39 protein-coding genes, 1 tRNA gene and 3 pseudogenes are annotated in these 42,538 nt (G+C 61.2%); 16 read left to right on the top strand and 27 right to left on the bottom strand.

Annotated features, from left to right (window positions below):
- Positions 1–97: 97 nt before the first annotated feature.
- A pseudogene (locus tag Q8K08_RS01530) lies at positions 98–268 on the top strand (phage integrase N-terminal SAM-like domain-containing protein); the annotation flags it as partial.
- Positions 269–643: 375 nt separating this feature from the next.
- On the opposite strand, the gene Q8K08_RS01525 reads toward Q8K08_RS01530, so the two are convergent.
- Positions 644–856 (bottom strand): DUF2805 domain-containing protein, encoded by a 213-nt coding sequence (locus tag Q8K08_RS01525; protein ID WP_304801596.1) that lies wholly within the window; start codon positions 854–856, stop codon positions 644–646.
- A gap of 150 nt (positions 857–1,006) precedes the next feature.
- Between Q8K08_RS01525 and Q8K08_RS01520 the strand changes: the two genes are divergently transcribed.
- On the top strand, positions 1,007–1,366 hold the full coding sequence (locus tag Q8K08_RS01520) for a hypothetical protein (RefSeq protein ID WP_322573540.1): 360 nt from the start codon (positions 1,007–1,009) through the stop codon (positions 1,364–1,366).
- 48 nt (positions 1,367–1,414) lie between these two features.
- On the opposite strand, the gene Q8K08_RS01515 is transcribed toward Q8K08_RS01520, so the two are convergent.
- Complete coding sequence (locus Q8K08_RS01515) at positions 1,415–2,872, bottom strand: alpha/beta fold hydrolase (RefSeq protein WP_305248982.1); 1,458 nt, start codon at positions 2,870–2,872, stop codon at positions 1,415–1,417.
- Between the two features lie 140 nt (positions 2,873–3,012).
- Here Q8K08_RS01515 and Q8K08_RS01510 point away from each other — a divergent pair.
- A pseudogene (locus Q8K08_RS01510) lies at positions 3,013–3,702 on the top strand (IS3 family transposase); the annotation flags it as partial.
- Here the strand turns inward: Q8K08_RS01510 and Q8K08_RS01505 are convergent.
- Both Q8K08_RS01505 and Q8K08_RS01500 read right to left on the bottom strand, forming a co-directional pair.
- Complete coding sequence (locus tag Q8K08_RS01505) at positions 3,606–4,199, bottom strand: DUF3489 domain-containing protein (RefSeq protein WP_305248983.1); 594 nt, start codon at positions 4,197–4,199, stop codon at positions 3,606–3,608. The pseudogene Q8K08_RS01510 and the gene Q8K08_RS01505 sit on opposite strands and share 97 nt — an antisense overlap.
- A 225-nt stretch (positions 4,200–4,424) precedes the next feature.
- Entirely contained in the window at positions 4,425–4,604 is a 180-nt protein-coding gene (locus Q8K08_RS01500) for a hypothetical protein (protein ID WP_304801581.1), read from the bottom strand.
- 321 nt (positions 4,605–4,925) lie between these two features.
- Between Q8K08_RS01500 and Q8K08_RS01495 the strand changes: the two genes are divergently transcribed.
- The 4 genes from Q8K08_RS01495 to Q8K08_RS21890 are packed head-to-tail and all read left to right on the top strand — an operon-like array spanning position 4,926 to position 8,340.
- Complete coding sequence (locus tag Q8K08_RS01495) at positions 4,926–5,309, top strand: thiol-disulfide oxidoreductase DCC family protein (protein ID WP_304801579.1); 384 nt, start codon at positions 4,926–4,928, stop codon at positions 5,307–5,309.
- Positions 5,309–6,658, top strand: a complete 1,350-nt coding sequence (locus Q8K08_RS01490) for an ABC1 kinase family protein (RefSeq protein WP_370870478.1) — start codon at positions 5,309–5,311, stop codon at positions 6,656–6,658. Before Q8K08_RS01495 ends, Q8K08_RS01490 begins: the two co-directional genes overlap by 1 nt.
- A 51-nt stretch (positions 6,659–6,709) precedes the next feature.
- The gene (locus Q8K08_RS01485; protein WP_305248980.1) at positions 6,710–7,927 is read left to right on the top strand and encodes an FAD-binding domain-containing protein; all 1,218 of its coding nucleotides are present in this window, start codon (positions 6,710–6,712) and stop codon (positions 7,925–7,927) included.
- Positions 7,924–8,340 carry a hypothetical protein gene (locus Q8K08_RS21890; protein WP_370870477.1) on the top strand — a complete coding sequence of 139 codons (417 nt, stop codon included), beginning with the start codon at positions 7,924–7,926 and terminating at the stop codon, positions 8,338–8,340. Before Q8K08_RS01485 ends, Q8K08_RS21890 begins: the two co-directional genes overlap by 4 nt.
- Here the strand turns inward: Q8K08_RS21890 and Q8K08_RS01475 are convergent.
- The 7 genes from Q8K08_RS01475 to Q8K08_RS01445 form a co-directional block, all read right to left on the bottom strand.
- Positions 8,307–9,125, bottom strand: a complete 819-nt coding sequence (locus Q8K08_RS01475) for a DUF2189 domain-containing protein (protein WP_304802796.1) — start codon at positions 9,123–9,125, stop codon at positions 8,307–8,309. The two genes, Q8K08_RS21890 and Q8K08_RS01475, sit on opposite strands and share 34 nt — an antisense overlap.
- Before the next feature lie 395 nt (positions 9,126–9,520).
- Complete coding sequence (locus tag Q8K08_RS01470; protein WP_305248979.1) at positions 9,521–10,198, bottom strand: ABC transporter ATP-binding protein; 678 nt, start codon at positions 10,196–10,198, stop codon at positions 9,521–9,523.
- On the bottom strand, positions 10,195–11,400 hold the full coding sequence (locus Q8K08_RS01465) for an ABC transporter permease (RefSeq protein ID WP_305248978.1): 1,206 nt from the start codon (positions 11,398–11,400) through the stop codon (positions 10,195–10,197). The genes Q8K08_RS01470 and Q8K08_RS01465 overlap by 4 nt, the downstream gene beginning before the upstream one ends.
- Entirely contained in the window at positions 11,400–12,416 is a 1,017-nt protein-coding gene (locus Q8K08_RS01460) for an efflux RND transporter periplasmic adaptor subunit (RefSeq protein WP_305248977.1), read from the bottom strand. Before Q8K08_RS01460 ends, Q8K08_RS01465 begins: the two co-directional genes overlap by 1 nt.
- A 604-nt stretch (positions 12,417–13,020) precedes the next feature.
- Entirely contained in the window at positions 13,021–14,058 is a 1,038-nt protein-coding gene (locus tag Q8K08_RS01455) for a lipocalin-like domain-containing protein (RefSeq protein WP_305248976.1), read from the bottom strand.
- Entirely contained in the window at positions 14,048–16,435 is a 2,388-nt protein-coding gene (locus Q8K08_RS01450; RefSeq protein WP_305248975.1) for an ABC transporter permease, read from the bottom strand. The genes Q8K08_RS01455 and Q8K08_RS01450 overlap by 11 nt, the downstream gene beginning before the upstream one ends.
- Positions 16,432–17,082, bottom strand: a complete 651-nt coding sequence (locus Q8K08_RS01445; protein ID WP_305248974.1) for an ABC transporter ATP-binding protein — start codon at positions 17,080–17,082, stop codon at positions 16,432–16,434. The genes Q8K08_RS01450 and Q8K08_RS01445 overlap by 4 nt, the downstream gene beginning before the upstream one ends.
- Before the next feature lie 361 nt (positions 17,083–17,443).
- Between Q8K08_RS01445 and rlmF the strand changes: the two genes are divergently transcribed.
- A complete protein-coding gene (rlmF, locus tag Q8K08_RS01440) occupies positions 17,444–18,349 on the top strand; it encodes a 23S rRNA (adenine(1618)-N(6))-methyltransferase RlmF (protein WP_305248973.1) in 906 nt (301 codons plus the stop codon).
- Between the two features lie 174 nt (positions 18,350–18,523).
- Here the strand turns inward: rlmF and Q8K08_RS01435 are convergent, their stop codons facing one another.
- The 9 genes from Q8K08_RS01435 to Q8K08_RS01395 all read right to left on the bottom strand — a co-directional run bounded on the left by Q8K08_RS01435 (position 18,524) and on the right by Q8K08_RS01395 (position 28,880).
- Positions 18,524–19,960, bottom strand: coding sequence for a DUF6880 family protein (locus Q8K08_RS01435; protein ID WP_305248972.1), 1,437 nt, complete (start codon positions 19,958–19,960; stop codon positions 18,524–18,526).
- A gap of 113 nt (positions 19,961–20,073) precedes the next feature.
- A complete protein-coding gene (locus Q8K08_RS01430; RefSeq protein WP_305248971.1) occupies positions 20,074–22,122 on the bottom strand; it encodes a bifunctional sugar-binding transcriptional regulator/dihydroxyacetone kinase subunit DhaK in 2,049 nt (682 codons plus the stop codon).
- Positions 22,122–22,787 (bottom strand): dihydroxyacetone kinase subunit DhaL, encoded by a 666-nt coding sequence (gene dhaL, locus Q8K08_RS01425; protein WP_305248970.1) that lies wholly within the window; start codon positions 22,785–22,787, stop codon positions 22,122–22,124. The genes Q8K08_RS01430 and dhaL (Q8K08_RS01425) overlap by 1 nt, the downstream gene beginning before the upstream one ends.
- Before the next feature lie 65 nt (positions 22,788–22,852).
- Entirely contained in the window at positions 22,853–23,488 is a 636-nt protein-coding gene (gene dhaL, locus Q8K08_RS01420) for a dihydroxyacetone kinase subunit DhaL (protein ID WP_305248969.1), read from the bottom strand.
- A 12-nt stretch (positions 23,489–23,500) separates the two neighbouring features.
- Positions 23,501–24,493: a dihydroxyacetone kinase subunit DhaK gene (locus Q8K08_RS01415; RefSeq protein WP_305248968.1), complete on the bottom strand. Its 993-nt coding sequence runs from the start codon at positions 24,491–24,493 to the stop codon at positions 23,501–23,503.
- Positions 24,494–24,500: 7 nt separating this feature from the next.
- Positions 24,501–25,259 (bottom strand): GolD/DthD family dehydrogenase, encoded by a 759-nt coding sequence (locus tag Q8K08_RS01410; protein ID WP_305248967.1) that lies wholly within the window; start codon positions 25,257–25,259, stop codon positions 24,501–24,503.
- Between the two features lie 72 nt (positions 25,260–25,331).
- Positions 25,332–26,315: a substrate-binding domain-containing protein gene (locus Q8K08_RS01405; RefSeq protein ID WP_305248966.1), complete on the bottom strand. Its 984-nt coding sequence runs from the start codon at positions 26,313–26,315 to the stop codon at positions 25,332–25,334.
- Between the two features lie 73 nt (positions 26,316–26,388).
- On the bottom strand, positions 26,389–27,363 hold the full coding sequence (locus Q8K08_RS01400; protein WP_305248965.1) for an ABC transporter permease: 975 nt from the start codon (positions 27,361–27,363) through the stop codon (positions 26,389–26,391).
- 38 nt (positions 27,364–27,401) lie between these two features.
- Entirely contained in the window at positions 27,402–28,880 is a 1,479-nt protein-coding gene (locus tag Q8K08_RS01395; protein WP_305248964.1) for a sugar ABC transporter ATP-binding protein, read from the bottom strand.
- A 182-nt stretch (positions 28,881–29,062) separates the two neighbouring features.
- Between Q8K08_RS01395 and Q8K08_RS01390 the strand changes: the two genes are divergently transcribed.
- On the top strand, positions 29,063–29,524 hold the full coding sequence (locus Q8K08_RS01390) for an RpiB/LacA/LacB family sugar-phosphate isomerase (RefSeq protein WP_305248963.1): 462 nt from the start codon (positions 29,063–29,065) through the stop codon (positions 29,522–29,524).
- 180 nt (positions 29,525–29,704) lie between these two features.
- Here Q8K08_RS01390 and Q8K08_RS01385 read toward each other — a convergent pair whose 3' ends face one another.
- Positions 29,705–29,869 (bottom strand): DUF4387 family protein, encoded by a 165-nt coding sequence (locus tag Q8K08_RS01385; RefSeq protein ID WP_305248962.1) that lies wholly within the window; start codon positions 29,867–29,869, stop codon positions 29,705–29,707.
- A gap of 82 nt (positions 29,870–29,951) precedes the next feature.
- On the opposite strand from Q8K08_RS01385, the gene Q8K08_RS01380 reads away from it, so the two are divergent.
- Positions 29,952–30,344 (top strand): hypothetical protein, encoded by a 393-nt coding sequence (locus Q8K08_RS01380; protein WP_305248961.1) that lies wholly within the window; start codon positions 29,952–29,954, stop codon positions 30,342–30,344.
- A 242-nt stretch (positions 30,345–30,586) separates the two neighbouring features.
- On the opposite strand, the gene Q8K08_RS01375 is transcribed toward Q8K08_RS01380, so the two are convergent.
- From Q8K08_RS01375 to Q8K08_RS01365, 3 genes are all read right to left on the bottom strand, one after another.
- Positions 30,587–31,648, bottom strand: a complete 1,062-nt coding sequence (locus Q8K08_RS01375; RefSeq protein WP_305248960.1) for an alkene reductase — start codon at positions 31,646–31,648, stop codon at positions 30,587–30,589.
- 63 nt (positions 31,649–31,711) lie between these two features.
- Complete coding sequence (locus Q8K08_RS01370; RefSeq protein ID WP_305248959.1) at positions 31,712–32,524, bottom strand: SDR family oxidoreductase; 813 nt, start codon at positions 32,522–32,524, stop codon at positions 31,712–31,714.
- Between the two features lie 8 nt (positions 32,525–32,532).
- Positions 32,533–33,705, bottom strand: coding sequence for a phytanoyl-CoA dioxygenase family protein (locus Q8K08_RS01365; protein WP_305248958.1), 1,173 nt, complete (start codon positions 33,703–33,705; stop codon positions 32,533–32,535).
- Between the two features lie 90 nt (positions 33,706–33,795).
- Between Q8K08_RS01365 and Q8K08_RS01360 the strand changes: the two genes are divergently transcribed.
- Positions 33,796–34,812: a LacI family DNA-binding transcriptional regulator gene (locus tag Q8K08_RS01360; protein WP_305248957.1), complete on the top strand. Its 1,017-nt coding sequence runs from the start codon at positions 33,796–33,798 to the stop codon at positions 34,810–34,812.
- Between the two features lie 515 nt (positions 34,813–35,327).
- On the opposite strand, the gene Q8K08_RS01355 is transcribed toward Q8K08_RS01360, so the two are convergent.
- Complete coding sequence (locus Q8K08_RS01355; protein WP_305248956.1) at positions 35,328–35,540, bottom strand: ribbon-helix-helix protein, CopG family; 213 nt, start codon at positions 35,538–35,540, stop codon at positions 35,328–35,330.
- Positions 35,541–35,649: 109 nt separating this feature from the next.
- On the opposite strand from Q8K08_RS01355, the gene Q8K08_RS01350 reads away from it, so the two are divergent.
- The 5 genes and pseudogenes from Q8K08_RS01350 to Q8K08_RS01330 all read left to right on the top strand — a co-directional run.
- On the top strand, positions 35,650–36,147 hold the full coding sequence (locus Q8K08_RS01350; protein ID WP_305248955.1) for a hypothetical protein: 498 nt from the start codon (positions 35,650–35,652) through the stop codon (positions 36,145–36,147).
- Between the two features lie 140 nt (positions 36,148–36,287).
- On the top strand, positions 36,288–37,196 hold the full coding sequence (locus tag Q8K08_RS01345; protein ID WP_305248954.1) for a GIY-YIG nuclease family protein: 909 nt from the start codon (positions 36,288–36,290) through the stop codon (positions 37,194–37,196).
- A gap of 99 nt (positions 37,197–37,295) precedes the next feature.
- Positions 37,296–39,485 carry an AAA family ATPase gene (locus Q8K08_RS01340; RefSeq protein WP_305248953.1) on the top strand — a complete coding sequence of 730 codons (2,190 nt, stop codon included), beginning with the start codon at positions 37,296–37,298 and terminating at the stop codon, positions 39,483–39,485.
- Between the two features lie 47 nt (positions 39,486–39,532).
- On the top strand, positions 39,533–39,931 hold the full coding sequence (locus Q8K08_RS01335) for a hypothetical protein (protein WP_305248952.1): 399 nt from the start codon (positions 39,533–39,535) through the stop codon (positions 39,929–39,931).
- 800 nt (positions 39,932–40,731) lie between these two features.
- Positions 40,732–41,793: pseudogene (locus tag Q8K08_RS01330) on the top strand (recombinase family protein); the annotation flags it as partial.
- A 330-nt stretch (positions 41,794–42,123) separates the two neighbouring features.
- Here Q8K08_RS01330 and Q8K08_RS01325 read toward each other — a convergent pair.
- Entirely contained in the window at positions 42,124–42,303 is a 180-nt protein-coding gene (locus Q8K08_RS01325) for a hypothetical protein (protein ID WP_305248951.1), read from the bottom strand.
- A 94-nt stretch (positions 42,304–42,397) separates the two neighbouring features.
- Positions 42,398–42,474: transfer RNA gene (locus Q8K08_RS01320), tRNA-Met, on the bottom strand.
- Between the last annotated feature and the right edge of the window lie 64 nt (positions 42,475–42,538).

The raw sequence follows: 42,538 nt of genomic DNA, 5'->3' as shown, positions 1-42,538 counted from the left end.
CTGATGGCGTGAGACGCCCCCAAATGTCGCTCATTTTGCGATCTGCCTGACCTGCCTGACGATTGGGGCCTTCTCAATCATCAGACAGGAGGCTTCCATGACAGAGCAGAGAGTAAGCCCGCCTCGCCAGCGAATGATCGAAGACATGCGCATCCGCGGGATGGGCGACAAGGCACAGAAGTCGCACATCCGGGCGATCAAGGATTTCGCGGCCTTTCTCGGGCGATCACCAGACACGGCGACACCGGAGGATCTGCGCGCCCATCAACCTGTGGAAGGGCGACGGTGTGCTGTCGATCCCGGTTGGCGCCTTGTTCCGCGACGGGGCCGACTGGACAAGGTGAAACCGCCTTCGGAGCCATTCAACAAACCAATCTTCGTTGACAGTCATCAATGAACGGAGACGATTTTTCAATCAGCATTGGTGCACGCATTGCGCGGCGTCCAGCCGCAGTTGCAGACAGGCCGAAGCGTCCCAAACATGAAGTGCAGCAAAAGGTGTAACGCGCAAATCCCCGATCTTGGCTGACCGCAGATCAGTATGAATATCCAGCGTGCCGGTCGTGGACGCCGCGGGTCAGGCGCAGCCAGGCTTCGGCATACAACTGTGCCAGATCGCAGGCCTATGGGTGGGGGACAGCCTTCATTTGTAAACCTCGCGCCGGTCGGCAAATGCACGCACCCGTCTGCGCCAGGCGCGGTAGCTGCCGGATTTCAGATTTTGCCGCATCAACGCCTTTACCTGATCCGGACCCACCCCGTGCAGCGCACGGATCTGGTCGAAGCTGGCATGGTCGCTGAGCGCCATCTCGATGATTTCACCAAGGGTCGCGGGGTCAGGGCTTTGGAATTTCATCTGCCGCAAGGTGACTTTGTCGCGCCACAAGTCAAGCTTCCCGGGCTGGACTGACCCGGGGGCCGCTTCAATTTGACCGTTGGATTTCGCGGCCAGAAGGCCCTATCTCAGGTATGGCCAAAGGTCGTAACTTTCCTTGAGGTCGATGCCATGAGGGCGGACCTTTCTCCGAAAGACACGATGCAGCCCAGTTTCGATTTGCCGCCACCGACCCACCTCGCACATGTCGCGCAGTATCTGCATCTGACGCGCATGGTCATGCCCGCGCTCGCACAGACCAGCAGGCGCCATTGGCCGGTGCGCAACGATCACTGTTTTCAACGGATTGTGCTGGACACGATTTGCGGAGGGGTGTGGTACGTCCACATTGCGCGCCCGGCGTACAAGCACCTCAGCCCAGCGCAGGCGATGCGTGCCGTGCAGCTTTGCCATCAGATCATCGCAGATGCGGCAGACCTGAAGGCGCTGAACCAGCAGTCGCTGGCATGGCGCGGCAAAAGCAAAGTCTGACAACGGCCAGACGCCACCATTGGGATCCGCTTGGCTGGTGTCACGCTCTTAACCCGCGACGAAAAGCGGGAAACTGACCCCCAGCGCCCAGGCAAGGATGATCCCAAGCCCCAAACCCGCAGCACCCGCCCCACTTTGGCGCGTCACCCAGTGGCCCATTGGCCCAAGAACAAGGAAAAACAGCACGATCACCGGCAGGATGATCAGCACGAACAGCAAGCGCTCCAAATCGATGAAGGTTGCCGCCGTCAGCGACGACACGAACGCCAGTCGCGCGACCAGCCGCCGCCAGCCGCCCACCGCCACCACGCTGTCGGCCAGCATGAAGGGGACTGTTCCCACGCCGAGTGCGGCAATGATCCCCATCCGCTGAGCCGTCGGTACGAAGGACGCCGCGTAGCGGTCGATAGCGAACCCGAACACCGCCACTCCCCAGAGCATCAGCGCCAGCGCCGCTGCCCAGACCACCCGTGGCAACGGCCAGACCCGCAGGATCGCCAGTTGTGCCGCACCATAGAGCGCCAGATGGAGGATCAAGTAGTCCGCCACCAGCACCGGCAGGAACGGCCGATAGATCAACACCGCCACCAAAGGCACCACCGCCGCAGGCAGCAGAACCGCGGCCCAGAACCGTCGTACCGGCACGACCGGGCGGGCCGGAGCCACTGGCAACAGCCCCGCCAAAGGTCGAAACAACACCGCGACCCCCGCCAGCAGCAGCAAGATCCACAGACCCGGCTTGACCACCGGCCCGGCGCTTTCCCGCTCAAAGGTCGCATCCAGCCAGTCACGCGCCTCACGCAAGCCAGAACCGCTATACAGCACCCCCACATGCTCTACGCCGGGCGCGACGACCACGCGGCGCGTCACATCGCCAGCCGTGATGGTTGCCCCCTCAACCGCTGCAGGATCGACCATCCGCGCCATCTGCAGCGCCGCCGCCCGCAACATCGCCTCCCACTGGCCTGAGATCACCAGCAGCCGCGCGGGCTGATCAGCCGTCACCGCCTGCGAAAACATCGAGATGCCAACCACCGCATTAACCGCGCCATCGGCAATAGCCGCCCTTGCAACAATATCCGTCGCCATCGAATGCCCCAAAAGAGCCACCCCCGGCCCCACGCCGGGCAAGTCCCGCCCCGCGGCCAGCACGTTCAGCGTCTGATCCACCAGCCGCTGAGTAGTGCCTTCGATGGCGTTCACATCCCCCGACATCGGCACCGGATTGCGGCCATGCCCCTCGAAATCAAAGGCCAGAACCGCATATCCCGACTGCGCCAGCGTCAAGGAATAGGCCTGCATCAGCTGCCGTGATCCGGCAAAGCCATGCGCCACCACCACCAGTGGCCCTGCGGACTCAGGCTGATGGTAAAGCGTCGCAGGCGTTGTCCCCGCAGCAAGATCGGTGATCACCAACCCAGCCCGACCCCGCTCTAGCATGAAAGCCGACAGGGCGATGATCCCAAGCGCCAACACGCCGATCACAAGGTTGCTCCAACGCGTCACGATGCACCTCCTGATCTACCTAGTCCCGACCTAGCCCGCAGGCCGCACCACGACAAGGCGACCACGGCCTTGTTGCTGTGCGTTCGTGCTTCCAGAGCGGAGAGCCAGCCTCCGAGGGCGTGGTTTGCGCGGTTGAGATGCAAAAGGCATGGGGGTTTGGGCTTTGTTTCCTGCAACTACGCAACGTCAAGGGTCATCCATGGAACCACAAGCGGGTCTACCGGATCTATCGCGCGTTGGAATTGAACCTGCGCATCAAACCCCGCAAGCGGTTGAAACGGGACAAACCTGATGCTTTGGCGGTGCCGGAGGCACCCAACCTGACCTGGTCGACGCGTTGCCCGGTAGGCGTTGGCCTTCAAACGCCGTAAGGGGACTTCATGGCAGATCGCCTCGGCGGCCGGCGAACATTTCGGTTGCTGAACGTGCTGGACGACTTCAACCGCGAAGGGCTGGGGATCGCGATCGACTTCTCTCTGCCTGCCGAACGGGTAATACGCAGCTTGCACCGGATCATCGAATGGCGCGGCAAACCCGGCACCATACGGGTCGACAACGGCCCGGAATACATCAGTGGCAAGCTGCTGATCTGAAACGAAAAAAATGGCATCACCATCCAACACATCCAACCTGGCCAGCCGCAGCAGAACGCCTACATCGAACGCTATAACCGCACCGTCAGGCACGAATGGCTCGACCAATACATCATCGAAACGATCGATGAGGCCCAAGATCACGCCACGCAATGGCTATGGACATACAACAACGACCGCCCGAACATGGGCATCGGCGGCATCACACCCGCCCAGAAACTGAAAATGGCCGCGTAAGTTCTACGAATGCACCCTGTTAAAAATGGGGTGATTACCACCCCAGAGATGAAACCCCTCGCACTATGAGCATTCCAGCCGGTCGCAGTGACGATCTGGTCGATGGAAGCCCGCTCGGGGCGCTGCAGCAGTGAATTCAACATCGCCTGTTTCGTCCCGGCGCGTGGGAACGGCGGCTTTGGCATTGGCGTCTCGGCCGCCTGTTCGCGGATCGCAACCACGGTTTTAACCACCAGCGGCTGGATCCCAATCGCCAACAGCCCGGCCTCAGTGAACACCAGCGTGGTGCCATGCCCATCGCCCGTCTCGCGCCAGAGGGGCTCACCGCGCCGCAAGTTGACCTCGACATCTTGCAGCCAGCCGTGCTCGATCATCCTATTGACGGCCATCTTCGCCGCCGCACCAGCCAGCACCTTGGGCGGCGGCAGGGCGATGTTTTCGGGGCGCTGGGCCCCGGCGCTCAGGATGATGGTCTGGGTTTCGTTCAGCTTGGTCATGGCAGGTTCCTCCCAATGGTCGTTGGTGGCAAGGAAGGCAGCGATGCGCGACATCAGGTCGTTGTGACCGCCGGCATCCGTGCCGATGATCACATCGCCATCGTCGTCGCGTTCCAGATCCGCGATCTCGCGCAGGAGGGCGATGGCCTCAATGCAGGCGGCGAGGCGTTCGGCCTCCCATGCGGCGGTGAGGGCATCCTGTTCGATCTGGTGCGCTGGGCGGGATCAAGCGGCATGTTCGCCCTCCTTGAATGCGCTGTCGGTGATCTGGCGCAGGAGGCTGGCGTAGTGGTTCAAGGTGCCGACATCGCCCCAGTTGATCTCGTCGGGGTGGGTCTCGAAATGATCGTCACTCAGGGCTTTCAGGCGATCCAGCATCGCGTCGATCTGGGCCTTGGTGGTCATGAAGGCGTCGTGGGCTTTGGCATTGTCGGTCGCGCGGCGGGGGGCATGGCGTAGTCTCCGGGGTTAGTTGCATCGTTCTCGTGCAATCAGAATCGCTCCATCCCGGAGTGTAATCAACTGATTAACAAACAATAACATTACCTTAGTGGTGGCATAGACAGATGTTCATTCGATGGTCGAACGCGAAAATTGCGCAAGGTCGGTTTGTCACGTCAGGCCAGCCCCCAGGTACACCAGGCCGCATGGCCGGAAGGTATGGGGATGTGTCTGGCGAGCTGATTACCGGTTGGACTTCACGTTGGGCAGACCTATCTACCTGTCATGGATAACAGCGCCACAACGTCCGTTCTTTACAACGCCACCTGCCCGGTCTGTACCTTCGAGATACAGCATTATGCATGCTATGCCGGTGAGAACTGTCTTCCGATCCGGTTCGACGATCTGAACTCCGACGCACGGGATCTATGGGGAATGGATGCTGACGCGGCAGCCCGGCGCCGTTATGTGCTGCGTGAAGGAAAACTGGCGTCAGGAATTGCTGCTTTTCCGGTGCTTTGGGCGCAGATGCCAAGGTACCGGTTGCTGGGTCGTATAGTGAGATTGCCCGGCATCAGACACATCGCATCGCTGGCCTTTGACCACGTCCTAGCACCGGCGATTGACCGCTTGCACCAGCACAGGCAGGCGAACCGTGCTTGCAACTGATGGGGAGGCGGGCTTTGCCGCAAGATGATGATGGCGCAGCGGTGCCGACAGGGCGTGCGGCGCGGTTTCTGCAGTTCGGCGGTATCGCGTCGGGGATTGCGGGTGGCGTTGCTGCGGGGAGCCTGCGGGCGCTAGCCAGCGGCAAGCGGCCTGATCTGGCGCAACTGCTTCTGACGCCGACAAATACCTTGCGGCTAACGGACGGCTTGTCGCATTTGCGGGGGGCCGCGCTGAAGCTGGGGCAGATGCTGTCGATGGATACCGGCGTCGTACTGCCCGACGAGTTGACGGCGATCCTTGCCCGCATGCGCGATGACGCGCGCCACATGCCGCCGAAACAGTTGCAGACCGTGCTGAATGGGGAATGGGGTATCGACTGGTATAGCCGGTTTGCGCGGTTCGATGTGCGCCCATTTGCCGCTGCCTCGATTGGGCAGGTACACCGGGCGGTGACGCGCGACGGTCAGGATCTGGCGATCAAGGTGCAGTATCCCGGCGTGCGCTCCAGCATCGACAGTGATGTTGATAACATGGCCACGCTGATGCGCCTGCCCGGCCTGTTGCCGCGCAGCATGGACATCGGGCCTTTACTGACCGAGGCCAAGCGCCAGCTGCACGCCGAGGCAGACTATATCGCCGAAGCGCAGCATCTGGCGCGGTTCGGCAGACTGCTGGAGGGATCAGATATGTTTGCACTGCCTGCGTTGCATACAGCGCTTTGCACGCCGCAGGTGATCGCGATGGATTTCATGGAAAGCGCCCCGCTTGACAGCCTTGTTGACGCGCCGCAAGCGATGCGCGACCGGGTGGCAGGCGCCCTGATCGACCTTGTGCTGCGCGAGTTATTCCTGTTCGGCGCTATGCAAACAGACCCCAATTTGGCCAATTATCGCTATGAGCCTGCGACCGGGCGGATCATCCTGCTGGATTTCGGCGCAGTGCAGCCCATCGCCCCGAAGCTCGCCGCCGATTTCCGCGCCCTTGCACATGTGGCGCTGGATGGCGGAGAGGCAGAAACGCGCGATGCCATGCTGCGTATCGGGTATTTCGGTGCCAACACGGCCCCTCATCATCAGGCCCTAATCCAGTCGATGTTCAACGCAGCGATGGCCCCCTTGCGGCAAGAGACCCCATTTGACTTTGGCGCAAGTGATCTGCTGGAACGGTTGCGCGACATGGGTATTGCTATCGGCAATGACCGCAAGCTTGCGCATGTGCCGCCAGCGGCCACGCTGTTCTTGCACCGCAAGATCGGCGGCATGTATCTGATGGCCGGAAAACTGCGCGCCCGGGTTGCATTGCGTCCGTTGGTCGAGACCTATTGCCGCAATCGCAGCACCCTGAATTGACACTTTTGAAGTGGGCAACAGCTTGCTCGGCTTATAGTTGAGGTTGATGCGATGACCGACTGGATCCCTGCCCGCGCCGAAGGCGAGAAGCTTTTGGCAGCTTTCATACCCCAGATGGGGCGGCGCTATGCCAATGGCCGCAACACCGATCACGGCCCCGGCGCACACAAGGCGGTGTCAGTTCTGTCACCATACATTCGGCGCAGGCTGGTGCTGGAGTCAGATGTCGTGGCAGCGGCCTTTGCTATCCACGGGCCCGAGGATGGCAAGAAGTTCGTGCAAGAGGTAATTTGGCGCGGCTATTTCAAGGGCTGGCTGGAACGCCGCCCGCAGGTCTGGGCCAGTTACTGCACCGGGCTGAACGCCGATCTGACGGCACTGGACCGCGACCGCCGCCTGCGCCGTGACGTTGAGCGCGCAATGAACGGACAGACGGGGATCGCGTGTTTCGATGCATGGTCCACGGAATTGGTGGATACCGGCTATCTGCACAACCACGCGCGGATGTGGTTCGCGTCCATCTGGATCTTCACGCTGGGCTTGCCGTGGCGGCTGGGGGCGGATTTCTTTTTCCGCCACCTGCTGGATGGCGATGCCGCATCGAATACGCTTGGCTGGCGTTGGGTGGCGGGGCTCCATACGCGGGGCAAACCCTATCCCGCCGATGCGCAGAACATTTCCACCTTCACCGCCGGACGCTTTACCCCGCGCCAAAGCGATCTGGCCGAGGTCACTCAGGGGCTAGAGGCGACCGAACCGGAGGGCCTGCCAACTGTTTTGCCGCTGCGGGCCTTCTCCCCGCCACAACTGTGCCGCCCGACCGCCCTTCTGATCACTGATGAGGATTGCCGGGTCGAAGACTTCGATCTTGCGTCTCTCGATATCCGCACGGCGGGCGCGCTGGCGGCAAGCCACCTGCGATCCCCCCTCCCCGTATCGGATCTGGTGCAGCGGTTCGAGGATGGCGCGCTGGCCGATGCTGCCCGGCGCTCGGGCTTTGCCGCGACAGCAATGCGCGCAGACGATCCTGCGCGCATTGCCAAATGGGCTGCAGACGCCGGAGCCACACAGATTGCCACGCCCTACATCACCCGTGGCCCGTTGCGCGATTGGCTAGATCAAGCCGTCCCATCCTTGGCCAAACACGGCATCACTCTGTGCGAATGGCGGCGCGACTGGGATGCGGCGATCTGGCCCTACGCCACAGCCGGTTTCTTCAAGGTCAAGCAGAACATTCCGCGCATCCTTGATCAGGCGCTGCCCGCATGACGCTGGCCCGTAGTGTGCTGGGCGCTCCCCGCATTGTCCGGCTGATCACCCTGATCAGCGCCGCTTTGCACCCACCTGCAGGTGCAGGGCGCATTGCACTGGCGCTTGGCTTTGGCGCACTCTGCCATGTGCTTTTCGCCGCGGGCGTGCTTGCGATGATCGTGTCGATGTTCTTTGGCCTGAGCGAAAGCCTTGGCACCGTGCCCTGGCCTTGGGCGCTACAGACCCTGGGGGGTCAGTGGGCCCGTTCTGCACCGCCACAAGGCTGCAACGACCCCGAAGCTGACCTGGAAATGCTCTGGCCGATGCGAGCAAAGTACGTGACCTGGCCGCTCCGGACAACAAGGCACTCATCTGCTCAAGGAGATGACTCTATTGATCACCCCTCTGCCGGGGACACCGCGCGCCGGTAGAGATGCCACGTGGTGTGGCCCAGGATCGGAAGGGTAAAGACCAGACCCAGGAATGCCGGGACCAGTGACAACAGCAGGGTAACGGTGATGATCGCCGCCCAGCCGAGCATGACCAAGGGGTTCTCCCGTACCACGCGAATAGACGTCAACGTTGCAGTAATGAAGTCAATGTCCCGGTCGAGGAGCATCGGCATGGCGATGACGGTCACCGAGAACAGGGCAGCCGAAAGAATTGCGCCGACGCAGGTGCCAATCACAAGGAAAGTCCAGCCTTCCGTTGTGAAGAACACGACGTTCAGGAATCCCTGCAAATCCGAAAAAGATGAACCCTGCAGGATGATCACAAGCAGGGTCCGAAACTGGTAGAACCAGATCCACAGAACGAACAGGGTGACAAAGGCCATCCAGCCCATTTCGCGCCGACGCTGATCGGCCATGACGCCGAGGATGTCCGACCAGCCGAAGCTCTCTCCCCTTTCCCGGCGTCGGGACATCTCATAGAGTCCGGCGCAGGCAAAAGGCGCGACAAGCGGAAAGGCGATCGCGGCGGGAAGTACCATCCAGATCTTGCCAAGCCAGAACATGACCCAGACGAACAGAATTCCAAACACCGCATAGAACAGTCCGAAGAAGCCGCTCATCAATGGGCGCGCAAGGAAATCGGAAAACCCCGCCTTCAGTGACTCGGTGATATCATCCGCCGTCACTCTGTTAACCGTGGGCGTGACCATTGGTTGCGGCGTCACGTCGTGCGGCGGTGTGGGACCAGTCGTCTTGGATGCCATGCCTACGCCTCCCAGAACATGTCACCGAGCGTGTCCTTCCGTAAGGGGAACCTTCGGTGAGACAGATGCTATTCGTCCACGTCCAAGCTTGCCTCAACTGAGGTACAGGGGCAAGTGCTGCCCTTTGGCCCGAGCCCGGTGGGTGTAGAGAGATTTTGGGAAGTCAGCTTCATCGCGAATTAGCGGTATTGGCTGACCAAGTTCGATACGGCACGAGCCGAACGGCAGCTTCGGAAAATGCGGCCACGCAGCATTGGGCGACCCGACCGGCCGCCTTGGGCCAGGCACGTCGATGTTGCCGTCGCACTTGCGCAATGCGCTGGAAGCCGCCTGACAACCCTTTAGCATTGCGTTCTCAGAATCTTGAGAAATATGACGTTCGATCCTTTTGAAACCTACCCGGTCACAAGTCCATCCGCCACCACGATTTGTCGCCAACAGCTCGCTGCAATCTTTTCGTCATGGGTGGAGATCAAAAAAGTTGTGTCCTCATCCCTGTTGATTTCATGTATCAGGTCCATGACCTGCTGAGCAGACGCACGATCTAGGTTGCCTGTCGGCTCGTCTGCAAGCACCAGTTCGGGGCTGTTCATCAAGGCTCGGGCGACGGCAACGCGCTGCTTCTGACCGCCGGACAGCTTGGTTGTCTGAAACCCTATGCGGCTTTCAAGCCCCACCCGCACCAGCAACTCGCGTCCGCGCGCCCGAGCGGCAGGTGTTTCGCGCCCCGCACGCACAGCCGTAGGGAAGATGACGTTTTCCAGCGCAGTGAAATCGGGCAGCAAGTTGTGGAATTGAAAGACAAAGCCGATGTGGCGGTTGCGGAACTCTGTCAGCGCGACATCGTTGGCGGCCACCAGATCCTGGCCCAGCATCCAGTGTCTGCCCGAGGTGGGCTTCATCAGTGTACCAAGAATGGTCAGAAGCGTGCTTTTTCCTGACCCCGAAGGGCCAAGCAGGGCTGCCATCTCACCCGTCTTCAGCGACAATGACAGCCCGCGCAATACATGGGTCGCAGCCTCACCCTCGCCAAAGGTCTTGGTCAAATCGGACACTTCCAGAAGTTCGGTCATTGTCCGATCGCCTGAACCGGATCGACCCGCGCCGCGGCCCTTGCTGGAAGGATTGAAGCCAGGATGGCGCCGATCACCGTCAGTATGATCGCCAGCCCGTAAGATCCCTGTGTGATATCCATCGGCAGGGTGCCCGAGACAAATTCATCGCGGCGCGGAAACGGCAGCAGCGCCAGATAACCAAGTGTCGCGCCGGTCACGCCACCCAGCAGCCCCACCAACGCGCCCTGGGTGACGAAAACGAACACCACAAATCCGCGCCCGGCCCCCATCGCCCGCATGATGCCGATCTCGGGGCGACGTCGGTAAGTGGACAAAAGCAGCGCCGACGCGACACCAATCACAATGGTGATCAATGCGAAGGTCTTGAGGAAGTAACCTGTCTGTGCCTGCGCGTTCAGCGCCTCCATCAACTGCTCGGCCCCGTCGGTCCAAGGCACCGCATCAAGGCCCGTGAGCGCGCGGATGCGCAGGGCCGTGTCATCGGCCGCATTCAGATCGTCAAGCTTGATTTCGATCCGCGTGACACCTTGTGGCAGGGCAAAAAGCGTGCGCGCGGTGGGCAGGCTGACAAAGACGCTGGAGCGGTCCAGCATGCCGGTTCCGGTCTGGAAGATGCCGCCTAGGGTCAGAACCGCTGTCACCCCGTTGGACGACTGCAATCGCAGCACCTGTCCGACCGACAGATCAAGGTCTTCCGCCAGTCTTCGGCCCAGAACAACCACGCCAGAACCCAGTCGCGCCGACCCCGCAATGATGTAGCCCTCAAGATTGAGGATGGCCGATTCACGGCCAATTTCCAAACCCGTGACGCTAACCTGCGCCACTTGCGCCCCGCGCGTCAGAAAACCCGCGCCGGCAATCTGGGGCGACACGGCCCTGATGCCGGGAACAGTCTCGATCAGCGGCACCCAGGTTTCCGTATCTCGCAGGGTGGCGGTGCGCTGGCGCCCCTGTTCGATCGCGGCCAGAAGAAACCCGTCCGCGTCGATCAAGATCGCGGGGTCTGCGATTTCCGCCTCGATCGTAACATGGCTGATGTCGCCCACGGTGCGTGAGAGGATGAACTCGGCCAACCCCCCGATCAGCGCCGACATGAAGATGAAGATGAACACGCCCACAGCCACGCCGGAAACCAGAAGAGCGGTCTGGGCCTTGCTGGCAGTCAGATAGCGCATCGCAATCTTGAGCCCATACAGCATCAGGGCGCGTCCGATCTGATGCGAAGACCATCACTAAGGCCAGCGGCGTCGATGATCACCCAATCGCCCGGGGATAGCCCTTCGGTCACAACCAACCGGGCAGCGGGCCAGTCGATCACGCTGACCGGCTGGAGCCGGGCGGACCCGTCCTGCGCAAGAAAGACCGCTGTGCCCCCACTTTCGCTCACCAGAGCTGTGCGTGGAACGGTCATTGCGGCATCACGCTGATCGACCACGATATTGGCGGTAACGGTCAGACCGATGGGGGCGGTGACGGCCATGTCGAAACCGATCCTTACAGACAGGCCGCCGGTGGCCGCGTCGACCCGGCCTGCAACCGTTCTGACAGTTCCGGTCCGCGTCTGCGTCTCCCCCGAAAAACGCAGGACTGCCAGTTGGCCAACGGCAACCTGATTGGCATATGCCTCGTCCACATCGGTTTCGACGATAAGGTCGTCCAAATCAGCGAGGGTCATCAGCACGGTTGCCGTATCCGCGATCTCACCCTCTTCGGCATCCATTGCCACGATCGTTCCAGTGATCGGCGCACGCAGCGTATGGCGCCCAAGTTGCACTTGCGCCTGTTCCAAAAGCGCCGTCATGCGGGCGACGTCCTGAATGGCGGATTGCACAGCGCGCCGATCAGCCTCCATCACGACAGCGCTGATGTTCGCCCCCAATGCGAGCGAGCGTGCATAGGTTGCTTCGGCCTGTTCCTGTGCAACCAGCGCAGCATCAAGCCCTGCGAGTGCCTGACGCACGACGGCATCCTGCGCCGCCGGGTCGATCCGGGCCAATACATGTCCGACGTCCACCCACTGCCCCTCACTGACCGCCACTTGGGTCAGACGGCCACCGACCAGAGGCCGCACATCGACCGAATGCACCGCCGCGATCCGGCCATTGACGGCAAGCAGACGTGTGACCGGGGCCATGGTGACCTGCTCAACCGTGACGGGTATCACAGCAGGTGTCCAAGGTTGCAGGTAAGCAAGTCCACCTGCTATCATACCCATCACCCCTCCTGTCAGCCAGAGGAACCAGCGACGACGTCCCGCACTGGATGGCGGTTCTGATGACTTGCGAAGTGCGGGGACACGAGATGATGACACCTCTGCCGGTGTTTGAACCACTGGCAGTCCTTCGTCTTGCTGTCTGATGGTATTGCGTATGACCATTGCACCATTTTGTTGAGGGACGACGTGATGTAATGTTATGGACCATTTTCAGGGGCCTGACGGAGATCTCATAATCGATTCTGCAGTTGCACCGCACTGATTTATGTCATGGGCGGACCTCAGGAGGCTGTCGCTTGCCCCCTTGCCTCGCAAAGTATTCCTGCGTCATTCACGAATGATCGGTTCAGGGAAGCTGCACCTATGCTTGACGTCAAGCCCGATCGTCTGCTTGGGGCCGAGCGCGTCGACCCCTTCGCACAGGGCGTAGAGCGGTCCTTTGAAGTGGGTGCGATGCGATCAAGGCAGCAGGGCTAAAGCAGGCATACGTTCATGCCACCCCAAGGCCAACTGGGCTACCCAAGACAGCGTTTCCGCACAGCTTTCAGACCGTTGTAGTCATCGGCGCCAATTCCACGGCAGCTCCGTCGTATTTGCATGTGGATCAGTCGTCGTAACCTGTCATCTCCAGATATCCCGCACCTTTATGGCTGCCCGAAATCATCACCGGCCCCTCCCAATAGGGCACCGATGTTGCCATCCATGCATCGGGGTTCAGGGCCTTGACCACGACATCAACACCCTTCTCCGGCAGAAGCACCTGCCATTCCACCGGCAAGGTGCGACCTGCCACCCTGTGGTGCGAAAGCGGCGCGACCACAAAGGCACCATCCAGTAAGGCTATGGTGGTGCCGTCCGCCCCGATCCATGTGGCCGAGGTGTAATCCTTGGACCCGCGCAGCACGAACCCCATCAACTTGTCGCCACTGTCAAAGGACAGGGAAAACCAATCCCACCCTGTCTGATCCTGCGCCAATGGCTGGGATGACCATTCCCGGTCAAGCCATGCGGTGCCGGTGACGGGCACGTCACCTTCTGGCAGGGTCAGCGTGCCGTACAGCTTGTAGAATGGCTGCGAATAGTAATGGCTTGCTTGCCCTGCAGCGGATTTGACCGAATAGCCGTTTTGACCATGCAGCACCAAGGGCCCCTTGGCATTCAAGCTGACATCATAGGCGAAATCGGGTGCCGAGGCGGTCAGGCGCAGGGTATTTATGTCCGGACCTTCCATCACCCAGTCGTCGATCCATGCCGAAAAGGGCGCGGCGTTGACACCTGCCTGCCCGATCCCGCCCCGCGCCAGTCGTTCTGTCACGTGATGCGCGTCGGGCGTGGTGACCGCCGCGTGGCCCATCCACAACTGCGGCGAGTCCCAGCCCTGCCCATCGCGCGGAGCAAGGGCAGAGCGGAACAGCGTCCATTGCAGCCCATAAGGCGTGCCATCCGGCCCGGTCATGTTGGCGGTCAGATACCACCATTCAATCCGGTAGTCGGGGTGCGCGCCATGATCGGCAGGAAACTGCAGCACGGTGTCGGACCGGGGCTGGGAAAACCCTGCCGCATCCGTGCCAAGGCCCGCAAATCCCTGCGCCATGGCCTGAAATGGCAGCAGCAAGAGCAGAACAAAAAGCCTAGCGTTCATGGCGGAACACCCCTAGCAGTTGGACAGGCGGCATGCGCGACAGCCGCCACGCTGGCCACAGCGCTGCCAGCGCGGCGGCCACAAGGGCCAGTGCACCTAGCCGCAGATAATCCAGCGGAAACAGATACATCGGAAAACGCCAGCCAAAAGCCTCGACATTCACCACCGCCAAAAGCGCCCATGCCAATGTCAGGCCAAGCGGCAAGGCGAGCGCGCTCGTGAGCGCCCCCAGCAACGCGGCGCGCAGCAGATCCAGCGCTGCCAGATTTCGCCGGGGCACCCCCAGGGCCCAGACCGGGGCCAGTTGCGGCAACCGCATTTCGGCCAGCGTCAGCAAGCTCATCAGCATCGCAAAGCCTGCCACGGCAAGGGTCAGGATGTTCAGCGCCGTGGTCACGGTGAAGGTGCGTTCAAACACCGACAGCGACAGTGCCTTGATCGACGCTTGATCTACCATTGCGCTGTCGGTCAGCCCCGCCTGATCGCGCAAGATGGCGCGCACTCCATCAATCTGCGATGGATCGATGCGCAGGCCAAAGCGCAGCGCCGTGACGCCCGGAAACTGGCGGGTGAAAACCGCGTCGTTCAGGATGACCTGCCCTACCGGGTTGCCGTAATCGCCGTAGATTCCCAGAACGGGCAGCTCTAGACCCGGTGCGATGGCAACCATCGTTCCCAGATCACGCCCGGCGCGGCGGTAAAGCTGCTCATTCACCAGCACGCCCTCGGCCCGCGCCAGTGCATCCCAGACATCAGGAACAGCCCGCAGAAGGTGCCAGTTGTCGCGGTAGGTGGCGTGATCGCGCGCGCCGTATATCTCGACCTTCTGCCCCGCCACTTGCGCGTTGACCGACAGGATCGGCAGCACTGCCACCCCCTGCGTCTCGGCGACGGCGACAATCCTGTCGGCCTGCGCGGCATCGGTGGCGGACACATACAGCTCGGAGGCAAGCCGCTGGTCCAGAAAGCCGATGAAGGTCAGCCGGAAAGACGACACCATGGTGGACACGCCGACATTTGCCGTCATGGCCAGCAAGAGCGCCATCAGTGCAAGCGATAATCCCGGCACCTGTTGGCGCGCATCAGCCCAGAACCACTGTGCCACGGGCGAACGCGCGCGCGCCTCGCCCCACCGCAGCGCCAGCGTCAGCAGTGGCGGCAAGGCCAGCGCCCCACCCACCAAAAGCGCGCCCAGCATGACAAACCCGGCAATCAGACCATGCCCCCAGACCGCCAGCCCCACTGCCAGCAGCAGCAACCCCACAGAGGCTATCGTCAGCCCTGCCCCCTGCCGCGCCATAACCCACGCCCGCGGCTGCGCGCTGGCCAGAAGTGGCATCCGCGCCAATGACCACAGCGCACCGGCCGATGCCACAGCCGTCCCCCCCACCGCAATCGCCAGCCCTGACAGCCACCACGCTGGTCGCAGGGTCAGTTGACCCGAGACATCAGCCCCGTAAAGACCGCGCAACGTGGCCGCCACATCCGGCAACAGCGCCGCAGCCACTGCGTAGCCAAGCGCCACCCCCACCAACCCCGCAATCAGGCCAAGCATCGCCAGTTCCGCGGCGATCAGGAGGATCATCCGACCCAGTGGCACTCCGAGGGCGCGCAAGGTGCGCACCATCTGGCGGCGCTGTTCAAACGCAAGGCCAATGGCCCCGTGCACGATGAATAGGCCCACGACAAAGGACAAAAGGCCAAAGGCGGTCAAGTTCAGATGAAAGCTGTCCGTCAGCCGCGCCACATCGCTGCTGTCCTGAGGTGCGGTTTCAATTAGACCGGGGGCGATGGTGGCCAGCGGGCGGCGGGTGATCGGCTGTTCAGGCGACACGATCAGCCGATCAATCTGCCCTGCCCGGCCCAGCAAACGCTGTGCCAGTCCGATGTCCATGATGGCGGTATTGGGGGCAACATGGGGGGCGATGATGCCCACCGCACCCGTATCGGGCAAATTCGCCACCGTGTCCGCGCGCGCAAAAATCTGGCCCCCGCCAGTCAGAAACGCCCCAAGATCAGCCCCGCCATCCACCGACACCGGGCCGATTCCGCGCGGGGCTGTCAGCAGGTCTATCCCCACAATGCGCACGCCGCCAAGGTCGCCCTCAAGCACAGGTGACACCGTCCAGCCCGCCCGTCGCAGCACGACATAGTTCTGCTGGGGAATGGGCGCGCCGTCTTGTGCAACGATCTGGGCATAGCTGCCTTCGCCCAGCGCGGTTGCGGCCGCGTCATAACTGGCGCGCGCTTCGGCATTGATCGCCTGCACGCCTGACCAGAGCGCCGTTCCCAAGGCCAGCCCGGCCAGAAGGGTGATCAGGTGCAAAGGGTTGCGCCGCCAATGGCCCAACAGGGCAGATAAGATGGTGCGGGTCACGTCAACTGCCCGGCGTGCAGAAGCAGGCGGCGGCCGAGGCGGGCGGCAAGACGTTCCGAATGGGTGACAAGGATCAGACCCGCCCCGGTTTCGGCAACCAACTCGCACATCAGGGCAAAGACCGTGTCTGCCGTTGCCTCATCCAGATTGCCCGTTGGCTCATCGGCCAGTACCAGCTTTGGTTGCGGAGCCAGCGTGCGGGCGATGGCCACGCGCTGTTGCTGGCCGCCGGACAGTTGTTCGGGATATTTTGCAAGATGGTCGTTCAGGCCCAGCCGCGCCGCCAGCCGCTGCGCGAGGCCCGGGTCATGCCGGCCTGCAAGCCGCGCCTGAAAGGCGATATTCGCTGCGACTGTCAGCGACGGGATCAGGTTGAACTGTTGAAAAATTACACCCACCGTGCCCCGCCGCAGGGCCGCGCGCCCGGGTTCATCCAAGGGCGTCAGGTCAATGCCATCAATCGCGACAACGCCAGTGTCGGCCGTATCAAGGCCACCTGTCAGATGCAAAAGCGTGCTTTTGCCCGACCCGGACTCTCCGGTCAGGGCCAACATCTCTCCTGCCTGCAAATCCAGCGAGATGCGGGAAAGCACCGGCGCTTCCGCCCCGGGATAGGTTTTGGTTACATCACGCAGGCTCAGAAGCATCCGCTTTCCTTTAACTCCTAAGTAAGCTGAAGAAATCCAATGAAAAGGGCGCTTGCATGGCGAAACGCGTTATAGCCAAAGGACCAGCGTCGGGCCCGCTTGGGGCCTGACGCATCAATCGTCGGCCGACCAGCGCCAAAGGCAGAGCTGCTCCAAGCCACCGCTCATTCTGACAGCCTCCGACCGGACAGGTTCGCCGAAAGACGCAGGGTTGGCTGGTTTGGGGGCGGCGCAACGCTGGGCTGCTCGCCCATCGACCAGAGCCTTTGGACCGTTCATCTATTTCTTAAGCAGCCAGGAAGCTCTAAGGTTGATGCCTTGTCGGGCAGGCTGCCTAGACCAACAGGCTAGAAGGTTTTCCATGGCTATTAAACTCATGTTGCACCCCCGCAACCAACACCGAGAGGGGTATGACTTTGAACGCCTGATCGTGGAATCTCCTGAACTGGAGGCATTCATCACCAAAAATCCGCGCGGTCAGATGACGATCAATTTTCAAGACGTGGACGCGGTCCGTCTGCTCAATCGGGCGCTGTTGGTGACCCACTATGGGCTAGATTTCTGGGACATTCCTGCCTCTTACCTGTGCCCCCCGATCCCGGGTCGTGTCGATTACATTCATTACCTGGCGGATCTGCTTGCCGAAAGTAATGATCAGAAGATCCCGCATGGCCGAGGTATCAGGGCGCTGGACATTGGGACGGGTGCGAGTCTTGTGTATCCGCTGACAGGTCAGCATGAATATGGCTGGGACTTCACAGGCGTTGATATCGATCCGGTCTCACTCAAATCAGCACGGCAAATCTGTGAGCGCAACAAGCTTTATATAAAGCTCAAACGTCAGAACAACTCGGCGGATATCTTCGAAAGCGTTATCGGCTCTGACGATCGTTTTCACCTCACGCTGTGCAATCCCCCGTTTCATGCGTCGCCTGCGCAGGCGGAACAGGGCACGCGGCGAAAATGGCGGAACCTTGGCAAAGGCCACTCTGCCGAACTCAACTTTGGCGGCCAGAATGCCGAACTCTGGTGTCCGGGTGGTGAAATCGGCTTCATGGCCAGAATGGTCGAGCAGAGCATGAATTTTGCCGACCAATGCCTATGGTTCACCTGCTTGGTGTCCAAGAAAGACAACCTCAGGCCACTCTCCAGACTGCTGAAGAAGGCGAAGGTTGTGGAGTTCAAGGTTGTCGAAATGGCACAGGGCCAGAAGACCAGCCGGTTTATCGCTTGGACCTACTACCCAGAACGGCAGCGAGCTTTGTAGGTAGATCCGGTTCAGCAAAGGGGTCTTCAGGCAGACACGCATCAGCTTAAAATAAGGCGTACCCTGATGGACGACCGAATAAGGCAGCGTCGCGTCGCAACGGCTGCACGCTCTCTGGAGGCAGGTCTGGGCCGTCTTCGACCAGCGGGACGACGCCTTCGCTACGGGCTATTATCACCCTTCAAGCAACTGCCAGAACCCGGACTTTCGCGCATGAGTCTGGCGCAATGTCCGGGCGAACTGTGTGTGGGAGGCGGCGGAGCCATAATCATCAATCGCGGCATCGCTGGCTTGGCATTCGGCAAGGTGGCGGGCGGCGTGGCGGTAGCGGGTTGATTTTGCGCCGGTCAGCGTATCCTGAATCATCGCCCGCCGCAGCAGGGTCGCGGCAAGCGGGTGCGCGGCTGCCAGCGTGTCGGCGGCGGTGGTCAGGGTTTCATAGGCGTTGCCATCCAGCTCATCTGCCCGTGCGGCAATCATGCGCGCGGCCCGGCTGTGGTCGGGCCAGCCGATCAGGAAATGGATCGCGGCGCCCAAATGGGGGTGGGTTTCGGCCAAGGCGAGCGCACGGTCCTCTGCCTCAATGTCATCGAAAGCCGGCATAAGTTTCAGGTATTTGCGCAAAGCAATCCCCTGAAGCGTTTGCGTAAACGTCTCCCACAGGTGCTGCTTGAGATCCTCGCGCGTACCCAGTTTTTCCAGACACTCTTCATAGACCGCGTCCAGATCATAGCGGAACAGGCGCATGGCTTGACCCGCCTCGGCGTTACGGGCACGGGTCAGGATGTCGAACGCCTCCTGCACGCGCCCAGCATCCAGCAACCTGCGGGCCACATCTGGTGCGATGGTGCCATAGGTTAGCTGTTCGGCGGAATAGCGCGCCATGTAGGCATCGACGTCTCCTTGCGCGTCCGCGACATCCGCCAGAATGATCGACCGCGTGCTGTCCATGTTGCGCCGCGCGCTGGCCTCTGGCGATGACATCAGCCCCAGGCCCCGGTATCGCGCGATCTCTTGCGCTGTGGGCCCTGCGGCAGCCCAGGCTTCGGTGATTGTTTTGAGGTGGTCGAGCCCATCGGGGCCGAGTGCAGCGGCCAGTGCGGGGATGATGCCGTCAAATTCGCCGTAGCCAGCCTCGGCCACCGCGTCGAGGATACGCTCGGCCAGCACGTTGCGGCTGACATTGATCCTTGAGGCCAGTGTGGCGATCAGGCGCATGGCGTCGCGCAGGATATCACCGATCGCGCCGTTGCTGTCATCGGTGCGCGCATGGATGGACGGCGCTAATTGCAGGAACGACCACGCAAGATCAAACGCCTCATCCGCATCTTGCGGTGCAACTCCGGTTTCTATCATCGCAAGCAGGCTGGCCAGATCCTTGACGAACACCTTTTGCTTGCGCCAGTCGACATAGCTGGTCGAGCGCCGAAGGGAGACAAATCGCTTGCGCAGATCAGCCGCAATGTCCTTCGGCCCCTGCGCCGCGCTCAGCTCCATCCGCGCCCGGCGCTGCAAGGCCGCGTTGCCGCGCACAAGGTCCATGACCAAGCCTGCAAGTCGTTCTGCCCCCAACGTTTCAAGGTTTTCAGCGTTCAGGGTCTTTTTGGCCATATGAATTGGGGGCTTTCATTCGTTCCGCTCCAAACTGCCCCAGCGCGTAGATACCTGCAACGGTCTGCCCACAATTCTCTTGCCAGCCAGAGCCAAATTGCTTTCCTGGTCACCTAGGACGAAAACACCACCGAGCGGCAGGGATGTTCCAGCAGGCTTTTGATTTCACTATCAAGATGCAGAACCGACAAGGACATGCCGACCATGTCAAGCGATGTGTAATAAGAGCCGACATAGCTGCAATGCACGCCGATCCCGCGCGCCTTCAATCGCTGGCGCACCCGGCGCAACACGATGTAAAGTTCTGAATTGGGAATGCTGCCCAAAGAGTTTACAAGCAAGGCCACCTCATCGCCCTCGGTCGCAGGCATTTCTTCAAGGACCCGGTCCAAGAGCAGATCGGCGCAGGTATCGGCCAACTCCACGCTGCGCCGCTCTACTCCGGGTTCACCATGAACACCGACGCCGATTTCCATGTCATCCGGGCCAAGTTCAAAACTGGGCTGGCGGGTTTCCGGCAGGCTGCTGGGTTCCAGCGCCAGACCCATGGTGTAGGTGCGCGCATTGGTGTGCTTTGCAAGCGCCTCGCAGGTCTCTAGCGGCAGCATTCTGGCGGCCGCAGCCCCCGCAATCTTGAAGGTAAAGACGGTGCCTGCAACCCCTCTGCGGGCAGAGCGCGTCTCACGCGGGGAAGATGCGACGTCATCGGTTGTTATGATAGAGCGGACCTTGACGCCTTCGGCCTCCATGATCTCTGCGGCCATGCCAAAGTTCATTACATCGCCCGAGAAGTTGCCGTAAATATACAAGACACCCGCCCCGCCGTCCACGGCGCGGGTCGCTGCGATAATGGGGTCTGGCGGGGGCGAGGCGAAGGTGTTTCCCACTACCGCCGCATCGGCCATCCCGGCGCCGACATAGCCCCAAAAGGCAGGCTCGTGCCCGGCGCCGCCGCCGATCACGATGGCAACCTTACCCGGCTTTGGCCCGTCAATCGCCCGGATTGCGCGCTTGCTGCCGGGCACCGGGGCAATAAGATGTTCATGCGCCAGAACCGCACCGCGCAGGGTTTCATCCACCGCGTCTTTGGGGTTGTTGATCAGCTTTTTCACATGGGTGCGCGGGCGCAGCGCGCGGTCAGGCTGTGCCGTCGGCCTCTGCGTCGTGTCGTGGTATCCTTCAGCGTTCAGGATACCCCGGCCCGTCGCGATATCGGTCACCAGAATACTGACATACCCCCCCCGCAAGGCCGCCAGAATGGCCGCCACCTTATCCATACCGCCCGCGATGGCGATGCGCTGGGGTATGGCGCGTAACTGATCCAGACCAAGCCCGATGGTGCGCTCATGCATCGGGCCGATTACCGGTTCCCCCCGAGCAGAGATAAAGCGCCCGGTCAGACTGCCGACCGCGTCCTGATAATGGCTGTGCTGCATCCCGCCTTCAAGAAAGCCGCTTGTGTGGATAGTGCTTTCGGGGCGCAAGGATGAGATGCCCATCACAATCCGGTCGGCCTCGGCCAGAATGCCAAGCTGTTCGGCAAGCACCGATTCCCGGACCAGCATCTCGCGCATTTTGGCAGAGGAGACGATGGCCGGGGCTGAAATCGGAATGGCGCGCGCATTAAGCGCCTTTGCCAGATGTGAGGCGCAGGCCTCGGGCGTCCAGGGGATCTGGGCAGTTGTGCCGCCGGTGGCTTGCACCACGCGCACATCCTTTAGCCCCGGATGGCTGATCTGATCGGCCATCGACAAAACCGTGCGCCCCCATGTCACTGCAAGGGTATCGCCTGACCGCAGGTTTCGGGCCAGAACCTTGGCCCCCGCCCCCCCGAGACGGTCGATCAGGGACCGCTCATCGCCATGGGTCGGAATTACCAGACAATCTTGCAAATTGAAATGATCGCGCAGGGCGACAGAAATGGTCAGCGTGCGGAACATGTCGGGCGCGATGTCGATGTTCACGATGCCGCGCGACCGCGCATCGGCCAGATAGGCGTTGACCGAAGGGCGTGACACGCCCATCTGTTCGGCAATTGCGCCCTGTGTCAGACCTTCCTCGTAATATAGCCACGACGCCCACAACAGCGGATCGTCGCCAAAGCGCAGCGGGATAACCGCGTCATTATCCTCGGTCTGCCGGTTCGTTAACCTTGGTGCCATTATTGCGCCTTTTCAGGAACAGGTGGGCGTTGGGCGTGCAGCCATTCATGCAGGGCGGCTATGATGATCACGGCCGAGGCTGCCCCTGGATCTATGTGGCCAAGGCTGCGCGGCCCAAGGCTGGCGGCGCGTCCCACGGCGGCCATCATGGCGCGCGTGTCATCGCGCCCTGCGATTGCAGCGGCCCTTGCCCGTGAAAGCCGCACTATCGGGGCAAGGCCCGCTTTTTCCGCCTCCAGCACGGCGCGCGCGGCGGGGGCCCAGGCATCCATCATCGTCTTGTCGCCCGGTCGCGCATGGCCGCGCTTGGCGATGCCGTCGGCAAAGGCGGGGACCAGCCCTGCCACATCCGCTGCGGACACTGTGGTCTTGCCGTCCAGACCGTTCGCCGCAGCAAGCATGGCACTGGCATACAAAGGCCCCGTGGTCGCACCAACCGCAGACAGAAAGGATTGACCCGCCAGCAACATCACCTCTGCCGGGGGCCGGTCATCGTCGGCCGCGATGGCGCGCACGATCGCGGCAAACCCTTCGGCCATCGAATTGCCGTGGTCGGCGTCGCCGATTGCGCCGTCAAGCGCGCCAAGTTCGCGCCGCGCATCGGACATGCGCACCGCAATAAGGCGAAACAGGTCTATCAATTTGCGTGAGCTGAAATCTTCCATATCCACAATTGGGCAGATCAGCCCCCAAGATGCAAGTTTGCAGACAGCGCAGCGCGCTGGCCCCGCTAGGACAGGCGCGTGCGAACGGATTGACCAAGACTCGTCAGGATAAGGCAGCACGATGTGGCACCCGCATCCAGCACGCCGCGTGACCGCTCTCCAAGTCGGCTTGACCGGCCGATTTTGGCCACAAGGTCGATGGTGCTGTCGCGCCCGGCTTCTGCTGCGTGTGCCATGTCGTCCAAAGCTGCCGCAAAGCCGTTGGCCATTGCCGCATCAAAGGCCGCAACCGCCGGGGCAAGCGCATCGACCAGCGTTTTGTCGCCAACCTTTGCGTTGCCCACGCCTTGCACCGCTTGCAGCCCGGCGTTCAGCGCGGCGGAAAACAAGTCCGCGTCAATCCGGTCATGGCCTTGCATCGCGCCCGCCATGTCTGCGAACATCAGGCCATAGAGCGGCCCCATAGAGCCGCCGATTTCGCTCATCAGCACATCGGACAGGACCAATAGTCCCGCATCCAGCGTTATATCCTGCCCGGCGATACGGTCTGCGGCCCGGCTGAAGCCTTTGGCCATATTGCTGCCGTGGTCGCCGTCACCAATCTTACCGTCAATTTCGGATAGCCAAGCCTTGTTGGCAACAATGACGTCTGCCAGATCCTGAATGATCGCCGCTTGGGATGCGTTGGGTATGGATGTCATAAAATCCTCATGTCACAGCGCGGCACAGGCGCAGTCAGTGTCAAACAGCGCCTTCAGTTCATCATCCAGCGCCATCACTGTCAGTGTGGCCCCGACCATTTCCAGCGAGGTGAAGTAATTGCCGACAAGGGCGCTGTGCACCTTCATGCCAAGCGCAGTCAAGCCGGTTTCGATCCGGTCATACAAGACATAAAGCTCGTTCACCGATGTGGCCCCAAGCCCCGACACAAGCACGGCCACTTCGCTGCCCGCAGGCAGGGCGTGATCGTCCATCACGATTTTCAGCATATCATCGGCCACGTCATTGGCGGGTTTAAGGAGTTCGACCCGCGTGCCCGGTTCTCCGTGGTGGCCAATGCCCACCTCCATTGTGCCGGGTGCGATGGCGAAATTGGGATGCCCGACCGCAGGCAGCGTGCAGGGGCCAAGACCCACGCCCACCGACCGGCAGGCATCAATCGCCTTTTGTGCAGCGGCCTGAACTTCGGCAAGGCTTGCCCCCGTTGCCGCTTTCGCGCCGCCGATTTTCCACATGAAGATTTCACCCGCCACGCCGCGACGTTTTTCACGCTCGGTGGTCGGGGCCGAGCAGACATCGTCATTGGCAACCACGGTTGCCACATCGATGCCCTCTTTGGTCGCCATGCGCGCGGCCATTTTCACGTTCATGTTGTCACCGGCATAGTTGCCGTAAAGCACCGCCACACCCGCCCCGCCGTCTGCGGCCCGGATCGCATCGGCAAAGCTTTTCGCCGTGGGCGACGAGAAAATCTCTCCGACCGCCACCGCATCGACAAGGTTGCGCCCGGCATACCCGATAAAGGCCGGCTCGTGGCCCGATCCGCCGCCTGTCACAATGCCGACGCGCCCGGCTTTGGGGGCAAAATTCGACACCACGACACGCGCGTTGTCGGGCGAAAGATGCACAAGGTCGCGATGCGCCTTGACGAAGCCCGCCACGGTTTCATCGACCAAATCATCGGGGTTGTTCAAAAGTCGCTGCATCTTGTCCTCATTTCACCGTATAGCCGCCATCAACCAAGAGATCAGCGCCATTGATCATTGCCGCTTCGTCTGACGCAAGAAAGACTGCAGCAGAGGCAATCTCATGCGGTTCGGCAAAACGCCCGGTGGGGATCAAAGCCTTCATCGCCTCACCCTTGGGACCATCCCACGCCGCTTTGCCAAGAGCGGTCAGCACGACGGTGGGGGATATCGAATTCACTGTGATCCCGTGGCAGCCCCATTCAAGCGCCAGCGTTTTGGTCACGCCAATGATCCCGAACTTGGACGCGCAATAGGCCACATGCCCGTCAATCGCAACCGAGCCCGCCTGACTTGCCAGATTGACAATCCGCCCGCCCTTGCCGCGTGCGATCATCGCTCGGCCAACGGCCTGCGCCATCAGAAAACTGCCGGTCAGGTTGACCGCAATCGTGCGGTCCCAGGCGGTGGCCGAGATGTCTTCGGCGGGGGCAAGATCCACGATGCCCGCGCTGTTCACCAAAATGTCGATCCCGCCAAAATCGCGCAGCACCTGCGCCAGTGCGGCGGCCACGCTGTCGCCGTCTGTGACGTTGCATGCGATGGCCCGTGCGCCCGAAAGCGTGTCTGCGACCGCCTGCGCCGCGTTCTGGTTCACATCCAGCAACGCAACCTGCGCCCCGCGCGCAGCAAAGGCCTCGGCAATCGACGCCCCGATCCCGGATGCAGCACCGGTGACAATGGCGACCTTGCCCGTCAACGAGAATGGAAAATTCGCGGCGACCATGCCTTCATTCCTTTTATTCCAGACAACACCCCCGAGGCGCAAGACAGCGCGCCCCGGGAGATTTTGATGCGTTTACTGACGGGTTGCCAGCAAGGCGTCTACGTTTTCAAGCGTGACCGGGGTCCATGGCACCATGTATTGTGCGGCTTTGCCGCCCGCCCATGGCATATCGGGGTAGCGGGCCCAGATATCCGACATCGGCTCATAGCCTTCCATCGCAGCGGCGATGGCAAGGTCAACCGAGCCTTGCGCCTGTGCCGCGCCATCTTGCAGGATCGACGCCATGTCGCCGGCTTTGACCGCCAGCAGCGCGTCTGTCACGCCGTCAATCCCTACGATCACAAGGCTTTTGGGGTCCATTCCCGCCGCCTTGATCGCCTCGATCGCGCCCAGTGCCATTTCGTCATTCTGGCCGATCACACCGTTGATTGCGTCGCCGTGCTTGGTCAACCAGTTTTCCATCAGGGTCTGACCTTCGGCGCGGCTCCAGTTGCCGGTCTGCTGTTCCAGAACCTTGACATCGGGGCATTCCGCTAGTGCCTTCTGGTTACCTTCAAGCCGCTGGATCTGTGCCGACTGGCCAATGGGGCCTTCGATGATGACAACGTTGCCGGTGCAGCCGATCTTGTCGAGCAGATATTTAGCCTCCATATAGCCCGACTGCACATCGTCAGAACCGACATAGGATGACAGCTTGTCGGTGTTGGCCATTGTGTTGGTGCCAAACACCGGGATGCCAGCCGCAACCGCCGCTTCAACGGCTGCCGCGCCTGCATCGGCGTCGATTGGAGCGAAGATGATCGCGTCATAGCCTTGGGTGATCATTGTCTCGAACTGTTCTTGCTGCACCAGTGCGTCGTAACGGCCATCAAACACCGTCAGGTCCACAAGGCCCTGTTTTACGGCGGGGTGCTGTTCGGCAGCCGCCGCCCAAAGTTGCATGAACTCTGCGTTCAGCCCGTACAGGGCCGCGCCGATCTTTGGCTTGTCTTGCGCCATTGCGGCGCCGGTCACCAACGACATTGCGGTTGCGAGCATCAGAATTTTCTTAGTCATCTGCGTCTTTCCTCCCATGGATTGCGCTTAGAAGCTGCGACGGCCAGTCTTGCCATCGGCCAAGTCAAGGACGTCAGTCCTGCTTGTTCTTGGATCGGTCAAGCATAACGGCAGCCACAATAAGGATGCCCTTGATGACCTGTTGATAATAAGATTCGACCCCCATCAGATCGAGACCGTTGTTCATGACCCCGATCAGCAGCGCCCCGATCAGCGTGCCCGTGACCCGGCCCACCCCCCCCGCAAGCGACGTGCCCCCAATGACAACGGCGGCGATGGCGTCAAGTTCGTAAGCAATGCCTGCCTGTGGCAAGGCAGATCCGGTGCGGGCCGACAAGATCATCCCAGCAAGCCCGGCCAGCGCCCCTGCGATGACATAGACCGTAAAGCGGATGCGCTTGACCGGCAGGCCCGAGACCTTGGCCGCATGCGGGTTACCACCCACGGCATAGATGTGGCGACCGAACCGGGTCTGGGTCAGCACGAAATGGGCAACTGCAAACGTACCAAGCAGCAGGAATATCGGCACCGGAATGCCCCAGATGCTGCCAGTGCCGATCCAGCGGAACTCTTCTGTCAGCGCCGGAATGGGCCGCCCGCCTGAATAGATCAGCGTCATGCCGCGCGCGGCAGACAGCATCCCCAAGGTCGCGACAAAGGCCGGAACCTGAAACCGCGCCACGATCAACCCCGACACCGCACCGCAGGACATGCCGACGGCCAGTCCGACAGCAATCGCAAGCAGCGTTGGGTATGGCCCGCCCGCAACCATTCCCGTCGAGGCGGTTGTCGCGAACGAGGCCGCCACGATCCCTGCAAACGCCACAACCGACCCGACAGACAGATCAATCCCCCGCGTCAGGATCACAAAGGTCATGCCAATCGCAAGGATCCCGTTGATCGAGGTCTGACGCAGCACGTTCAGAATGTTGCGCGTTGACAGAAAGTTTTGGCTGATCACGGCAAGAACAATGCACACCACCGCAAGCGCTATGAAGATGCCATAGCGTTGGAGAATGTTACCGATGGTCAAAGATTGAGTGGTCATTGCTGTCCAGTTCCAGTCTGTCGAAGTAACGATAAGGATCAGGCGGCGAGGTGCAGAAGAACTTCGGCCGACAATGCCGCGCGCTCCAATTCGCCAACGTTTCGGCCATTGCGCAGCACGATGACGCGATCTGCCATTCCCAGAATTTCTTCTGTTTCCGATGACACCATGATCACCGCGCCACCAGCCCGCGCAAAATCTGACATCACGCGGTAGATTTCACGCTTGGCACCCACATCGACCCCGCGAGTCGGCTCATCCAGCAGCAAAACCTTTGGCGCGGTCATCAGCCATTTGCCAAGCACAACCTTTTGCTGGTTACCGCCCGACAGGTTCTCGACCATCAGCGCGTCGCTGGCGGTCTTGATTTTCAGCAGACTGGTCATGTTTGCTGCCTGCTCCGCTTCGCGGTTGCGTCGCATGTAGCCGGCCACCGACAATGCCCCCAGACTTGACAGGCACAGATTATCCCGGACGCTGGCAGACAGCACCAGTCCGGTCTGTTTGCGATCTTCGGTCACCAAAGCGATGCCTGCGGCGATGGCGTCTTTGGGTCCGGCGATGCACGCTTCGCTGCCGTTGATCTCGATCCGGCCACCCGGCTCGTGCGACAGGCCGAACAGGCGTTCCAGCACCTCGGTACGGCCAGACCCCATAAGGCCATAGAGACCCAGAATCTCGCCTTCATGCAGATCAAAGGACAGATCACTGACCCCGCGCCGCGCTGCAAGCCCGTGCACCCGCAGCGCAATCTTGTCGCTGGGGGTGTTTTCCTTGATGAATTCCTCGCTTAGGGGGCGGCCCACGATCAGCTGGATCAGCTGTTCCTTGTCAATCGCATCGATGGCGCCGTTCTGAACAAACCTGCCGTCGCGAAACACCGTGTAATGATCGGCAATCGCAAAGATTTCGGACAGGCGGTGACTGACATAGATAATACCCTTTCCCTTGGCCTTCAGTGTCGCGATGGCCTCGAAAAGGTGATCTGCCTCCGCCTCGCCCAAGGCAGAGGTGGGCTCGTCCAGAATGATCACCTCGGCGTCATAGCTGAGCGCTTTGGCGATTTCGACCAGTTGGGTCTGCGCCACGGTCAGATCCATCATCAGATCATTTGCGCGGATGGCAAAGCTGAACCCGTCAAGCAAGTCCTGCGTCTGGCGGTTCAGCATTTGAAAATCGATCCGGCCAAAACTGCGCAACGGCTCACGGCCCATATAGATATTTTCGGCCACAGACATTGCGGGCACCGGCGACAGTTCTTGTTCGACGATTGCGATGCCGTTGTGCAAAGCGTCGGAGGGGTTGGCAAAGCTGACCTCGCGCCCGTTCAGCCGGACACTGCCGGCATCGCGATGGTGAAGCCCCATAATTATTTTTAAAAACGTGGATTTCCCCGCACCATTGCCACCGCAAAGGGCATGCACAGACCCCGCCTCCAACCGGAAACTGCCGTCGATCAGCGCCGGCACGCCAGAGAAGCTTTTTGCAAGCCCCTCTACTTCCAAGATTGGTGTCATCGGCTCCCCCGGCAGTCCCGTTACAAATGTCAAACCTGCTTCGTCTTTTGTAAGCTAGCGGGGGCCCTCCAAATGTCAACATGAATCTGACAATTGATTTTGTTGTGAGGAATCTATAGAGAATTGATCTGTAGCAAGGGATATTCTGGCGACACCTGCCGCCAAACCCAAAGGAAACAAAGATGAAACTGGCAATAGCAGGCGACAGCGCGGGGGAGGGTTTGGCCAAGGTGCTGGCCGACCATCTGAAGGCCAAGCACGAGGTTTTTGAGATCAGCCGCATGGATGATATGCTGGACCCGTTCTATGCAACCCTGTCAGAGCGCGTGGCAAATGCGGTGATTTCGGGCACATATGACCGTGCGATCCTGTGCTGCGGCACGGGGATCGGCGTGTGCATTGCGGCCAACAAGGTGCCCGGCATCCGCGCTGCGCTGACACATGACACCTATTCCGCCGAACGAGCGGCCTTGTCGAACAACGCTCAGATTATAACCATGGGCGCACGGGTGATCGGGGCCGAGCTTGCCAAGGCCATCGCTGACGCATGGCTTGCCCAGACGATGCAGTTTGATGCGGCAGGCAAATCCGCAGGAAATGTCACTGCTATTGACGACGTTGACGCGAAATACAACCGCCGCTGACGCCGTGGGCGGCCCAGAAAGAGCGTGACAGCGGGAGGCGCGATCAAGCGCCCCCTGTTGCGACTGCGCACAAACTGCCGATGGGCAGCGGTTGACTTTCATCAACAGGGTCTTTGCTTTTGCTTTTCGGTCAGTCCGGTCGCGCGGCAAGACCTGTCATGCCGCGCGACCGGGCAAGGATCAGGCCCAAATATCCACCTCCACATCAAAGAACGGCGCATATTGCTGTGCTCCGAAAATATCGCCGTCGCCAGCACTGCCCCAAGGACGCAGGCGCAGAATGGTGAACTTGATGGCATAGGCCGGATCATACTCGACAAAGTCGGTCAGCCGATCAGGGTTCACGTTCAGGATCCCTTCCGGGGCGCTGATCCTGGGGCCGGTTGCAGGGGTTGCGGCACTACTAAGCACGGGGCGGGCGCATGATTTGCTGGACCGGGAGATCAGAAGTGAGTGGCGGGCGGAGGTCCTGGAAACGGCGCGCGACCTGCACGAGGCCTTGCTGAAAGCAGTTGAACGTCAGGTAACGGCCCTGACGCTCCGTCTAGAACGGCTCCGCAGCGTAAGTGATGCGCTGCCGCACCAGCTATTTGCCTGGCTCGAGGCGCGCATGGCAGACGATCTGATTGCCGCAATTGAAACGCGTGATCAGATGCCGTCGCCATCGTCTCTGAGGGCAGCGATGGAGCTTCTTGTTAGTGCCTCGGCGACTGACATGGTCGACCCCAACGTTCTGCGCGCGCTACAGACTTGCCCGGTGCCTTGCCGCGAAGCCTTCCACCACTGGTGCAGCGAAAGAACTCGGTGGAAAAATCGGTGAGGCCATTAAAGAGCGTGTCGGGAGAGCGTCGCAATAGCGACAGTAGCCGAGGGTGATCGTTATGGCACAGGTAGACCTGGACGGCCCCCAGCCGTCATCTGACAAAATCATTCGGGAATATCGGAACCGTGCAAGATACGCTCCATCAATGGGTACCTAGTGTCAGGTGTGGAACACTAGCGCCACAAGGCCCACGGACGCTTCATTTCGAGCGCCCAACATAAACAATACCCTTTGTGAGATCAACCGCCCGGCACCATGCGGGGATAGTCGGTGTATCCTTCCGGGCCTTCCCCGTAGAATGTTTCCTTGTTCTGCTGATTGAAGGGCAAACCCAACGTGAGACGTTCAACGAGATCGGGAGTAGCGATATAGTCGCGGCCAAAGGCCAGAGCATCGGCAGAACCAGCTTCAATAAAAAGTTCGCCGTCCTCTTTGGTCATCAGTTCGTTAGCGATGACAGGTCCGCCAAATCGGCGCTTAATTTCCCCTAGAAGGCTGTCATGGCCTTCGGTCTCTCGCACGAAGATAAAGGCGATTTGGCGCTTTTTGAGCTCGTCAGCGACATAGCCGAAAATAGCTTTGGGGTTGCTGTCGCCCATGTCGTGTTCTTCACCGCGGGGCCGAAGATGGACCCCCACCCGATCCGCACCCCAGACCTCGATAGCTGCATCTAGGATTTCAAGCAGGAAGCGGGCGCGGTTCTCAACCGATCCGCCGTAGTGATCGGTGCGGTGATTGGTTTTGTCCTGCAAAAATTGGTCGATCAGATAGCCATTTGCCGCATGCAGCTCGACGCCATCAAACCTCGCCCGCATGGCATTTTCTGCCCCGTGACGGAAATCTGCCACGATTTTGGGAATTTCGTCTGTCCGAAGAGGGCGCGGCACCGGATGGGGCCGCTTTGGCCGGAGCGTTGAAACATGCCCGGCTGCCGCAATCGCGCTCGGCGCAACGGGCAGTTGGCCGCCGAGCAATTCTGGGTCGGAAATGCGACCGACGTGCCAAAGTTGCGAGAAAATACGGCCGCCAGCTTCATGCACGGCCGTGGTGACGAGTTTCCAGCCGACGACCTGCGCATCGTTCCACAAGCCGGGCGTTCCCCGATAGCCAACACCTTGCGGCGAAACAGACGTTGCCTCGCTCAAGATCAGGCCCGCGCTTGCCCGCTGCTGGTAATATTCCGCCATCATCGCATTTGGTACACGCTCGCTGCCTGCCCGCATGCGCGTCAGGGGCGCCATAATGATGCGGTTCGGCAGCTCCAGACTGCCAATTTTGAGGGTGTCGAATAGCCGTGACATCAATCTTTCTTCCGTCGTTAGCACGTCTTTCAGTGCTGTCTGCGTATAGTGCCGTGCCGAAACCTATTCCAGCGGTCTGGCGGGTGACGGGGCTTGGCCGTCATAGCCGCCCCAGACCGATTGGTCGAAATGCACCACAGCACCCGTCATCATGCCGCTGTCATCCGAAACCATCCACAAGACCGCTTTGGCCACCTCTTCGGGGTCCAGAAGCCGGCCGAACGGCAACGCGGCTTCGGCCTTTTCCTGCCAGGCCGGATCGCCCGATTCCTGGAGTTGGGTCGTCTTTTCATTTTCCGACAGCATCCAGCCGATATCCAGTTGGTTGACCCGAACGCGGTTGCGCATCAGCGCAAAGCCGGAATTGCGGGTCAGCGTGGCCAGCGCGCCTTTAGATGCCGAATAGGCCGCAAGGAACGGCTGTCCAGCGCGTTCCGAGGCGGAGCCGATGTTGAGGATCCGCCCGTCAACCCCCGCCCGCGCCATGCACTTCACCGCTTCCTGCATCAAAAAGAACGGCGCACGGACGTTGACGGCAAAGATCCGGTCGAACAAGTCGGGCGACGTGTTCAGTAAGTTGCCACGATCGGTAAGGCCCGCCGCATTGACCAGAATGTCGATCCGCCCGAACCGCGCTTCGGCGGTCGCGACAACGCGCATGACATCCGCCATCTCGCCCAGGTCGGCTGTGATCATCTGCACCGGCACGCCGCTATTGGACATGATCTCGCTGGCCAGTGCGTCGCCCTTGGGCTGATCACGGCCGACAATCGCGACGCCCGCAGCACCCGCAGTGACAAACAGACGGGCGATGGCGGCCCCCAGACCCTGGGTGCCGCCGGTGACCAGCGCAATCTTTCCGTCGATCCGGTTCATTGTGCGCCCTAAGACCGGTTCTTGGCGTCAAGCGCGTCGAGCAGGCCAAAGAACGCGTCCTCGCCCTGATCCTGCGCCAGCGCCTCGCGCAGAAAGTCGGCCTGAGTTTTCGGCGCAAGCCCACCCACGGGCGGGTTGCTGTCCAGATTGGTGGGGAACGGATAGCCCTCGGCCGAAGCTGCGATGACGTTGGCAATGTTCAGCCCCCGCGCTGTCCGTATCGCCGGATAAAGCGCGCGCAGCATGCGGGTGCGGTTGACCGTCTCCATCGCTCGGCCAAAGGCAGACGACACTTGCAGCAGATTCACCATGCGAAACCGATCCGTGGTGTGGTTGGTGCCCGCACCGTGCATCACTGCGGGGTTGAAGAACACGAGATCGCCCTTGTGCAGCGGCAGCTGCACATAATTCGCCGCGAAATAGGCCTGAAATTCGGGCCGCGAGAAGGCAAGGTAACCCTCGTAGAACTGTTGCGAGAATGGCAACAGCATCGTCGGGCCGGTCTCGACCGGCATATCACAATGCGCCACAGCGCCCTGCAGCGTCAAAGTGGGCGACACGGCATGGATATGGGCGGGAAACTGCGCCATCCGCGTCGCCGACATGAAACCGAGGTGATAGTCGCGGTGCGGGGTCTGCGCAGCGCCGCCCGGATTCACCCGGTTGACCTGAGCCGTCATCTGCGAGGCTGGCCCGAGCCAGGCTTCGGCCGCCATGGCGATGCCCTGCGAACTGAAATAGGCGGCAAAGTTGGCGGGGTCGGCAAGGCAATGCTTTTCCAGCGAGTTCCAGATCCGGTCATTCGCACCCGGTTTGGCGAAATGGTCGCCGCCGCCCTTGGCAGCCTGTTTCTCGTCCGCGATGATCTGGTCGAACACGATGCTGGCGCGGTCAATCACGGCGTGATCGGCAAGCCCCTGACGGATCACGATGATCCCCGCTCCATGGGCGAAGACATCTGCCCATTCCTCCATCATCGCCTGACGGGTTGCCGGATCGGCGGAGGCGGCATCAACTGACGCGCCTTCGTAGATCGGGATGTTGCGTATCACCTGCGCGGCGTGCGGCGTGTCGGCGGGGTTTGCCGTCTGGCCGACAATCTCACGAAAGGTTTCGAAGTCGCCGCTGTCGGCATTCAGCCAAACTGGGGTGCGCTGGGGTTTGGGCGTCTGGATGTTCATCTTGGCCTCCTCCGGGGTTGGCCCAAGGGTGGCGCAAACTGATGCATCAAAACAGTTGTCTTTCACCTCAAAAACACCTCAACTGACCAGATGGCATCAAAGTTCACCAACAAGGAGATCGCGCATCAGGCGGGGCTTAGCCTAGCGACCGTGGACCGAGTGCTGCATGGCCGCGACCATGTGCGGGCTTTGACGCGCGAACGGGTGCAAGCCGCCGCGGCAGAGCTGGAGCGACAGCACGCCGTAAGTCAGTTGCGCGGAACGAAGGTGACCATCGACATCGTGATGCAGGCGCCAGAGCGGTTTTCGACCGCAGTGCGCGCTGCGTTCGAGGCAGAACTGCCGCTGATCCGCCTTGGGACCTTTCGCGCAAGGTTCCATCTGGCCGAAGTGATGGACGAGCGCGAGATTGTCGCCCTTCTGCGGGCAATTGCGCGGCGGGGGACGCAAGGCATCGTGCTGAAAGTCCCCGCAACGCCCGGGATCGCCGCCTGCCTTGCCGACCTAGCGGCGCGGAAAATCCCGGTGGTTACCTATGTCACCGATGTGGCCGCGCCGCTACGGCTGGCCTATGTCGGGATGCCCAACGAACGTGCCGGGGCGACGGCGGCCTTTCTTCTCAGCCGGATGGCCCCGCGGCCTCCGTCGCGCGTTCTCGTCACACTTTCGAGCCGCGAGTTCGAGGGGGAGGATGCCCGTCGCATCGGCTTTGCCCGGTATCTGGAACAGAATGCGCCGCATCTGACGATGGCGACCGTTTCCGAGGGCTTCGGGGTGAACCGGCCCACCGGCGCGCTGGTCGGGCAAGCGCTTGAGGCCTATCCCGACATCGCTTGCGTCTATTCGATCGGCGGCGGCAACAGGGCCATCCTCGATGCCTTTGCCGCTGTCGATCGGAGTATCGACGTTTTCGCGGCGCACGATCTCGACCGGACCAATACCGAGTTGCTAGAGTCCGGCCAGATCAGTTTCGTAATTCATCACAGTTTCCGTCAGGACGCCCGTCAAGTATCGCTTCATTTCAGCAAGTATTACCGACTGATCGAACCGCATATTCAAATCGAAGACACCGAGATCAGCATCGCCTGTCCGATCAATCTGGCCTGACAGGCAAGCGGTCATCGTCTGGATCGGACTGCCATCGGCGACGTAGACTAGCAAGATTTGCTGCGACAAGACCGAATGACTGGTTCAGTGTAGCTGCAGCGCAGCACTCAACCTTCGATGAACGGCAGGAGAGGGCCGGGCACATCGGTCTTGGCATCGCGATCGCAAAGGCGGAACGCTACCAATCGCCGCTTTGATGACCAAGGTTTGGAAAGTGCAGAAGGCCCGGTGGTCATCCCTGCCGGGTGTCCTTCACAACCTGCTCGGCAGGGGTCTTCGTCGTTAAGGGTTTCTTCATCATCTTCAACCCCACTTGGGCAAAGATGACCCGCAGCCCCATTGCTACGCGATCATCCTAAACTGCTCCGTGGGCGCTGATGGCGGAAAGCCGCGAGGTTGCCGTCCGACGAGCGATGGTCGCACCGCGGACTCAACAGGATCTTCAGTTCTGCCAATAGCACTCTGACCAGTTGGCATCAGAAGTGCCACATTTTGCGTATGGGCCCTGTGAAGATTCAATTGTCCGCACCCTGATCACTGCCGTCTTTTGACTTGGCAGCAAACCACTCTGCGACAATTCGACGAATCAATTCTGGTCGTGAAGGCACCCCTAGATCGGCATGCCTGTGCTCGTCAATCGCCTCCAACAGCTCACGAGACATACGAACCAATACTGCTTCGGTATCGACGCTCGGACGTCCCTGCTTTTTTCTCTGCTTTTCTGACATTTGGCGAGACGCCCACTTGTTTATATTTTTTAATATTATATATTGAGTGAGCGTAAGGGTTGCACCCCTCACGCTCACTCTACTCACGCCAACCTGTAAGGAGATCGGCATGCCTATTTTTGGAAATAACACCTCCCCCTCGGTTTCGGAACCCCTCGGAGGGGCGGAGTTTGCTTTCACGACCCTTGTGAGATCCATGCAAACCCTCTGCGCCGCGGAACGCGACATTGCGGGCATTTCGTCTGGTGATTTTGCGTTTGACGACTGGTTCCGGGATGCGGAGGTGGCGCGCTCGGCTGTCGTCTCGGCGGCGGAGGCTGTCATTTTGGTGATGGCTCCGACGGCGACGGACCGCCGGTTTCGCATCGTTGCTTTGAACTTCGAAGCCCTGCTGCTGACGAAGGACGCGGCAAAATACGCCTTCCTAGCTGAAGCCCTGTCGAGCACAGCCTGGTTTTACACGGTGCCAGGCCGCGGGCCGCGCGCTGCGCGGGCGACAGCGCTGTTGCAAACATTTCGGCACTACTTCGGGCTGCTGTTGAGCTTCTCGGATTACACGCCCGAGCCTCCCTTCGCACCGGCGATGGCGATGGCGATGGCGGCATAGTCGACGTCCCGAGAATCTGACCTGTCTTTGCATTACACCGATGTTGGACAGGTTTCCCTTTTTCATCTTTCAAGTTTTCCCTGGTCACGGCGAGAGGTATCCTTATGACTTTAAACAAGCTTACCCAAACTGACACTTTGATGATTGACGACCGTAATGAGCCCGTTTTCCCCGGCGCGATCCTGCCGCACTGGTCTGCGATGGCCAGCCAGAAGGGGTTTTCCATCGCGGCCCGGGTTGTCGACCGGCTTCATCTTGCCCTGCGCTGCGACGCCTGTGGCGGCCTGACAAAGACGAGGCTCTCAGTGCTGATGAACTACCAGCCGACTTGTGCCCCGTGCCTGCACGCAAAGCACATCGCCACGGCCGCGGCGGCGGGCCTTACGATGCTGCGCCGCGATCCGTCCAACCGCCATTACGGGTACTATGCGGCCTCTTGTGGGCACGAGCTGCGCCGCCAGTTTGCTCTGATCGACCAGGCTTCACGCGGCGACAAGGCCTTGCGCTGCGACACCTGCCTTCAGACAAAGCACATGGCTAAGGCAGCGGCACACGGCTGGACGCTTCTGGGGTGTGATCCAGACAAACGCGTCAACTACCGCCACTATTGCCACGACGCGTGTGGGGCAGAACAGTCCGTCACGTTGGGCAATATGACCACGGGTCGATTTGCCTGCGCGCAATGCGGTGAGGTCTGGAGTGCGGCACCAAGCGCGATCTACCTGATGCGGTTCCAGCTGGTGGACGGGCGCCCTGTCGTCAAGCTCGGCTTCTCCCGCAACCCGGCGTCGCGTCTGAACCACCAGCTGCAATCCGGCCGGACGCGCACCGGCGAGCTGCTGCGGGTCGTCCATCTGCCGACGGGGGCGGCGGCGCTGCACGCGGAACAGGGCATGCATCAGCGCATCAAGGCCACGATCCCTTGCACAATCGTGCCGCAGGAACGCTATGTTGGGCAGATTAAGGTGAAGTCCGAGATCTACACCCCCGATGCGCTGGCGTTGATCACCACCCTTTTGGACGATCTTGCCGCCCGCCTGGCCGCCTGACCCCCCTCCTTTCCCCCAAGAGCATTTCAGCCCGGCGGCTTTGCCGCCGGGATCCGCATCCTTTACTCCGGAGACCTGTACATGACCCACCCTCATGACATGAATGACGTCCTCCACCCCGCCTGGCTTGGCGTGTCCGCGCTGGTCTTTGGCCGGATCGACAGCTTGCGTCCGTCGGGCGCGGCCAAACCCGCCGCGGTCAAACTGGGCGATCTGATGCCGCGACTGCTTTCGGCCACAGAGCCGCGCGACATGTCGAGAGAGGAGCTTGAGTCATGGATCGAGGACGACACCGAGGGGGTACTCCCCGCCTTCACCGATCCGTCCGGATCGGATGATCCCATCCCCGGGCCCCGCATGGTCGGCCTGAGAACACGGCTGGCGCTGCTGCGGCTCTGTGCAGGGTTCGGCGACATCACGCGCCTCACTCAAATTGCCAGGCCCGGAACGATCACCCTCATTGAAGGAGTTCCCATCGGCTGCTTCGATGTCGTCAATCAGCTCCTGCACGACGAGGTCCTCTCCCTCGCGCGCCGTCTGTCTGGCGGCACCGGCGCAAAAAAGTCCGATGAGGTTCCAAAGACGTTTCTGCTGACGCCGCGCATCTTGGATGGTGCTGTCTCACAAAATGAGATGGCACGGCTGGATGCCAATTTTGCGGAGGGCCTTGAGGGCACAGCGCCACTGGTTATCCTGCTGCCGACGGGCGTAATGCCATCGCAGTCCATCCTGGCGGCAGCACCGCTACGGATCGCCTTGGCGCCGCTTACCCAATCAATCCTGCTGCAACTGTGGGCTGCAACGCATCCGACGCGCGTCAAGACCAGTGCGCGGGCCATCGTGGCGAGACTTCCCCCTGACGACCTTCTGGCAAGCGTGACGGACATCGTTCTGCTGTCTGCCTTGCGCAAGGGCGACCCGCGCCGCGCGGCGGACGCGTTGACGGCCCGCTGCGCGCAGGCCTCTGCTCCAAACCTTGCTGATCTCCCCGACAGCCCCGCCGTCGCGGCCGCCCGCGCTTTGGTGGCAGACGTCGCTGCATGGCAGCGCGGCGAGGTTCTCTGGGGTGATATTCCTCATTCCTTGCTCCTTCACGGGCCTGCCGGGACGGGCAAAAGCCATGTTGCAAAGGCGATGGCCAGCGCACCTGGCTTGCGGTTCATCAGCGCCTCGTTTGCGGAGTGGCAGCGCTCCGGCCATCTCGGGGACATGCTCCGCGCCATGCACGCGAGTTTTGCGGAAGCGATGGCCGCAGCGCCCGCCATCTTGTTCATCGACGAGGTCGACTCCGCGAGCTCCCGTTCTGACGGGGACCGGCACGCTCTGGCCTACAGACGTCAGGTCATCAACGGACTGTTGCTGGCGATCGATCAGTTGAACGCGGCGGGTGGAGTCATCCTCGTTGGCGCCTGCAATGATGTGCAAGCCTTGGACCCGGCGATCCTGCGTCCCGGGCGTTTCGACCGCAAAATCGAAGTGCTCCTTCCCCACCGCGCTGCCATCGCGTGCGTTCTGGCCCAAGGACTGGGCACGGCGCTGACAACGGCTGAGATTACCGGGCTGTCCCGTCGCCTGATCGGCCAGAGCATGGCCACGGTTGATACCTTGATCCGCAACGCCAAATCCGCCGCACGGGTGGCGGGACGCCCCGTCGGGCTCGCGGATCTGGACGCTCATCTTCCGGGGCCCGCTCCGAACGCTGCGGTGACACGGCGCGTGGCAATTCATGAAGCAGGCCATACGATCGTCGCCCATCTGCTGCAGCAGGGTCGGGTGACGCGTGTCAGCCTCGGCAATGGCGGCGGACTGACCGAACGGACGCTCAACGAGAGCGAGAGCACTGAGGCGACATTCAACGATCATCTTGCCGTCCACCTGGCCGGGCGGGCTGCGGAACGGCTTGTTCTGGGGACGATCTCCGCCGGGGCCGGCGGACCCAAAGACTCTGATCTCGCCATGGCGACGCGTCTCGCGACGATGATCGACACCCAGTTCGGCTTGGGGGCCTATGGCCCGGTTTATGTACAGGAGGCCGGGTTTCGGGATCCGGCACTGGTGGAGCGCATTCGCACGCGCCTCGAGGCGGCGGAAGCGCGGGCGACGCAGATGCTTGCTGCGCATCAAGCAGGGCTTATGGTCTTGGCCGATGCCTTGGTCGCCGAGGGGGAGCTGTCCGGCGCGCGCCTCGACGGGCTGTTGGCCAGCCTGGACACCCCAGCCTGCAGTACCTCAACCCGCAGTACCTCAACCTGCGCCAGCGACACTCAGGACTATCCGGTCGCGTGCTGACGGCACCGGGCAGACGCGCCATGGAAGACCTCAAGGGAGACGCATCAATGCACAAAAACCCCAAACTTGCGCAGAGCCAGATCGAGGTGGCGCTGTTTCAATCTCGCAAACCGATCCCGCCCGACATCGTCGACGCGTTTCCGGTGATTGATGACTGGTTTGCCGTGGCCGACAACGACATCCCCCATATTTATGGCATTGCGTCATATCCACTGCAGGCGCCGCGTCCAATTCTGACCGCCGCAGTGATCGGGATTGAGGCGATGCCGGGGCTTGTGATCCGCTGTCTGGATGGCTGTTATCGCTTGGGCCACCCTGCCCGAGTCGATGACAAAATCTGCGCGGTGGGCGATAATCACAGCAAGGGGCGGATTTCCTGGCCGAGGTTTCAGCGTCTGGTCGAGGCTTTTCTGGCCCGGCTCAGTGCGGCGGACGATCGGATCTGACAAGTGGCAGGCTTGGTGAGGGGCGTGGGCGGGCACAGGCGCATCTCTCAATATTGAGCGGCCTGCTGCTATCATCTGACCCGTTTTCAGCTTTTTTCATCTTTCAGGCTCCCTCGGTGGCCTCCTTAAACGCCTCTTTTCTGTATTTCTCTTCTGGTAGGGATTGGTGCCTTTTTCCTCTTCCCCGTCTCTTCCGTCTGCCGCCGGCTTTTTTCTGTCTTTGGTTTTTCAGGATCAGGGACAAGGATGGGCTTGCGGCCGTTCAGGAGGACTCATGCTGGAGGGCAAGTTTTCCAAGTTTTCCAGATCTGAGCCGGAACATGGCGTCCGCCCGATCCGGCCTGTGCGGGCGGCCCGTGCGGATCGGGGACCTCGTAACGGCAGGCACAAATTTTCCTATAGAGAGAACTCCGGATTTTGGTCAAGGTTTTCCACAATGATGACAGGAGCTTGCGTGTTTTACATGATCAGGGTTCGCCAATGAGGCGCTATGATGGACCTATCGGCAGGGGCACTGCAGCCCGGCCACGGATCAACCATCATAGCGCTGCCGCCGGCACCCGGCGGAGCGCCGGAGGCACCTCGCCATGGCGCGGGAACGGAAGAGGCATGTTCGGGATAAGGAGGGCGCGCAGGCAGGCGCGGCTCCTGAGCCGTCTGGGCCCCTTGCGTGTCCAGATGCCGCCGTCACCAGCCTGCCCCCTCATCCAGCGCTGTTTGCCCTTGTTCGGCTTTTGGCGCGACAGGCCGCGCGTGACGCGGCAAGATATGATGATTCCGCCAGCTGAAGGAGATCGGTCATGACCAACAAGGCGCGTGCAGCGATCTACGCCCGGTACTCCAGCGACCAGCAGTCGGCGGCCTCGATCCCGGATCAGGTGCGTTTGTGTCGACGGCTGTGCGATGACCACGGCTGGAGCGTGGTTGAGGTGTTCGCCGATGAGGCGATGAGCGGCGCTACGCATTTGCGCCCCGAGTTTCAGCGCATGCAGCAGATGGCCATGACAGGCGGTTTTGACGTGCTGGTGGCGGAGGGTCTTGACCGGCTCTCCCGCGATCAGGAACATATCGCGGGTCTGCACAAGCGGATGACCTATCTGGGGGTCACGCTCTTCACCAAGGCCGAGGGCGAGATTTCTGAGATGCACATCGGCCTTGGCGGCACCATGTCGGCTCTGTTCTTGCGGCATCTGGCGCAAAAAACACATCGCGGCCTGGAAGGCCGGGTGAAGGCCGGCAAATCGGCGGGAGGCTTGAGCTACGGCTACCGGATGGACCGCCAGCCCCTGCCCGACGGCACGTTCACAACGGGAGACCGAGTGATCGACGAGGCGGAAGCTGCGGTCATCCGGCGGATCTATCAGGACTATGACCGGGGCAAAAGCGCGCGCACAATCGCCATCGCGCTGAACCGTGAGGGCGTCCCGGCCCCGCGCTCTGGCAACGGCAAGGGGCCCGGCACCTGGTCGTTCTCAACCATTTCGGGCAACTGGAAGCGTGGCACCGGCATTCTCAACAATGAGTTGTACATCGGCAAACTGGTCTGGAACCGGCAGCGGTTTGTAAAGGATCCCGAGACCGGCAAGCGCCAGGCCCGGCCTAATCCGCCGGAGACGTGGATCACCGAGAATGTGCCGCATCTGCGGATCATCGACGATGCCCAGTGGCAGCGGGTCAAGGTCCGGCAGGGCGCCATCCGCGCGGATATTCTTGCGGCGCGGGACGAGGAGGCCGCTGCGCCGCGCGCTGAGATCGGCCGTCGAGCGCGGCATCTGTTTTCTGGGTCGTTGCAATGCGGTTGCTGCGGATCGAATTACATCATGATCAGCGACAGCCGGTACGGTTGCGCCGCCGCGCGCAACTCCGGCACCTGTACCAACCGAAAGACGATCAAGCGCGACGATGTCGAGACCCGCGTTTTGTGCGGCCTGAAGGACAAACTGCTGCATCCGGACCTGATCGCAGAATTCATCGAAGAATATCACCGGGAGAGCCAGAAGGAACGGCTCGAAAGCCTCGCCTCAAGGAGCGATGTTGAACGTCGCCTTGCCAAGGTGCTACGCGAGATAGACGCCATCGTCACCGCGATCACGGAAGGGATGTATCATCCGTCCATGAAGGCGAAGATGGACGGGCTGGAGACAGAACGGGCAGATCTTGCGGCCAAGTTAGCCGCCCTGCCCGCCGTTGAGTCAGTCCCGATCCATCCCGGCATCGCAGACATTTACGCCTGCAAAGTGGCCGATCTCGCCGCAGCCCTGAACGAAGACGGCACCAGGGCCGAGGCGGCTGATCTGCTGCGCGGGTTGGTCGACAAGATCATCCTGCGCCCCGATCCGGATGCGCCGAACGGGCATCTGATCGCGCTGCATGGTGAGCTTGGCGCAATTTTATCGTTGTGCGGCAATGGGATGGGTAAACATGCAAAAGCCCGCACGGGTGGTGCGGGCGTAAGGCAAGTGACGGTGGTTGCGGGGACAGGATTTGAACCTGTGACCTTCAGGTTATGAGCCTGACGAGCTACCGGGCTGCTCCACCCCGCGTCCGGCCCGAGGGCAAGTTATATTGCGATCGGGTATTTGTATCGTATTGAGAGTCTTGTGTCTC

Origin of the sequence: Pseudotabrizicola sp. (assembly GCF_030684215.1) — a bacterium.
GTDB lineage: Bacteria > Pseudomonadota > Alphaproteobacteria > Rhodobacterales > Rhodobacteraceae > Pseudotabrizicola.
Note: the sequence above shows the minus strand (reverse complement) of the source record. Positions and strands in the feature narration are given on the sequence as shown.

Coding starts and splice junctions, on each gene's coding strand:
- Q8K08_RS01525 (WP_304801596.1), bottom strand. CDS start 856: ATGAAATTCCAAAGCCCTGACCCCGCGACCCTTGGTGAAATCATCGAG.
- Q8K08_RS01520 (WP_322573540.1), top strand. CDS start 1,007: ATGAGGGCGGACCTTTCTCCGAAAGACACGATGCAGCCCAGTTTCGAT.
- Q8K08_RS01505 (WP_305248983.1), bottom strand. CDS start 4,199: ATGACCAAGCTGAACGAAACCCAGACCATCATCCTGAGCGCCGGGGCC.
- Q8K08_RS01500 (WP_304801581.1), bottom strand. CDS start 4,604: ATGACCACCAAGGCCCAGATCGACGCGATGCTGGATCGCCTGAAAGCC.
- Q8K08_RS01495 (WP_304801579.1), top strand. CDS start 4,926: ATGGATAACAGCGCCACAACGTCCGTTCTTTACAACGCCACCTGCCCG.
- Q8K08_RS01490 (WP_370870478.1), top strand. CDS start 5,309: ATGGGGAGGCGGGCTTTGCCGCAAGATGATGATGGCGCAGCGGTGCCG.
- Q8K08_RS01485 (WP_305248980.1), top strand. CDS start 6,710: ATGACCGACTGGATCCCTGCCCGCGCCGAAGGCGAGAAGCTTTTGGCA.
- Q8K08_RS21890 (WP_370870477.1), top strand. CDS start 7,924: ATGACGCTGGCCCGTAGTGTGCTGGGCGCTCCCCGCATTGTCCGGCTG.
- Q8K08_RS01475 (WP_304802796.1), bottom strand. CDS start 9,125: ATGGCATCCAAGACGACTGGTCCCACACCGCCGCACGACGTGACGCCG.
- Q8K08_RS01470 (WP_305248979.1), bottom strand. CDS start 10,198: ATGACCGAACTTCTGGAAGTGTCCGATTTGACCAAGACCTTTGGCGAG.
- Q8K08_RS01465 (WP_305248978.1), bottom strand. CDS start 11,400: ATGCTGTATGGGCTCAAGATTGCGATGCGCTATCTGACTGCCAGCAAG.
- Q8K08_RS01460 (WP_305248977.1), bottom strand. CDS start 12,416: ATGGGTATGATAGCAGGTGGACTTGCTTACCTGCAACCTTGGACACCT.
- Q8K08_RS01455 (WP_305248976.1), bottom strand. CDS start 14,058: ATGAACGCTAGGCTTTTTGTTCTGCTCTTGCTGCTGCCATTTCAGGCC.
- Q8K08_RS01445 (WP_305248974.1), bottom strand. CDS start 17,082: ATGCTTCTGAGCCTGCGTGATGTAACCAAAACCTATCCCGGGGCGGAA.
- rlmF (WP_305248973.1), top strand. CDS start 17,444: ATGGCTATTAAACTCATGTTGCACCCCCGCAACCAACACCGAGAGGGG.
- Q8K08_RS01435 (WP_305248972.1), bottom strand. CDS start 19,960: ATGGCCAAAAAGACCCTGAACGCTGAAAACCTTGAAACGTTGGGGGCA.
- Q8K08_RS01430 (WP_305248971.1), bottom strand. CDS start 22,122: ATGGCACCAAGGTTAACGAACCGGCAGACCGAGGATAATGACGCGGTT.
- dhaL (WP_305248970.1), bottom strand. CDS start 22,787: ATGGAAGATTTCAGCTCACGCAAATTGATAGACCTGTTTCGCCTTATT.
- dhaL (WP_305248969.1), bottom strand. CDS start 23,488: ATGACATCCATACCCAACGCATCCCAAGCGGCGATCATTCAGGATCTG.
- Q8K08_RS01415 (WP_305248968.1), bottom strand. CDS start 24,493: ATGCAGCGACTTTTGAACAACCCCGATGATTTGGTCGATGAAACCGTG.
- Q8K08_RS01410 (WP_305248967.1), bottom strand. CDS start 25,259: ATGGTCGCCGCGAATTTTCCATTCTCGTTGACGGGCAAGGTCGCCATT.
- Q8K08_RS01405 (WP_305248966.1), bottom strand. CDS start 26,315: ATGACTAAGAAAATTCTGATGCTCGCAACCGCAATGTCGTTGGTGACC.
- Q8K08_RS01400 (WP_305248965.1), bottom strand. CDS start 27,363: ATGACCACTCAATCTTTGACCATCGGTAACATTCTCCAACGCTATGGC.
- Q8K08_RS01395 (WP_305248964.1), bottom strand. CDS start 28,880: ATGACACCAATCTTGGAAGTAGAGGGGCTTGCAAAAAGCTTCTCTGGC.
- Q8K08_RS01390 (WP_305248963.1), top strand. CDS start 29,063: ATGAAACTGGCAATAGCAGGCGACAGCGCGGGGGAGGGTTTGGCCAAG.
- Q8K08_RS01375 (WP_305248960.1), bottom strand. CDS start 31,648: ATGTCACGGCTATTCGACACCCTCAAAATTGGCAGTCTGGAGCTGCCG.
- Q8K08_RS01370 (WP_305248959.1), bottom strand. CDS start 32,524: ATGAACCGGATCGACGGAAAGATTGCGCTGGTCACCGGCGGCACCCAG.
- Q8K08_RS01365 (WP_305248958.1), bottom strand. CDS start 33,705: ATGAACATCCAGACGCCCAAACCCCAGCGCACCCCAGTTTGGCTGAAT.
- Q8K08_RS01360 (WP_305248957.1), top strand. CDS start 33,796: ATGGCATCAAAGTTCACCAACAAGGAGATCGCGCATCAGGCGGGGCTT.
- Q8K08_RS01355 (WP_305248956.1), bottom strand. CDS start 35,540: ATGTCAGAAAAGCAGAGAAAAAAGCAGGGACGTCCGAGCGTCGATACC.
- Q8K08_RS01350 (WP_305248955.1), top strand. CDS start 35,650: ATGCCTATTTTTGGAAATAACACCTCCCCCTCGGTTTCGGAACCCCTC.
- Q8K08_RS01345 (WP_305248954.1), top strand. CDS start 36,288: ATGATTGACGACCGTAATGAGCCCGTTTTCCCCGGCGCGATCCTGCCG.
- Q8K08_RS01340 (WP_305248953.1), top strand. CDS start 37,296: ATGAATGACGTCCTCCACCCCGCCTGGCTTGGCGTGTCCGCGCTGGTC.
- Q8K08_RS01335 (WP_305248952.1), top strand. CDS start 39,533: ATGCACAAAAACCCCAAACTTGCGCAGAGCCAGATCGAGGTGGCGCTG.
- Q8K08_RS01325 (WP_305248951.1), bottom strand. CDS start 42,303: ATGCAGCGCGATCAGATGCCCGTTCGGCGCATCCGGATCGGGGCGCAG.